Below are 53,864 nucleotides of genomic sequence, written 5' to 3'. Positions count from 1 at the left end.
GGCGCACGAGTCCGTCTTCGACGCGATCACGGACCTGTATGCGCGGGGCGAGCCGGCCGACGCGATCACCGTCGCGGCCGAGCTGACCAAGCGCGGCGACATGGCCCGGATCGGCGGCGCGCCGTACGTGCACACCCTGGTCGCGTCGGTCCCACTGGCCGCCAACGCCAGCTACTACTCGCACATCGTCCGCGAGAAGGCGATCCTCCGCCGGCTCGTCGAGGCGGGCACCAAGATCGTCCAGCTGGGGTACGCCGGTGAGGGCGAGGTCGACGATGTCGTCGACGAGGCGCAGGCGGAGATCTACTCGGTCACCGAGAAGCGGACGACCGAGGACTACGCCCCGCTGAAGGACATCATGGAGGGCGCCCTCGACGAGATCGAGGCGATCGACTCCCGCGGTGACGCGATGGTCGGCGTACCGACCGGCTTCACCGACCTCGACGAGCTGACCAACGGCCTGCACCCCGGCCAGATGATCATCGTCGCCGCGCGCCCCGCGATGGGTAAGGCGCTCGCGCTCGACACCCCGCTGCCGACGCCGACCGGCTGGACGACGATGGCCGAGGTCGCGATCGGCGACCTGCTGCTGGACGCCGACGGCCTGCCGACCACGGTGGTCGCGGCGACCGAGGTGATGGTCGACCGGCCCTGCTTCCGGCTGTCGTTCTCCGACGGCAGCACGATCGTCGCCGACGCCGAGCACCAGTGGCGCGTCGAGGACGGCGGCCGACCGGTGGTCTGCACGACCGCCGACCTGTACACGGCGATGTCGGCGAGTCCCGGGCTGACACCGTCGATCCCCGGGTCGGCGCCCCGGCAGATCACCGGCCACGGCTTCCCGGCCGCGCTGCACGGCGAAGGCGAGCGCCGCCTCGAGTGGGTCGACCCGGTGGACAGCGTGCCGGTGCGCTGCGTCGAGGTCGACAACGCCGAGCATCTGTACCTGGCCGGCAAGACGATGATCCCGACCCACAACTCCACCCTGGGTCTGGACTTCGCCCGCTCCTGCTCGATCAAGCACGGCCTGACCTCGTGCATCTTCTCGCTGGAGATGAGCCGTAACGAGATCACCATGCGTCTGCTCTCCGCCGAGGCGAAGGTGCCGCTGCACCACATGCGCAACGGCAAGATGACCGACGAGGACTGGGCCCGGCTGGCCCGCAAGATGGGCGAGGTCTCCGAGGCCCCGCTCTTCATCGACGACTCGCCGAACCTGACGATGATGGAGATCCGCGCCAAGGCCCGCCGCCTCAAGCAGCGCCACGACCTGAAGCTGATCGTCATCGACTACCTCCAGCTGATGACGTCCGGCAAGAAGGTCGAGTCCCGCCAGCTGGAAGTCTCCGAGTTCTCCCGCTCGATCAAGCTCCTCGCCAAGGAACTCGAGCTCCCGGTCGTAGCCATCTGTCAGCTCAACCGAGGCTCCGAACAACGCTCCGACAAACGCCCCATGGCCTCCGACCTCCGCGAATCGGGTTGTTTGACCGCGGACACCCGGCTGATGAGGGCCGACAACGGTGCGGAGATCTCCCTCGGAGAGCTGCTTGCGACGGAGGCGCGCGACATCCCGGTCTGGTCTCTCGACGATCGACTGAAGCTGGTGCCGCGCACGCTGACCCACGCATTCCCGAGCGGCGTCAAGGAGGTCTTCCGGCTGAAGCTCGCCTCCGGCCGCGAGATCAAGGCGACCGCGAACCACCCGTTCCTCACCTACAACGGCTGGAAGCCGCTGGGTGAGCTCTCGCCCGGCGCTCGGCTGGGCTCACTCCGGCACGTGCCGCCGCCGCTCGACGTCAAGCCGTGGGACGAGGACGAGCTCACCATGCTCGCTCACCTGCTCGGCGACGGCTCGTTCGTCAAGCGTCAGCCGATCCGCTACGCGAGCATCGACGAGGCCAACCTGACCGCGGTCGCCGAGGCGGCCCAGCGAAGGTTCGGCATCACGGCGGTTCGCGACGAGTACGCCGCCGCACGCGTCACCACGCTGCGCCTGCCGGCGCCGTACCGACTGGCTCGCGGGAAGCGCAACCCGATCGCGGCCTGGCTCGACGGTCTTGGTCTCTTCGGGCTCCGCAGTCACGAGAAGTTCGTCCCGGAGGGCGTCTTCGGCCTCCCGAAGGAGCAGGTCGGCCACTTCATCCGCCACCTCTGGGCGACGGACGGATCGGTCCGCTGGGACGACAAGGCCGGCCAGGCGCGTATCTACTACGCCAGCACCAGCCGTCGCCTTGTCGACGACCTGGCGCGCCTGCTGCTCCGGCACAACATCTTCAGCCGCATCAAGACTGTGAAGAAGGCTGGGTACCGCGACGCATTCCACCTGTACATCTACGGTGCCGAGAACCAGTTGCGGTTCTGCGACGGCATCGGCGTCCACGGCCTTCGCGGGTTGCAGGCGCTGGAGGTAGCGACGGCTCTGCGCGGGATCAAGGCCAACACGAACCTGGACACTGTGCCGCAGGAGGTCTGGTCCCAGGTGCGCGAGGTGCTTGCCGAGCGCAAGGTGACGCACCGCGAGTTCGCGGCCGCGATGGGGACGCAGTTCTCCGGCTCGACGATGTGGAAGCACGCGCCGAGCCGGCAGCGCCTCGCGAAGGTTGCCGACATCCTCGACGACGCCGACCTCGAGGTCCTCGCCACCAACGACATTTTCTGGGACACGATCACGTCGATCGAAAGCCTCGGTGAGCAAGAGGTGTACGACGCAACGGTCCTAGGCACCCACAACTTCGTCGCCGAGGGCATCGCGACTCACAACTCGTTGGAACAGGACGCGGACGTCGTCCTTCTGTTGCACCGCGAGGACGCCTACGAGCGGGAGTCGACGCGGCCGGGTGAAGCGGACTTCATCGTGGCCAAGCACCGTAACGGCCCCACCGCCGACGTGGTCGTCGCGTTCCAGGGCCACTACTCCCGCTTCGTCGACATGGCCCACGACGGCTGACGAGTGTCCTGGCGGATGTGGACGAGGATCGCGAGGGTTGCGCAGACTGCTGCGACGACGAGTAGTACGGCGACCGCTACCGCCAGTCGGAGAAGGCCGTCGGCGGAGGTCGGCGCGGCGAAGTAGAGGCTGCCGAGGCCAGCAACGGCCACGACCTCGGCGAGCACCGGGCCGGTCGAATTCAGCGCGGAGACGGCCGACGCGAGTGCCGGTTCCACCCGCGACGTGATCTGTGCGATCAGCGGGCTGTATCCGGCGGCGTGTCCGGCGCCGGCGGCCAGCAGGAGGGCCGTGGAACCGAGCGGGTTCCACCCCGCACGAGAGACGAGCACCAGCACGAACATCCCGGTCGCGTAGACCAGCGGGCCGACGATCGGCAGGGCGCGACGCACCCATCGCGGACAAGCGCTCCAGCCGAGACTGACCACGCCGAAGCCGATGGTGTACGGGATGAAGGCGAGCCCGGCCTGCAGCGGCGTGTAGCCGAGATACGACTGCAGATGCAGCGTCAGCGTCAGCAGGAAGACGGTGTAGCAGCCCATCACGATGCAGCAGGCCACGAGCCCGAGCTGCAGATCTCTCCGCTTCAGTGCCGTGAGGTCGAGGACCGGATGCGGGGCTCTGGCTTCGTAACGGCCGAAGATGCCCAGCAGCAGGCCACCGCCGGTGAGTACGAGCCAGGTCCACGTCGGCCAGCCGTGGGATCCGCCGAAGATCAGGGGGAGTGTGATCGCAGTCATCGCCGCCGTCAGGAGCCCCACCCCGGCCAGATCCAGGCGCTCCGGCTCGCCTCGCGGGGAGCGGGGGAGTCGCCGCACACCGACGGCGAGTACGACGACGCCGATCGGGACGTTGATCAGGAACACCGGCCGCCAGGAAAGACCGAGCAAGTCGGAACCTGCGATGAGCCCGCCGCAGATCTGGCCGAGCGCGACGCCCAGCGCGAGCACCATGCTGTACAGACCGATGGCTCTGCGCCGCGAGGCCCCTTCCCACTGGAGATGGATGAGCGAGAAGACCTGTGGAGTCAGCAAGGCGGCCCCGACGGCCTGAGCGATGCGGGACGCGATCAGCATCGACGGACTCACCGAGATTCCGCATAGCAGCGACGCCGCGGTGAACCAGCCGAGACCGGTCAGGAACGCCCGCCGGTGACCGATGATGTCCCCGATCCGTGCACAGGTGACGAACAGGACGCCAGTGGTCAGCAGGTAGCCCGACACGACCAGTTGGATCTCGGCGTCGGTGGCCTGCAGACCGCGGCGAATGGTCTGCGCCGCCACGGAGACGATGGAGGCGTCGATGGACGCCATGGCCTGCCCGGCGAGCAGAACGGCAAGCATTGAGCGTCGGTGCGCAGCGGTTCTCACAAGCTCAAGCCTCTGCCGAACCCTTGGCGACGGTCTTGAACGAATATGCGGATCCCGGCAGCGGTCGAATTGTCCGTGCGCCCCGATAGATTCCACAGTGTGCGCAGGACCAGAACAGTGGCGGCGAGTCCGTACGCCGTGATCCGGCAGGTCGAGTGCACCGACGACCATGTCCGCTGGTCGCCGCCCGAGCAGGCAAGCGAGGCACACCTGGTCCTGGTGTGGCGCGGCCGGTTCCAGGTGTCCTCAGAAGGTCGGCGGATGACCGTTGACCCGACCAACGGCTACCTAGAGGCGCCTGGGCGGGAGAGCCGGTTCTCGCACCCGGCCGGTGGTGACGTCTGTACGTCGATCGCACTGCCGGAAGGGCAGCTGACCGAGGGGATCGACGCGAGCCGGACGCCCGCTGTTCGAGTGGACGCCCGGCTCGAGTTGGCTCACCGGATGCTGTTGCGCGCCGATGCCGACCCGGACTTCGAATTCGTCGAGGCGGTCGTCGCTCTGGTCCGGCTCGCGCTGCGCCGCGAACCAAACGACCGATCGGCGCCCGGACGCTACGACCTCGCGGATCGTGCGCGCGATGCGATCCTCGCGGACGAGCCGACCAGCTCCAGCCTGATCGCCCTCGCCGAGGCGCTGGACACCTCGCCGTCGCACCTGAGTCGCACGTTCCACCACCATGCGGGGATGAGCCTCAGCCGATACCGCAACCGCGTCCGGGTGAGCCGGGCGCTGCAGCGGCTCGCCGAGGGCGAGACCGACCTCGCCGGCCTCGCGATCTCCCTCGGCTTCAGCGACCAGGCGCACCTGACCCGCAGCATGCGCCGAGAGCTGGGACAGACACCGCGGCGAGTCCGCAGCCTGCTGACCCCACCGCGCAGCTGAGTCGTCAGAACGGCTGGGAACCCAGACGTTCGACGGCGACGAAGACGGACAGGGCCAGGAGTACGGCGTTGATGGCGACGCTGGAGTACTCCGCGCGGCGGGAGTGGGTGATGATCGCGCCGAGCATGACGACGGCGAGGCCGATGGCTGCGGTGGGGACGAGCCAGGGGGCGATGTCGACGACGCGGGGGAGGATGAGGCCGATGGCGCCGGCGATCTCGGCGATGCCGATGACCTTGATCAGTTCGATCGGGAACGGGGCTGCCCACCCCATCCGGGGATTGCCGGCCAGCGAGGCCTTCGTCGCGGGCACCTTCATGACGCCGGACATCAGGAACATCGCGGCGAGCAGTCCGGAGACGATCCAGACGGTGACGTTCATGCAGCGATCGGCTGGGCGTCGCGGAGCGGTTTGAGGGCGCCGGCCCATGACTCGAGCTGGTCGAACAGGACGGCCGCCTGGTCGACGTACTGCGGGCCGGGGGTGAACTCGCTGAAGTTCTCGAAGTCGGTGAAGAGTGAGAACGACAGCTGCTGACGGACGTCGGCGATCTGCAGCTCGGCGCTGATCCCGCGCAGGTGCTCGATCGCGCGCGACCCGCCGAGCGAGCCGTACGCCACGAATGCGGCCGCCTTGTTGTTCCACTCGCCGTACAGGTAGTCGATGGCGTTCTTCAGGACGCCGGACGTCGAGTGGTTGTACTCCGGCGTGACGAACACATACCCGTCGTACGCCGCGATCTTCTCGGCCCACGCCTTGGTGTGCTCACCCGCGTACTGGCCGATCGACGGGGGCAGCGACTCGTCCAGGTGCGGCAGCGGGTAGTCCAGCAGGTCGATCAGCTCGTACGTCGCACCGGTCCGGTGCTGGGCCTGCTCGACCACCCAGTCGGCCACTGCCTTGCCGTTCCGCCCGGGGCGGGTGCTGCCGAGGATGACCGCGATCTTCAGGTCGCTCATCGCGACGACTCCTTCAGGGTAGTGATGACTTGAAAGTTCATGTCACTGGCCACCATAGGCCGGTTGACGTGAACGTTCAAGTCATTGCGTCGCTGGCTATGCTGCACCCATGGGCACTGAGGCAGCGCGGGAGGCGGTGGAGCCGCGCTGGCTGAAGGCCGACGAGCTCGATACCTGGAAGACCCTGCAGCTCACGATGGCGCTGCTGACGACCGCGCTCGGCGAGCAGCTCCAGCGCGATTCGAATCTGAGCTTCCTCGAGTACTACGTCCTCGCCGGCCTCTCGGATCAGCCCGAGCACACGATGCGGCTCAGCAGCCTCGCCGTACTGGCGAACTCCGAGCTCTCCCGCCTGTCCCACCTGGTCCGCCGCCTCGAGAACCGCGGCCTGGTCCGCCGCGAGCCCGACCCGAACGACGGCCGCTTCACGAACGCGATCCTCACGCCCGAGGGCTACGCGGAACTGGTGAAGGCCGCGCCCGGGCACGTCGAGCTGGTCCGCAAACTGGTGTTCGACCCGCTCACCGAGTCCGAAGGCCGCGCCCTCCAGAAGGCCATGGCCAAACTCCTCCCAGGCCTCCTCGGCGACTGCTAGTGTCCTGAGTCGGCGGTTCGACTCAGGACACTAGCGCGACCGCCAGCGTTCGGCTGAGATGGATTCTTGGGCGAGGAGGCGGAGCGAGGCGATCAGGGTTTCGCCGAGGATGGTGCCGATGACCACCGACTCGGCCAGCTGGTCGCGGGTGGGGTTTGCGGTGACCGCGTCGATCTCGACCTGGGTGAAGCGTTCGACGGCGTCGGCGTAGGTGTCCAGGTGGGCGACGAGGTTGTCCTGGCCGAGGGTGCGTAGGGCGGCGACGGTGTCGATGAGCGTGGCCAGCGCGGGAGCCGCGGGATCGACGGACCAACCGCGCTCCGCGATCAGCTCGGTGACCTGAGTGGCGGCTGCGGTCCGGGCCTCGTCGGTCGCGTTCAGGCGGCGGGTCGGGGTGAGGGCGCGGTGTGCGCGGCCGATCTGCTCGTGCAGCGGTTCGGTGTCGGAATCCAAGGACTCGAGGATCTCCTTCACGGTGGCGACGGGTACCTGGGCGAGTTCGATCAGCGCGCGGATGAGGCGCAGCCGGCGGATGTGCGTCTCGCCGTACGACGCCTGGTTCGGGCTGCTGAGTTCGCCGGCCGGGAGCAGGCCCTCGCGCAGGTAGTACTTGATCGTCGGCACCGGGACGTCGGTGGCCTTGCTGAGTTCCCCGATTCGCATCGCTTGCCTTCCTGTTGTCTGTGATGGATAGTATCAGTATCCATAAACGGATACCTGAACTATCTATTAGAGAGGCAGTGCTGATGATCCCCGTCGTGCTGATCCTGGGGACTCTCGGGTTTCGGGCGCTGGGTGCGCTCGGGGTCCGGCGGTTCGCGACCTGGCCGGCGAGCGCGGCGCACGCGATGGCGGTGATGCTGCTGTTCACCGCGAGCGCGCACTTCGTCCCGGCGAGCGTGACGGTGATGCCGAACCACGCCGACATGGTGCGGATGGTGCCGCCGTTCCTCCCGTACGCCGGTGCGCTCGTCTACCTGACCGGCGTACTCGAACTGCTCGGTGCGGTCGGCCTGGTCGTCACCGCGACCCGCAAGCCGGCCGGCTACGCACTGGCCGCACTGTTCGTCGGACTGCTGCCCGCGAACATTCACGCCGCGGTCGCCCACGTGCCGTTCGCCGGCGGCGAGGCGACCCCACTGTGGCAGCGCATCCCGGAGCAGATCCTCTACCTCGCCGTCGCGCTCTGGGTCGCGCGGACGGCAACCATCACCACACCAGCCAAGGAGCGCGTGTTCGCATGACCGATGCATCCCGCACCATCGCCGGCGTCATCCTGCTGACGATCGTGACGATCCAGTTCGGCGGCTACTTCATGACCAAGATCGTTCGTGGTCAGGTGCCGATGACCGAGTTCCAGAAGTCGTTCGCCCGGGCCGGTCACGGCCACGCCGGTGTCCTGGTAATCCTCAGCCTGGTCGGCCTGTTGTACGTCGACCAGACCGGCCTGACCGGGTTCTGGCTGTGGGTCGCCCGCCTCGCGATCCCGGCCGCGGCGATCCTGATGTCCGGTGGCTTCTTCGCCTCGTCGGCCGGTAAGGACCGCAACCGACCGAACCAGTTCCTCTGGGTCCTCTGGCTCGGCGCCGCATCTCTCGCCGTCGGCGTCCTGACCTTGGGAATCGGCCTGATCACCGCCTGAAAGTGCTGAAAGCTTGGCGGAGACGCTCGCCGGCCTCGGCGATGAGAGCGGACGTTTCCGGGGTTGCCTGGTCGACGGTGAACGGCCCGAGGGCCGCGACCGCGGCGACCTGGGTCAGTAATAGCGCGGGGGTGTCGGCGCTGAAGCGGACGGTGCAGGAGGACGGGCCGAGCGGCTCGACGATGCCGCGGACGACGCCTTCGAAGGTCGAGGTGACCGCGGACGCCGGCGCCTCGACCGTCAGGTGCACCGAGTGCTGGTACTCCGCCGACACGAACGACTCCCGCAGGTACGACGGCCCGTCCAGCACCCGCGGCGTGAATCGGTGTAGCACCGCTGTCACTCCGGAGATCCGGTCGACCCGGAAGATCCGCCAGTCGTCGCGCTCCGGATCGAAGGCGAGCAGGTACCACCGCCACGCCAGCGTCAGCAGCTGATGCGGCTCCACCCGCCGGCGCGTCGTACCGCGGGCCCGGCCGTGGTAGTCGAAGGCAACGATCTCGTGGTTCCGGCAGCACCGCGCGAGGACCGCGAGCACGCTCGGATCCACCTGCGGTATCTCGGGACGCGGGATCGCCTCGGCTGACGAACTCACGGCAGCGAGCTGCGGCCGGAGTCGCGAGGGCAGCACCTGCTCCAACTTCGCGAGTGCACTCATCGAACTCTCCGCCATCCCGCTGACCCCGCCGCCGGCCGCGCCGACCAGCCCGAGCGCGACCGCGATCGCTTCGTCGTCGTCCAGCTGCAGCGGCGGTAGATGGGTCCCGGACCCGAGCCGGTAGCCGCCCGCGGTCCCGGTCGTCCCGGTGACCGGGTAGTCGAGCGACCGGAGCCGGTCGACGTCCCGCCGTACCGTGCGCTCGGTGACGCCGAGGCGGTCGGCGAGCTCGTGGCCGGACCACTCGCGACGGCTCTGCAGCAGCGAGAGCAGCCGGAGCATCCGGCCGGGCATGTCTTTGCGGGCGCTCATCCACCCATCATTGCTTGCGGACAAGATGTGTCCGCAAGGGCTTCTAGCGTGATGTTCATGATGCTCACGACGACAAGCACGGGGTACGACGAGGCGCGGCTCGGGTTCCAGCGGCGGGACCCACATCGGCCGGCGGTGATCTTCCCGGTCAGCAGCGCGGTCGAGATCGAGGAAGCCGTGCAGTATGCGAACGTCCACGATCTCCCGATCGCGGTGCAGGCGTCCGGTCACGGTCTGAACGAAGGGCTCGACGGCGGCGTGCTGATCGCGACCGGCGGGTTCAACGGCGTGACGGTCGACGCCGAACGGAAGACCGCCTGGATCGAGGCCGGGGCGACCTGGCGGGACGTGCTGACCGCAACAGCGCCGTACGGTCTCGCGCCGTTGTCCGGGAGTGCGCCTGGGGTGGGCGCGATCTCGTACACGCTCGGTGGTGGTCTCGGTCTGCTGGCCCGTCGGTTCGGGTACGCCGCCGACCACGTCCGCCGGATCGAGGTGGTGACCCCGGACGGCGTACGCCGGAACGCCGAAGACGACCCGGAACTGTTCTGGGCCCTGCGCGGTGGCGGCGGGAACTTCGGTGTGGTGACGGGGATCGAGGTCGACCTCTTCGACGTGCCGACCCTCTTCGGCGGCAGCCTGTACTTCGACCTCGCCGAGCACCCGTCGGTGCCCGAGGTCTGGCGGGAGTGGACCCGGACCGTCCCGGACGAGGTGACGTCGGCGATCGCGATCCTGCCGATTCCGAACATCCCACAGGTCCCGGAGCCGGTGCGCGGAAAGTACGTCGCGCAGGTGCAGCTCGCGATTCTTGGTGACAACGGTGAAGAGCTGATCAAGCCGCTGCGCGCGATCGGTGCGCCGGCGCTCGACACCGTGGGCGAGCTGGCGTACGTCGACTCCGGCCGGATCTTCGCCGAACCCGACCGCCCGGGCAGCTACAGCTCACGCAACGTTCTGCTGAGCGACCTCGATGCGCTCGAGACGTTGCCCGAGCTCGCCGGTCCAGGCGCGCCGAGGACGCACGTGATCGGCATTCGCCACCTGGGTGGTGCACTCAGCAAGCAGCCCGAGATCCCGAATGCGGTCGGTCACCGCGAGGCGGCGTACTCGCTGATTGTTCTGAGACCGGATGACGGTGCGGTGGATCAGCGGATCCTCGAGCCGTGGCGCTCGTCGACGGTCGGCCGGTTCCTCAACTTCAGCTTCGGGAAGCTCACGGGCGAGGAGATGGCGCAGGCGTACGACGCCGGTGTCTACGAACGGCTCACTGACCTGCGGGAGAAGTACGACCCGCAGCGTCGGCTCTGGGCGAACCACTCGCTCTAGCGATCAGTTCCTGGACGAGTGCACCCTTGCCCTCGACGTAGGCGGTGCGGTCGGTCGTGAGCAGGTGCGCGAGCTCGCGTTTGCGATCGGCGTACCGCTCGCGATCGCCAGCGTTCGTTCGTAGGTGATCGCGCAGGACGACGTGGTCCTGGTGCGCTTTGTTGCCGTCAACAACGACGTACAGGTGGTGGTAGTGCACCGCGTCCGGCGGAAGTGCGAACGCTTCCCGTCCCGGGATGCCTTGGTTGCCCTCGTGCGCGTAGCCGGCCGCGGTCAGCCGCTCGATCGCGGTCGGTACCAGATCGGCGGCGGGAACGACGACGTCGACGTCGATGATCGGCTTCGCCGCGAGATCGGGCACAGCCGTGCTGCCGACATGCTCGATGACGTGCGGGACATCGCCGAGGTACGGCGTGAGTCGCGCCCGGATCGCCGCGAACCAGACGGGCCACTGTGGGTCGTACTCGACAACCTCGGCGGGGACGATCACAGCGCGGCTGTCACGTCGACTTCGACGAGCTGCCCCGGGAAGCCGAGCTGGGCTACACCGAGCAGCGTGCTGGCCGTGGTGAAGGCAGGGCCCAGGGGAGACGCGTTGAGCTGCGTCCACACGGCGGAGAGGTGTTCGCGATCGGGACTGGCGACGTAGATCACCGTGCGAACGACGTGCTCAGGAGTCGCGCCCGCCGCCTCGAGGGCGGTCCGGATGTTCGTGATCACCTGAGCGGTCTGTCCTTCGAGTCCGCCCTCGGCCAGCTCACCCGTCGGCCGCAACGGGCACTGCCCGGCCAGGTACACCAGCGTGTCCGCCTGCACGCGGGTCACGTGGTGGTACCCAGGCGTCGCATGCAAGCCGTCGGGGTTGCTTCGCTCGATCGTCACGTCCCGAGCCAACGTGATCTCTCAGCTCCGGGTCAACAGATTTAGCACGTACTTCCGCTGCCAGGGCGTCTCGACCGCGCGCTTGTCGTAGTGCTTCCGGACGTAGTCGACGGCCTGGTCGGCAGGTACTCCGTCGAGCAGGACGAGACACGCGAGCGCGGTGCCGGTCCGGCCTCGGCCGCCCACGCAGGCGAACTCGACCCGCCCGGTCGCGGTGTGTTCCAGCGCCTCGCGGAAGATCGTCAACGCGTACGCCGGATCCGCCGGCAGCCGGAAGTCGGGCCACTTCACCCAGTGGGTTTCCCACGGGACGTCGGGCGGTTCCTTGCCGAGCAGATACACGCCGTACGTCGGAAACGGCGCTGCCGCCGAGCCGTGCCGCAGACCACGTCCGCGGACCAGCCGACCCGACGGCAGCTCCATCACTCCTGGTGCGTCCTTCTCCCAGTGACCCACGGGGGTCACGCTACAAGGCGCTCCTCGGTGGATGTCGAGAACAGATGCAGTTTGTCGGGGTCCGGTGCCAGGTGGACGACCGTGCCCTTGTCGTTGTGCAGCCGGGTGCCGATCCGGGCGATGATCTGCTGGTTCTCGGTGTGCTCCGCGCTGCCGTACAGGAACGCGTCCGAGCCGAGCTCCTCGATCACCGCGACCTTCACCGGCAGACCTTCGTCGGCGAGGTGCAACGCCTCCGGCCGGATGCCGAGCGTCAGCGTCTTGTCGTCGCCGGCCTTGGCCAGCAGCTCACGGGCGATCGGGACCACGTAGTCGCCGATCTTCGCGCCGCCGTCGGTGATCTGCGCGGTGATCAGGTTCATCGCCGGCGACCCGATGAAGCCGGCCACGAACTTGTTCCGCGGCTTGTCGTAGAGGTTCAGCGGCGTGTCCACCTGCTGCAGTACGCCGTCCTTCAGCACGGCCACGCGGTCGCCCATGGTCATGGCCTCGACCTGGTCGTGGGTGACGTACACGGTGGTGACGCCGAGCCGGTGCTGCAGTTCGGCGATCTGGGTGCGGGTCTGGACCCGCAGTTTCGCGTCGAGGTTCGACAGCGGCTCGTCCATCAGGAACACCTTCGGGCTGCGCACGATCGCGCGCCCCATCGCGACCCGCTGCCGCTGCCCACCGGACAGTGCCTTCGGCTTGCGGTCGAGGTACTCCTCCAGACCGAGCAGCTTTGCAGCCTCCTGCACGCGCTGCGCCCGCTCGTCCTTGTGGATGCCCTGCATCTTCAGGGCGAACCCCATGTTGTCGGCCACCGACATATGGGGGTACAGCGCATAGTTCTGGAACACCATCGCGATATCGCGTTCCTTCGGCGGGGCGTTGGTGACGTCCCGGTCGCCGATGAAGATCGCGCCGTCGTTCACTTCTTCGAGTCCGGCCAGCATTCGCAGTGCCGTGGACTTGCCGGAACCGGACGGGCCGACGAGCACCATGAACTCGCCGTCCTCGATGTCCAGATCGAGCCGGTCGACCGCGGGAAGGTCGGTGCCCGGGTAGGTCCGCGTGGCGCCCTTGAACGAGACAGTTGCCATGTCGCGCTTCCTTTCTCCTGTTGGCTGGAACGCGGCCCGGCCGACTTACATTCCCGCGTGAACGAACATTGACAAAGAGGATTTTTACGTACAAACTTTTTTGTGTGATGAGAGACGTGATGCACCTGGAGCAGCTCGAGCAGGCCGAGGCCCTGTTCAAGCCGCAACGGATCGAGGTGCTGCGGCGGCTCGCGGAGCCGGCCACCTGTGGCGAGGTGGCCGAGCAGCTCGGCCAGACCCCGCAGCGCGTCTACTACCACGTCAAGCGCCTCGTCGAGGCGGGACTGGTGACCCTGGTGGACGAGCGCAAGGTGCGCGGGATCCGCGAGGGCATCTACCAGGCGACGGCCCGTTCGTACTGGCTGTCACCCACGCTCGTCGGCCGGATCGGCGGTCTCCGCCGGGCCCGCGACGAGCTCAGCCTCGGCTACGTCCTGGACCTGATGGAAGAGGTCCAGACCGACATCGCCGCGTTGGACCGGTCAGCTCCGGAGCTGCCGTCCATCGGGGTGTCCGGTGAGATCCGGGTTCCACCGGACCGGCGGCGGGAGTTCTTCGAGGACCTGCGCGGCACGCTGCAGGACCTGTTCTCGCGCTACGGCGGTTCCGAAGGTGACGCCTTCAAGCTGGCCGTCGCGTGCTACCCCAAGGGAGACCAAGACCATGACTGAACCGCTCATCGTGCAAGTGCGCGCCCAGGCCGGCCTCGACGAGGTCCGGCAGGCGCTCACCGACCCGAAGGCCCTGAACCTCTGGCTCGGCGAGTACTCGACCGTCGACCTGCCGGGCACCTTCGAGTTCTGGGGCCGCCACATCCCCGACGGCGACGCCCCGCACCAGCGAGTGCTCGCGTACGACGGGAACACGCTGAAGCTGGCGTGGACTCTCGGCGGCGAGGAGACCACGACCGAGATCACCCTGATCCCCGAGAGCGACACCGCCACGGTGATCAAGGTCGATCAGAGTCATTTCGACTTCGCCGACGCGATCAGTGGCGCGAACATCCGCGGCGTACTGCAGAGCTTCTGGTCGCTGGCGCTGGCGAACCTCGTCGACCACCTGGCCGGTCGCGAGCTGACCACCCGGCCGGACTTCACCTCGACGGTCTTCGAGGGCGAGGCGCTGATCGACGCAGCGATCGCGGACGTGTACTCGTCGATGACCGACTCGGAGCGGGCGTCGGCCTGGATGGGCTATCCGGTCGGCATCGACCTGGCCAAGCGCCGGTTCGCGATGGGCGGGTTCGACGTGAACCCGGGCGTCGAGATCGTCGACCTGGTCGAGGGCCGGAAGATGTCGATGGACTGGGGCGACGGCGGGATCAGCACCTGGGAGCTGGAGGACTCGGGCGGCAAGACCCGGCTGACCTTCGTGATCAGCGGGTTCGACGAGGACAACCCGCCGTACGGCGCCTGGATCGGTTGGCTCAGCGGCGCTGCGGCCCTGCGCCGGTACCACGAGCTGCCGGACTGGGACATCTACGCGGCCTAGAAGTACGGGCCTTCCGGGCGGATCGAGTCGCCGATCAGGTCGAGCAGGGCCGTCACCGCTCTGCTCGGTCGCCGTCCCGCGAGGGTCACCACCGACAGCGTCCAGCTCAGCTCGGCGTTCTCGATCGGGAGCTTGGCGACGCCGGGCTCGTCGGGCAACTGCACATCGGGTACAACGCCAACGCCGAGCCCGACCCGGACGTAATCCGGAATCGTCGTCAGTTCCGGTACCTCGACCTGGATCCGCCGCGGCGATCCGATCGCCTCGAACGCGCGGTCGACCATCTTCCGGTTCCCGAACCCGGTCGGCATGTCCACGAACCGCTCGGCGGCGATCTCCTCCAGCCGTACGGCGGGTCTGCGCGTCAGCCGGTGCTCGGCCGGCAACAACGCGACGAACGGGACGGTCGCGATCTCGCGAACGTCGAGACCACTGAGCTCGGGCTTCGGCAGACCGAGCAGCGCGACGTCGAGCCGGCCGTGGCGTACGTCGTCCGCGAGGCCGGTCGAGCCGGTCGCCGAGGTGGCGACCTGTACTTCGACCAGCGGGTACTTGCGGTGAAACGCTCCGAGCAGGTCGGCCATGCTGACCAGGCTGAGCCGGGCGAGGGTTCCGATCCGGATGCTGCCGCGTAGCCCGGTGGAGGCTTCCTCGACCGCCGCGCGGGCCCGGTCGAGGGCTTCGAGCGCGGCCTTCGCCTCGGGCAGCAGTGCCTGGCCGGCAGTCGAGAGCACGACCCGCCGGGTCGAGCGGTCGAAGAGCGTCGTCTTCAGATCGGTTTCGAGCGCCCGGATGGCAGCCGACACCGTCGACTGGACCGTGTACAAGCGTTGCGCCGCCCGGGTGAAACTCAGCTCCTCCGCGACGGCGACGAAGTACTCCAGTTGGCGACTGTCCACAGGTAATTATCGGAGTTCTCGATAAGAGCCTGCAAGAACTTTCGTTGGACTCGATAGATGATCTGGCCGCACGCTGGAAACATGTCCACCATGACGTTGTCGCGAGCCGGTGAACGGATCCGGCTCGCTGCTGCCCCGGGGTTCTGGGTGATCGCCGCGGCCTTCCTCATCACGATGGCCTTCTCGACGATCCCGACTCCGCTCTACGCGATCTACCAGCACCGGGACGGGTTCCCGACGTACGTGATCACGGTGATCTTCGCCAGCTACGCGGTCGGAGTGATGGCGTCGCTGTACCTGGCCGGGCATGTCAGTGACTGGCTCGGCCGACGGCCGGTCGCACTGGTCGCGGTGCTCGCGGAGGTGTTGTCGGCGGTCATCTTTCTGACCTGGTCGACGGTCCCGGGCCTGCTGGTCGCGCGGTTCGTCTGCGGCATCGGGGTCGGTGTGCTGACCCCGACCGCCACGGCGCACATGTCCGAGCTGCGGCAGGTCGCGCGGCCCGGCGAGGACCCGAGTCGCTCGGCGCTGATCTCGAGCATGGTGAACCTCGGTGGGCTGGCGTTCGGTCCGCTGATCGGCGGTCTGCTGGCCGAGTACGTCGGTGCGCCGCTGGAACGCCCGTACGAGATCTTCCTCGTGCTGATGGTGCTCAGCGCGATCGGGATCGCGCTGGTGCCGGAGACCGTGCAGCGGTTGGACGAGCGCCCGGCGTACCGGCCGCAGCGGGTGGCGGTGCCGTCGTCGGCGCGGCCGCTGTTCTTCGCGTCGGCGATCGGGGCCTTCGCCGCGTTCGCGATCTTCGGGCTGTTCACGTCGCTCGCGCCGACGTTCCTGGCCGGCGTACTGCACCACACCTCGCGGCTCCTCGCAGGTGGGGTGACGTTCGCCGTCTTCATCGCGGGCGCTCTCAGTCAGGCAGTCTTCGTTCGCCTGGCCCGACCGGCTCAGCTCCGGCTCGGTCTCGTCGCGATGTCCGTCGGCCTGGTCGGAGTCGCCGCGGGCGGTCTGATCCCCAACCTGTACCTGTTCGTCATCGGCGGCGTCGTCGCCGGAGTCGGGGTGGGTCTGGTCTTCCGCGGCGCAGTCGCGACGGCCGCCTCACTCGCCGACCCGTCGTCCCGCGGCGAGGTCCTAGCCGCGCTGTTCCTGATCGCGTACGCCGGCCTGGTGATCCCCGTCCTCCTCATCGGCCTAGGCATCGCCCTCCTCCCAGCCGAGGTCGCCCTACTGATTTTCTCCATCCTCATCCTGATCCTCGTAAACGCCGCCGTACTCCGCATGCTCGCCGCCCACAAATGATGTGATGCGGCTGTGGATCTGCAGCGGGACTACGGCCTGAACGTCGCCGAGTTGGCACCACACCCGGGTGGGTTCGCCACCGACGGGTGGGTGGCGGACGGGCGCTGGTTCGTGAAGCGCTGGAAGGCGGGCGAGCGGCCGGTCGGGCTGGAGCAGCTCGCGGAGTTGCGAGCGCTCGGGCTGCCGGTGATCGAGCCGGTGCGGACTCTGCGCGGCGAGCTTTCGGCGACGACCGGCGCCCGCGCATACGCCGTCTTCCCGTACGTGGATGGACGGACGGCGACATGGGCCGACTGGTGCGTCGCGGCGCGGGCGTTGCGGCAGGTGCACGACGTACCACTCACCCTCGAGCTGCCGGAGGCGGACACAAGTGAGCCGTGGATCGAGGTGTTGGGGCGAAACCTGCGGCATCCATGGATCGCGGACCGGGCGGGTGAGGTTGCCGCGGCGATCGTGCGGCTGGACGGCGTACGGGAGCGACTCGGGCCGGTGCGGAAGGTCTTGTGTCACACGGACTTCCACGGGCTGAACCTGCTGCTCGACGAGCGCGGTGAGGTCGCGGCGATCCTCGACTGGGAGAACGCGGTGATCGGGCCGCGGGAGTACGACGTATGGGTCGCGGCCGAAGGCGACCAGCTCGAGAAGTTCCTCGACGAGTACGGCGCCGACGATCTGGCGCTCGACCACATCGAGTTCGCACTACTCGCCCGCGGCCTCCGAGACATGGCGGCGCGTGTGCTGAACGACGTCGACCGGCCGGGCGTGGACACCTGGGGGTTCGACCGGATCCGCCGAATCGACACCAACCTCACCGTTTTCCAGCGCTACTGCCGCACCTAGTTCTTCCCGGGTCCGGCAGCTCGACAGTACGTATACGTCCACTGCGGCCCATTCGCCGGCGGTTCGCGCCTGGGCCTTGGCCTAAGGAGCGGAGACCTCCTGTCGAGCTGCCGATTCCTACAGCCGGCGCCGCACAGGTTAGGCGGCGGCGCCGGGGCCGGGGAGGATTTCTATGTCTTCGGAGTGCATTGGTTTGCCGCAGTTCGCGCAAGTCAGCTCTACGTGGCTGATCTTGCCGCAGGCGTGGTGGCGGTAGAGGACCGGTGGGCCTGCGGGGCCGGCTAGCCATTTGTCGCCCCAGGCAACCATCACCATCAGTACGTCGGTCAGCTCGCGGCCCTTGTCGGTCAGCACGTACTCGTACCGCGGGCGATGGTCGTACGGCCGGCGCTCCACCACGCCGCGGTCGACGAGATGGTTCAGCCGCTCGGTGAGGACCTTGCGGGAGATCCCGAGATCCGCCTGGATCTGCTCGAACCGGGACAGCCCGACCCAGATGTCGCGCAGGACGAGGGGCGACCACGGCTCGCCGATCACGTCGAGTGTGCGGGCGATCGAACACGCCATCTCACTGAAGTCTGTGCGCTGCATGGAACCAGCATAGCAATCGGGGTTCCCTCAGGGAACTCCGATGTGTTAGCGTTCCCTCAAGGAACTCCAACCGGAAGGCGGAACGATGAGCAAGGTCTTCAGCGCTCTGGCAGTCTCGGTCGACGGGTACATCAGCGGCCGCGGCTCCGGCCCGGACCGCGGGCTGGGCGACGCGCCGATGCTGTTCGACTGGTACTTCGACGGCGACACCCCGAGCCAGGCGCTGGACGGTTTCAAGCTCAGCGAGCCGAGCGCGCGGGTGTTCGACGCCGCGGCGAGCCGGGCGGGAGCGATCGTGATCGGCCACAAGACGTATGACGACTCGGGTCACTTCGGCGGCGGCAGCCCGCACGCGAAGGCGAAGCCGGTCGTGCTGAGCCACGGCCCGGTCGCGGAGATCAGCGAGCAGCAGACGCTCGCGCACACGGTCGAGGATGCGATCGCGGCCGCGCGGGAACTGGCCGACGGAAAGGACGTCGCGCTGATGGGCGGCGGGGTTGTGACGGCGGCGCTGCAGGCCGGGCTCGTCGACGAGCTGATCCTGCACCAGGTGCCGGTGCTGCTCGGTGGTGGCCGGCCGTTCTTCCAGGAACTGCCCGAGCACGTCCGTCTGAACCTGATCGAAGCCGTGCCCGCGCCGGGCGTGACCCACCTCCACTACGAGATCGTCCGCTGAAGGAGCAAGATCATGTTGAAGACCGCCGTACGCAACGCTGTTGAGAGCAACTCCATCGCGCACCTGGCCACCGTGCTGCCGGATGGTTCGCCGCACTCGATCCCGCTCTGGGTCGCCACGCTGGACGACAAGATCATCTTCCTGACCGGACCGACCTCGCAGAAGGCCCGCAACCTGCAGCGTGATCCGCGGGTCGCGCTGTCCATCGCGCCGGTGGATAACCCGTTCGAGCCGGTCATCCTGCGCGGCCGTGTGGTCGAGTGGATCAACGGCGACAAGGGCTGGGAGCTCGTCGACCAGATCGCGATGAAGTACCTCGGCCAGCCCTACACCCGCGACCTGGACCGCGTCGTCGGCGTCATCGAGGTGGACCACCAGACCGTCGGAATCAGCTGACCATAAGATGCCCGCATGGGTGTGACTGTGACGGTTGGGGAGCAGGACGCTTATCTCGCGCGGGTGGGGCATGCCGGGATGCTGTTGCTGCCGATGATCACCGGGATCGGCGAGCAGATCCGGGAGTGGGCCGACGAACTCGCCGGCGAGGGGATCACCGCACTCGTGTGGGATCCGTTCAAGGGGCGCAGTACGGACAACACGACCCGGGAAGAGCTCAGCGGACTCCTTCGGGAGATGGACGACGACGCCGCGCTGGCCGAGCAGCAGGAGTTGCTCGACTACCTGACCAGTGAGCTCGGGTGCACCAAGGTCGGGGTGGTCGGATGGTGCCTCGGCGGCCGGTTCGCGTTCCTGCTCGGGGCGCGTGATCACCGCGTGTCGAACGTCGTCGCGTTCCACCCGACCGTGCCGTCGCAGCGGCCGCCGCATCACACGTACGACGCGATCGCCGAGGCGGCCGGGATCACGGCGCCGGTGCTGGTGAGCTACCCGAGCGCGGATGCCGCCGTACCGAATGCGGACTTCGAGACCTTGCAGACGGTGTTGCAGGCGCGGACGGGCGGGGCGACGTTCACGCAGTACTTCCCGGGGGCGGACCACGGGTTCTCGGACAAGTCCCGGCACGACAAGAACGTGAATGCGGACGCGTTTCGGCTGGCGTGGCCGCAGGCGCTCGCGTTCATGAAGTCGACGGTCGCCTGAGCTCAGCTTCGATTTCTCGGTGCAGGTCGCCGAGCCGGCTGCGGCCGGGCGTGCCTTCCGGGTAACGCTGCAGGAGGTCGCGGACTGTCGGCGGCACGCGCTCGACGGCCCACCGGATCATCGTGTCCGGATCACCGCCGGCCAGCTCGCGTGCGTAGGCGGCGTACTGCGCCGACGCCACCACATGCTTCACCTGCGTTGGTGTCGCCAACGGATGCAGGTACGCCGATCCGGCCGCGCCCAATGCGGAACGGGCCGCCGCGTCAGCTGCCGGATCCTCCACCTCGCCGGCCGCCTTCAACGCCGCCCAGGCGGCCGTCCGGATCGCCTTCGTGCGCTTGCCTCCGGCACCGAACTCGCGGACCGCCTCGATCGCGTCCCGCGGCCGCCGGTCGTCCGGAGCCACCGCCTCGAACAACGGCAGCACCTGTTCCGCGCAGTCCGCTGTCCACAAGCCCAGCACCCGCAGTTCGTCGAGACTCAGAGCGATCTCCATGAGCCTCAATCGTATCGTTGAACCTCGTTGTTGAAGCTTTTACGCCGCCCGGCGATGGTCGGTAGGTGTGACACCGCGGACTCGCTTGAACGCAACGCTCAACGCGAAAGCGTTCGCGTACCCGACCCGCCGGGCGATCGTCTCGACCGTGTCCCGGGTCGACCGCAGCTGATCGGCGGCGAGCGTGATCCGCCAGCCGGTGAGGTAGCTCATCGGCGCCTCGCCGACGACCGCCGTGAACCGCCGGGCCAGCGAGGCCCGCGACACCCCGACCCGATCCGCGAGTTCGGTGACATTCCACGGGTACGACGGATCCTCGTGCAGCAACCGCAGCGCCGACCCCGCGACCGGATCCGTCTGCGCCTGGTACCACCCCGGCGCGTGCGACTCCGGCCGCGCGAACCAGGCGCGCAACGTGGTGATCAGCGCCAGGTCGAGCCACCGGTCCAGCACGCTCTGCTGTCCAGGTGCGTCCCGCTGGATCTCGCTGGTGATCATCTCCATCACCGATCCGGCCACCTCGGCCGCCGCTACGACGAGCACTGGCGGTAGCGCCGTCACGAGCCGGCGGCTGACGTCGCCCGCGACCTGATAGGTGCCGCTAGCAACCATCACTTCGCCGGTCTTGCGGCTGCCGTAGGTGCGGACGCCGAGCCGGGCCGAGTAGTCGACCGGTGCCCCGGGCAACGGTTCGCAGATCCCCCCGGGGTGGATCCGCAACTGTGGTGCGGTCTGCGCGGTGTCACCCACGACGTACGGCTCGGTGCCGGTGAAGATCGCGACGTCGCCGGCCTCCATCCGCTGCGGGGTGATCCCGTCGCGAGTCACCCGGCCCGCGCCGCGGACCAGGGTCGCGAGCGCTAGCGGCGCCTCGTCGCGGATCTCGAGCGCCCACGGCGGATCGAGGATCGTCAGGTTGAACACGCCGTCCTGGGCGCGGGTCCCGGCCAGCAGTTCGTCGAGAACGTCCATGCGCCGACCCTACGTCAGGTTGAGCGTTCCGGACATCGAATTGCGGCGTACGACCATGGTTTGTCTCACCGTGAACCGGTGGACTGGAGCCATGACAGAGATTCTGATCCTCAGTGGCAAGGGCAAGACCGGCCGTCGCGTCGCGGCGCAGCTCGACGCGCGGGGCGTCCCGTACCGGCTCGCGTCCCGGTCCAGCGAGCAGCGGTTCGACTGGTACGACGAGAGCACCTGGCCGGACACGGTCCGCGGCGCGGAGACGGCGTACCTCGCGCCGCCGGTCGGACCGACCGGGCTCGCGCAGGCCGGCAAGTTCGTCCAGCAGGCGAAGGGGCTGCGGCGCCTCGTGTTGTTGTCCGGGCGCGGCGTTGGCAGTCCGGGCCGCGACTTCGCCGTGTACGACGGTTCGGTCGAACTCGAGAGCGTGGTTCGGGCGAGCAGTCTCGACTGGACGATCGTGCAGCCGGCCTGGTTCGCGCAGGGGTTCAGCGAGGACTTCCTGCGGTACCACGTGCTGGCCGGTGAGATCCGCCTGTCCGCGGGCACCGGCGCCGAGGCGTGGATCGACACGAACGACGTCGGCGACGTGATGACCGCGGCGCTGCTCGACGAGTCGTACGCCGGTCAGACCCTCGAGATCTCCGGCCCGCGCACGCTCACGATGACCGAGATCGCCGACGAACTCACCAAGGTCACCGGCCGCCCGATCTCCTACGTCGACCTCGACCCGGAAGCGCATGTCGCGGAACTGATCGAGCAGGGCCTGACGCCGGAGGACGCCGACGCGGTACGCGACCTGTTCGCGGTGATCCGCAACCACCGCTCGGAGTACGTCTCGGACGGCGTGGAGAAGGTGCTCGGCCGCCCGGCCCGCGACTTCAGCGACTGGGCGCGCGAGACGGCGACGACCGGAGTGTGGAACGAGTGAAAGGCGGACCGCCAGCACTCAACAACTGACACCTAGAGCGCGTGTTCACGCTGACGGCCGCGCCGAAAGTGCGATTGATGAGTGCTGGCGGTCCGCCTCCCCGAAGGCAACCTCAGCGATCAGCGGTGCTGCATCGCCGTCCACTCGTCGTGGGTGAGCTCCTGCAGTTCCGACGCCGGCGTCTTGGCGAGGGGCGTCGTACCGCCGCCGACGGCGCCGCCGCCGAAGACGATGTTCGCCCAGTTGTTCTGCGCGATCAGGATCGACGTGGTCTTGTCGCCGTTGATGTCCGCGGCCGTGGTGGTGTCGGTGGTGTCGCCGTCGCAGTTCCAGTCGATCGGCTGGTTCGCGGCGCCGGCCGTCGTCCGCGTGGTGCCGTTCGGGCACTTCCAGCTCGTCTTGTACCCGGCGCCCAGGCTGCCGAGGCCGACCCTCTCGTCCGGCCGGGCCTCGTTGATCGAGGTCGGCTGGACGTTCGAGTAGCCCCAGTACTTGGTGCCGTCGGCCTTGAAGACGCCGCCGAGCTGGAACGAGTAGTTCATCACGCTCAGGTAGTTCGGCTTGTAGTTCAGGTTGTCGGTCCCGCCGTGCTTCAGGCCGATGTTGTGTCCGAGTTCGTGGACGAACGTGCCGACGTTCGTGTCGTCGGTGGCGTTCCAGTTGCACTTCGGTCCGACCGTCACGATGAACGTGTCGTTGGGGATGTTGAACGCCTGCCCGCTGCTGCAGCCGCCGTCGTAGCTGTCACCCCAGATCATGTAGTGGAAGACCGCCTTGCGGGCCGCCGCGAAGTTGGCCGCCTTGATCGCATTGGTCTGGGTCGCCGACGGGTTCAGGTCCGCGTCGTACGTGACCTCGTTACCACCACCGAGGTTGTACGTCGCACCGCGCGCGGCGCCCGCGTCGAGGTGGATCTTGATGCCGGTGCTGCCGTCGGGATTGCTGACCGGTGCGGTCGCGAACACCTGGACGATCCGGTCGAGGGCCGCCGTGGTCGCGAGCCGTCCGGACATGTAGTCCATCTCGACGAACAGGTCCTTCTTCTTCGGGTTCGCGCCCATCGCGGGCAGGTCCACGTCGACGACGCCGTCACCGTTGGCGTCGTACCCGTTCGTCTCCCAGGCGTCGGGCAGTGAGTCGCCGTCGGTATCGGTCGCAGCCACCACGGTGGGTGCGCTGTCGGTGGGCGGAACCGGCGCCGCCACCGCGCTCGAGACAGCGAGCGCGGCGGCGGCGACAGAGGTCAGTACAGCCAACAAGGCGGGGCGGGGCCTCATCAGATCTCCTTCGGGGCGGTGGGTGATCTGAGCGCTACCGTAGGTGAAGTTCCTCCATGAGTACGGCGCAGCGGGGCCACTGACCCAATTGGGTCACCCGGCCGAGCGGAGCATCGCGCGGATGCCGACGGTCAGCCCGAGCGCCGCGGTGACGATCGCCGCGATCCAGCCCCAGAGCACCGCGGTCGAGACCACGTCGCCCGAGAACAGGGTCCGCTCGGCGTCGACGACGTACGACAGCGGGTTGAACTTCGACGCGATCCGCATCCACTCCGGGCCGGTCTCGAGCGGCAGCAGCATCCCGGACAGGATCATCAGCGGGAACAGGAACGTCTGCTGCACCACCCAGAACATCCAGTCCTGCTTGCGGACCGCGATCGCCAGCGCGTAGCTGAACGAGCCGAGGCCGACGCCGAACACCGCGAGCAGCGCCAGCCCGATCAGCGCGCCACCGACGTGCAGCTCGAACGCGAACGGCGTCATCACCGCGATCACGATCACCGCCTGCCCGAACAGCGGCACCATCTCCTTCAGTGCACGCCCGATCAGGAGTGAGGAGCGCGACAGCGGCGTGACCAGCATCCGTTCGTGAGCGCCGGTCTGGAACTCGAACAGCAGGTTGGCGCCGGTGGTCGACGTACCGAACAGGGTGGTCATCACCAGGATCGACGGCACGAACCACTGCCAGACGCCGGCGCCGAACGTGCCGCCCATCGACCCGGACAGCAGCGGGCCGAAGAGCGCGAGGAAGACGAGCGGCTGGATCATCCCGAACAGCAGGCTGAACGGATCACGCAGCACGGGCTTCAGTTCGCGGGTCATCACGATCCGGATGTCCCGGAGCAGGTTGCGGGACGGCTGAATGGTGGTCAGGGCGGGGCTGGGTTCGAGGGTCAGGGTGGTCATCTCAAGCGGCCTTTCCGTGGTTGTCCTCACGCAGGCTGCGGCCGGTGAGGTTGAGGAACACGTCGTCGAGCGTCGGCCGATGCACCTGAGCGGCCGCGATCGGTACGTCGCTGCGCTGCGCGGCGGCGATCAGCTCGGGGAGCGTCGCCGGACCGTCCGCGACTCGAACGCTGATTTCGTCGCCAACGGCAACCACTTCGCGGGCGCCGGGCAACCGCTCGGCGAGCTGCTTCATTCGGCTGATGTTGGTCGGGCCAACACTGAGCGCGATCCGGTCGCCGGCCAGCTTCGCCTTCAGGGCGTTCGCGGTGTCGTCGGCGATCACCTCGCCGTGGTCCACCACGACGACCCGCTCGGCCATCGAGTCGGCCTCGTCGAGGTAGTGCGTGGTGAGCACGATCGTCATCGAGTACTGCTCGCGCATTCGCAGGATGTGGTCCCACAGGTTCGCCCGGTTCTGCGGGTCGAGGCCGGTCGACGGCTCGTCCAGGAACAGCAGCGACGGCGCGTGCACGAGACCCATCGCGACGTCGAGTCGGCGGCGCTGACCGCCGGACAGATCCGACACCTTGCGTTGCGCCAGGTCCTTCAGTTCGAGCGCCTCGAGCAGTTCGCCGGCGCGGAGCTTTGCGGCCCGCCGGTCGAGTCCGTAGATGACGCCCTGGCCGACCAGTTCGTCGGCGACCCGCTGGTGGTGACCCGCGCCGTTCCCCTGGCCGACGTACCCGATCCGGCGGCGGACCTGGCTGGAGTGGGCGGTCACGTCGTACCCGGCGACCGTCGCGGTGCCCGAGGTCGGGGCGAGCAGAGTCGTGAGCATCCGCAGCGTGGTGGTCTTGCCGGCGCCGTTCGGGCCGAGGACAGCGACCAGTTCTCCGGGTTCGACGTCGAGGCTGATGCCGCGGACGGCGTGCACGGTCTCGGTACGGCTCACCACGAAGTCCTTGGTGAGTGCTCGGGTGCTGATCACGATGTCTCCTTCGGTCGGTCTCTGGGTCCGACATTTCCAGTGGTAGCGGCCAGGTTCTGACCGCTACCCGTGGCAATCTGAAGTCATGTCCGAAACCTCTGCTCGACTGCTCGCGCTGCTGTCGCTGCTGCAGGCCCGGCGCGACTGGCCGGGTGCCCTGCTTGCCGACCGGCTCGAGGTGAGCCCGCGGACGGTTCGTCGCGACGTGGACCGGTTGCGCGACCTCGGCTACCCGGTGCGTGCCACCAAGGGACCCGACGGTGGCTACCGGCTGGACGCTGGCGCCGACCTGCCGCCGCTGCTGTTCGACGACGACCAGGCGATCGCCGTCGCGGTCGCGCTGCAGACCGCGACGACCACGGTGACCGGGATCGAGGAAGGCGCGCTGCGAGCGCTAGCCACGGTTCGCCAAGTGATGCCGGCGCGATTGCGGCAGCGCGTCGATGCGCTGCAGGTGACCACGGTCGACCGGTACGCGAACCGGCGTACGACGGTGGACTCCGAGCAGCTGATCGCGGTCGGGATGGCGGTCCGGGCCCAGGAGGTACTGCGTTTCGACTACGCGTCACCAGGCGCGCGAGACGACGAGTGGGTGCCGCCGCGGAAGGTGGAGCCGCATCACCTGGTCACGTGGGGTGGGCGCTGGTATCTCGTCGGCTGGGATCTGGATCGGAAGGACTGGCGGACGTTCCGGGTGGACCGGATGACACCGAAGATCCCGACCGGACCACGGTTCACCCCGCGCGAGTTGCCGGCGCCGGACATCACGACGTACATCTCGGGCAAGTTCAGCGGGCAGGACCAGAACACGTTCCGGGGCGAGGCGATCCTGCAGTCGCCGGCGTCGGTCATCGCGCAGTACGCCGGTCGTGGCGCGATCGTCGAGGAGGTGACGCCGACGAGTTGCCGGCTGGTGCTGACCGCGTGGTCGTGGACCGGGCTGGCGGCGACGTTCGGGATGTTCGAGTGCGATCTGGAGTTCGTCGGACCGCAGGAGTTGAAGGATGCCGCGGCGCAACTGGCCGCCCGTTATCAGGAGGCCGCGCTGTGAACACCGAGCTCGTTGTCGTGGATGCCGAGGCGTGGCGGGAGTGGCTCGGCTCGAATCATCGCGCGTCGGACGGTATCTGGCTGGTGCTCGCGAAGAAGAACGTGACGACTCCGACGAGCCTCACGTACGACGAGGCGCTCGAAGAGGCGTTGTGTCACGGGTGGATCGACGGGCAGCGGCGCAGCCGGGACGAGACGACGTTCATCCAGCGGTACACCCCGCGGCGGGTCCGGAGCATGTGGTCGCAGCGGAACGTCGACCTGATCGCGCGGATGGAACGCGAAGGCCGGATGCGTCCCGCCGGCCGGGCCGAGGTCGAACGGGCGAAGGCCGACGGACGCTGGGACAAGGCGTACGGCGGGTCTCGCGCGCTGGAGGTCCCGGACGATCTCGCGGCGGCGCTGGCCGCGAACCCGAAGGCTCAGGCGATGTTCGAGATCCTGACCAGCGCCAACCGGTTCGCCGTCGTGTTCCGGGTGAACGACGCGAAGAAACCCGAGACCCGCGCCCGGCGCATCGCCCAGTACGTCGACCAACTGGGCCGCGGCGAGACGATCTACCCGCAGAAGCGGACGCTCTAGAGCAGGTCGAGGGTCGCTTCCTGCCCTGCGGTGAGTGGGAAGTAGGCGAGGAACGTGACGCCCTCGTCCTCGGTGTCGAAGCGGGAGATGCGGTCGATCGCGGGCTCGTAGAACACGTCGCCGGGGTGCAGGACCTGCGGCTCGTCGTCGGCGTCCTGTTGGTAGAGAGCCGAGCCGGACACGATGTTGCCGAACACGGGGCCGTTGTGGACGTGCGCACCGAGGGCGGTGTTCGGGGCGATGGTGATCCGGCGTGCCTCGACGCGCTGCACCGGGAGCGGCTCCGGCAGGTGCTGGTCGAGCACGATGACGCGGCTGATCGGGGACTCTGGTGTGTTCATGGCGTACATACTAATAGGTACAGAGCGCGGGCGTGAAGCGGCGCCGCACAGGGCGGCGCCGGTCAGTAGAGGATCGGGTTGAGCGGGGAGGAGATGGTCTCACCGGGCTGGTTGCCGGGCATCCAGTTGGCCAGGTCGGCGATCTGGTTGTCGTTCACCGGCGGCGAGATCTCCATCGAGGCGTCGACGTAGATCACCGTCATCACCCGGCGCGGGATGTCGGTCGTGTTCGGCGGCGCGTGGTGGAAGGTCCAGCCGAGGTGGTAGCTGACCTCGCCGAGCTCGAACGGCTCGGAGACCTCGGTGAAGTTCTGCTCGGCCAGCGACTGCTGCAGGATCCGCTCCGACTCGTCGCTGATCGGCAGGTCGCGCCCGTGCTCGAACGTGTGGCTGCCGGCCGCGAACGATAGCGGACCCATCTCCATCGGGGTCTCCTGCAGCGGGATCCAGATCGTCACGCACCGGTCGGTCTCGAACGGCCAGTAGTACTGGTCGGCGTGCCAGGGCGTGACTCCGCCGCCGGACTCCTTGTACAGCGCCTGGTCGTGGTACAGCCGCACCGACTGCACGCCGAGCAGTTGCGACGCGATCCGCGCGAGCCGCGGCGACGACACGAACTCCAGGACGCGTTCGCTGTCCTGCCACAGGTTCGTCACCTGCAGGAACGCCTTCCCGTAGGTGTCACGCTCCTCCAGTGGCAGGTGCTGGGTGTTCAGCTCGATCACCTTGCCGGTGATCTCCGGCTCGTACTCCGCGATCGTCTCGGGGCTGAGCACGTTCTTCAGCTTCACGAAACCGTGCTCGGCGAAGTGCGCGATATCGGACCGACTGAGGGCGTAGTCGGTCTCCAGCTCCGGGCGGGTCAGAGTCATGGGACCTAAGGGTTCCTGCACGTTCCATCGCTGTAAAGATCAGTGATCAAATCTTTGCCCGGCGTGCACGTGCACGTGCACGCCAACCAAAGCGGTCAGGACCGTAATGCGAAACGGTCCAGCGCTTCGACGATCAACTCCTGGGTACTGCGACCTCCCGCGCCGTGCCCGTCCTGCTCGACGAGGTGCAGCTCCGCACCCGGCCACGCCTGCGCCATCCGCCAGGCGACCTCCGCCGGACTGCTGATGTCGAGCCGTCCGTGAATCAGGACGCCAGGGATGCCGGTCAGCTTTCCGGCGTTCCGGACCAGCGCGTCCTCCTCCAGCCAAGCCGCGTGTCCCCAGTAGTGCGTGACCAGCCGCGCGAAGCGCAGTCTGAACACCGGGTCGTCGTACCGCGAGTCCGGCCGCCAGCCCGGATGCGTGCGGACATGGGTGTCCTCCCAGGCGCACCAGTCCTTCGCCGCCTGATCGCGCACCGCCGGGTCCGGGTCGTGGAGGAGGCGGCTGTAGGCGAGTGCGAGGTTCCCGTCGCGCTGGTCCGCCGGTACGCCGTCGCGGAACCGGGTCCATTCCTCGGGGAAGATCCGGCCCATCTCGCGGGTGATCCACTCGACCTCGCGGCTGGTCGTGTTCGTGACGCTGAACAGGACGATCTCGGAGATCGCCTCCGGGTGCTGCTCGGCGTACGCGAGTCCGAGCGTGGCACCCCAGGACGCGCCGAGGAGCAGCCATCGGGAGATGTTCAGCTCGTGCCGGAGCTGCTCGAAGTCCGCGATCAGGTGCGCCGTCGTACTGGTGCTGAGGTCGACCTCCGGCTCGGCGGCGTCCGGCGTACTGCGTCCGCAGTTGCGCTGGTCCACCAGGACGACCTTGTATTTCGCGGGATCGAAGTACCGCCGCCACCAGGCGCCGGCGCCGGACCCCGGGCCGCCGTGGACGACGAGGGCGGGTTTGCCGTCGGGGTTGCCGCAGGTCTCCCAGTACACGTGATTCCCGTCGCCGACGTCGAGGAGGCCGTGGTCGTAGGGCTCGATGTCTGGATACATGGGCTCAGAGGACTCCGGTGTAGGTGAGGGCGAAGGTGGCGCAGGGGAAGAGGAAAAGGGCGGAGAGGGCGATGATGCCTTTGAACGACTGGTGGGGGCCGATGAGTTTGCCGTAGGCGACGATCAGCACCGGGACCATGACGACCTCGAGCACGAGCATGCTGCGTGGGATGATCGTGCCGGTTGCGGCGAGGATGACCGAGAGTGCGGCGGCGGCGATCCAGGCGGCGTACCCGATTCGGTACGTCGTTCGCGCGCCGAAGCGGACCGCGATGGTGTGGTAGCCGGCGGCGCGGTCGGCGTCCAGGTCGGCGAGTGTGGTGGGCAGGTAGAGGCCGATCGCCGCGAGCGTTCCCTGCAGGCCCATCAGCCAGGGGAAGCCGCTCAGGTCCGGGGTGATCGCGGCCCACCCGGCGAGGGGTCCGAAGGCGCCGAGAGCGAGGGCGTTCACGGCGACGTCGAAGCCGGCGCGGGTCTTGAGGCGTACCGGCGGGACCGAGTAGGCGTAGCCGAGGAGAACGGCCAGGAGTACGCCGAGCGCGAAGACGATGCCGACGTGGAGCGACAACCCGACCGCGGCGACTGCTGCGGCGAACGCCAGACGCTTGGCCGCCCGGAGCGTGATGCGGCCGTCGAGCAGCGGGGACTTCGCCTTGCGCGGGTTGAGTCGGTCGCTCGGGAGGTCGTAGGCGTCGTTCACCGCGAGCACGGCCAGCCAGACCAGCGGTCCCATCACGACCGCCCCGACGATCAGGCGCGGCCACTCCTCGACGGGTGGGACGAGTTGGCGGGTCGCGAGCAGGATGCCGGTGTAGTACGGCACGATCGAGACGACCCAGAAGGCCGGTCGTCCGACCGCGACGATGTCACGCACTCGAGCCGCAGAACCCCGAACCTGCACCGCTGTGCTCACAGCTCCACTGTCCTCCTGCCGAAGACCGTGCGTCCTCCCTCGCCCGAGTGAACCTCCTCACCCTGCGGGCGGACCTCCGCCACTCACCAACCGCGGCATGCCGGCCGAGCTCGAGCGTGAACTCCGGCCGGGTGGGCGGGGCAGGCGTGGTTGGTGAGTGGCGGACGTCCGGCTACGGCTGGACTCTTGCGAGCGACCCCGTCTCCAGCGCGACCCAGACCGAGTTGTCCTCGGCAAGGGACAGGCCGTGGGGCTCCGAGCCTTCGCCCAGTGGATGCTCGGACGTGACGTTGCCTTGGGCATCTACGTGGACGAGGGATGCGGCGGCCCAAAGGGTCAGCCAGCAGCCGCCGTCCGAGGTCGCGGCCGCGGCGTGCGGCTTCGAACCTTCGGGGAGCGCGAACTCCTCGATCGTCCCGTCGGCGGTGATCCGGCCGACCCGGTCAGCCAGGAGTTCCGTGAACCACACGGCGTCAGGACCCGCGCTGATACCCACCGGACCGGCAGTTGACGTCGGCAGGGGATAGGTGGTGACCGCCCCGTCCACCGTCATCCGGCCGATCGCGTTGGCCTGGTTGAGCGTGAACCAGAGCTCCCCGGCGAACGTGGTGATCATCGCGGGGAACGCTCCCGTACTACCGATCGGAAACGTGGTGACCTCGCCGTCGACGCTGACCCGGCCGATCGCGTCGACGCTCATCAGCGTGCACCAGAGCGCCCCGTCCGGACCGACGCACATCCCGTACGGCGCCCCGGCGATCTCCACGGCCGACACCACCCCGTCGTACCCGATCCGGCCCACGCGGTCGTCGCCGTTGCGGGTGAACCAGACCGCCTGGTCCGGTCCCTCGACGATGACGCTCGGTCGGGAGCCGGGGGAGTCGAGGTCGATGACCCGCCCGGACTCCGTCGCGACCTGGCCGGTGTGGACGAGGGTTGTCCACACCTCGCCGGCAGCGACCGTGACGCCGTACGGTCCGTCGGTCGCTTCGCCGACCTTGAATTCAGTGACTGACAAGGGAGTGCTCCTTCAGGTCGACAACGGTGCCGCGCCAGCGCGAGATGAAGCGGCGGTCGTGCGTGACGACGACGAGCGCACCGGCGTACCGGTCGAGCGCCGCCTCCAGTTCCTCCACCAGTACGAGCGACAGGTGGTTCGTGGGTTCGTCGAGCAGCAGTACGTCGTGTGGCGCGGTCAGCAATCGTGCCAACGCCAACCGGCGGCGCTGACCGGTCGACAACGCGCTGACCTTCGTCTGCAGTTGGTCCGCACGGAACAGCCCGAGTCCCGCCGCGCCCGGGTGCCGTGCGAGTGCCTGGCGCAGCGTGGCATCGGGGTGCGGCTCGTGCGCCTCCTGGTGCAGGTACCCGATGCGGCCGCGACGGTCGACGTACCCGGAGTCGGGCGTCAGCATCCCGGCGAGTACGTCGAGGAGCGTCGACTTGCCGATCCCGTTCGGGCCCGTGATCAACACCCGACCACCGGCCGGCACGTCCAGCGACACCGGCGCCAACCGCTCCGCCACCGAGACTCCCACCGCCTCCAACCCACCGGATCCGCCGCCCGTGCGGATCGATGCTGTGAACCGCAGCGGCTTGGCGGGCACCGGCGGCGGGTTCTCCTCCAGCCGCCGCAACCGCTCTTTGGCATTGCGGATCTTGCTGCGCTCGGCCTCGTTCACGCGACCGGTCTGACGGTCGTAGGCGACCTTGTTGTTGTCCTTCATCGGTCGCCCGTACGACACCCGGTCCGCCGTCGTCCGCACCAGAACGCGATGGTCGGCGACGTCCTCTTCCCACTGCGCCCGGGTCTGCTCGGCCCGAGCTCGTTCGGCCGCCTTCTCGTCGAGATAACCCTGATAACCGCTCCCGTACCGCGTCACCCGGTGGGTGTCGCCGTCGACCTCGAACAGCGTCGAGGCGGCCCGCTCCAGGAACGCGCGATCGTGCGACACCACCACCGTCGTACCGCGCCGGGACCGCAGGTGGTCCTCGAGCCAGACCGCGGCTCGTACATCCAGATGGTTGGTCGGCTCGTCGAGCAGCAGGATCTCCGGCGACGACGCGAGTACGGCGGCCAGGTGCAACCGCGCCAACTCGCCACCGGACAGTTCGGACAGGCGCCGATCACCGGGCAGCGTGCTCAACCCGAGCCCGTACGTCGCGCGGGCGAACCGCGCGTCCGCGTCGTACCCCTCGCGGATCTCGAAGACGGTCTGCAGTTCGCCGTACTCGTCGAGGACGTCGACGCGGCCGTCGGTGAGCAGGGCTTCGAGCTCCCGCATCCGGGACTCGATCCGGCGCAGGTCGGCGAGGGCGTGGTCGGCCAGCGCGTTCACGTCGAGATCGAGCGGCAACGGGTTGTCCTGCGCGAGATAGCCGAGGCTGCCGGTCGCGGTGACCGTGCCGTCCGTGGGCGGTTCGAGACCGGCCACGACGCGCAGCAGCGTCGACTTCCCGGAGCCGTTCTCGCCGATCAGGCCGCTGACCTGACCTGGTGGGAACGCGCAGGTGACCTGGTCGAGCACCGTGTGGTGGTCGTAGGACTTGGTGACGGCGTGCAGGGACAGCTGGGTAGACATACGGATCCTCCTGACTCTCGCGGGTTCGGGCTGGCGAACGGCGGGTCAGAAGATCACTGACTGCTCCTTAATGCGATGAATGTTGCGTTAAGATCATGCCATGCCGGACGACGAACGCGCAAGCAGACCAGGTGGGCGCACCGCCCGAGTGCGCTCGGACGTGCTCGCCGCCGTCGAGGCCGAGCTGGCCGAGCACGGGTACGACGGGCTCACGATCGACGCGGTCGCCGCACGGTCCGGCGTCCATCGGACCACCGTCTACCGCCGGTGGAAGTCCGTGGCCGGCCTGCTCGTCGACCTGCTGCAGGCCGGCGCCGACGACTCCTGGGAGCCGGCCGACACCGGTTCGCTCGAAGGCGACCTGATCGCCGTGAACCGCGAGATCCACGCCGCCCTCACCGCCCGCCCGTCGGTCACCCAGGCCGTGATCGCGGCGTCCTTCCGTACGCCGGAAGCCGCCGACGCGCTCACCCAGTTCTGGATCGACCGCTACGACCGCACCGCGATCGTCGTACGCCGGGCAGTCGACCGCGGCGACATCCCGCCCGCCACGGACGCGCACCAGCTCCTGCTGACCGCGACGGGTCCGCTGTACCACCAGCTCGTCCTGCTGCGTCGCCCGATGACCCGCGCCGACGCCGACCAGCACGCGCGAATCGCCGCGGCGTCGGTGTAAATCCCTTTGCGGGCGCTCATCCGGCCGACCTACGGTGACAGCCCCGGTCGATTGGAGTCACGATGAGCGTCAACCTCTACGCGCTGTCCTTCGATGCGAAGGATCCGGCCGGGCTGGCGCGGTTCTGGGCCGGCGTCCTCGGCCGGGAGGTCAGTGCCGAGACCGAGCTGCTGCCGAAGGACCCCACCGGGTTCCGGGTGCGGTTCGTGCGCAGCGACGTACCGAAGGATCGGGCGAACCAGGTGCACCTCGACCTGACCAGCCAGACGCCCGAGGAGCAGCAGGAGACGGTCGCCCGCGCGCTCGAGTACGGCGGTCGGCACATTGACATCGGCCAGACGCCCGAGGAAGGGCACGTGGTGCTCGCGGATCCGGAGGGCAACGAGTTCTGCGTGATCGGGGCGGGGAACAAGTTCCTCGCGGACACCGCGTTCATCGGGGCGCTGTCGTCCGACGGGACGCAGGCCGTCGGGTACTTCTGGAGCAAGGCGCTGGACTGGCCGCTGGTCTGGGACCAGGACGAGGAGACCGCGATCCAGTCGCCGCAGGGTGGCTCGAAGATCAGCTGGGGCGGGCCGCCGGTCGCCCCGAAGGCGCCGCGGAACCGGCTGCGGTTCGAGCTCACGACCGAGGGCGACGTCGAGGCGGAGGTCGAGCGGCTGCTCGCGCTCGGCGCCACGCGGCTCGGCGGTGGTTCGGACGGGGCTGTCGAGCTCGCCGACCCGGACGGCAACGAGTTCAGCCTGCACGCCGCCCGCTGAGCCGACGGCGGAGCGGCCGCCTGGCAGGCGCGAGCGGTCGGCCGAAAGGCGAAGCGGTTGACCGGAGGGCGAGAGAGGTGCTGGCCGGACTGCGGCTCCCACTAGGGTCGATACCGACGCCTAGGTGAGGAGACGTTTGTGACTGGTCGGTTGGCGAACGAGGTTGTGCTGGTGACCGGGGCCGCGCGCGGCATCGGCCGGGCTGTCGCGGTGAAGGCGGCGGCGGAAGGCGCGGCCGTCGGGCTCATCGACATCCTGGCGGACCCGTTGACCGCGACGACGGCCGAGCTGGCCGAGTCCGGCGCGAAGGTCGCGGCGGCCGTCGGCGACATCACCGACGAGGCGTCGGTCCGGGACGCGGTCGGCAGACTCACCGACGAGCTCGGCGGGCCGTTCACCGTGCTGGTCAACAACGCCGGCAAGAACTCGTACGCCGACCCGACCGCGATGTCGGTATCGGAATGGGACGACGTGTTCGACGTCGACCTGAAGGGCGCGTTCCTGATGTCGCGCGAGGTGCTGCCGCCGATGATCGAGAGCCGGCACGGCGCGATCGTGAACATCGCCTCGATCCACTCGAAGCTCACCACGGCCGGCATGTTCCCGTACGCCGCCGCGAAGTCCGGACTGGTCGGGATGACCCGCTCGCTCGCCCTCGACGTCGCGCAGCACGAGGTCCGCGTGAACGCGGTCAGCCCGGGCTACATCTCGACCGACCTGCTCGAGGAGTTCTTCGACACCATCCCGGGCGAACGCGAGAAGGCGCTCGGCGTCCACCCGCTCGGCCGGATCGGTACGCCGGAGAACGTCGCCGAGGTGGTCTGCTTCCTCGCCTCCGACGCGGCCGCCTTCGTCACCGGCGCGAACTGGGCCGTCGACGGCGGACTCGGCGTCCGCTACGCCTGACGCGTCCGGGGCGCCTGACGTCCTGGCGGGCTGTCCGAGCTACCCAGGTTATCGGCGCTATCCGGGCATTCCGGGGTTGTAGGCGCACGCCAAGGCCAGGTCGCCGGTGTCCGGCTTGGCGGTCGTGCGGGGCTGGGTCGTGCGAGGTTGGGTCGCGGTCGTCGGCGGCGCCGTGGTGAGCTTGCGCGGCGCCGTCGTCGTACGGCCTGCCGGGTTGGTCGCCTGGGCCACGATCGCCCGCATCCCGGCGTAGTTCGGGTTGCGTCCGTTCGGGAAGTTCTTCTTCTTGTCCAGGTCGACGTTCGTGATCTTCGCGGTCTTCACCCGCTCGCCGAGGCCGACCAGCGGACCGAGCAGCTCCTTCGGGATATCGGTCCGGATCAGCTGCTCGCCGGCCTTCGCGATCTTCTGGTAGTTGACCAGCACGTTCTGCGGGGTGGCCCGTTCGACGATCGCCTTGACCGTGCACCGCTGCCGCGCCTGCCGGGCCAGGTCCGCGGTCGGTACCTTGTAGCGGCCGCGGGCGAACCAGAGCGCGTCCGTCCCGTTCAGCTGCCGGTTCGGCCCGGGCTGCAGGTACCGGCTCGGCGGGATCTTGTCGTCGTCGCTGCCGCCGACCGGGACCGGGTAGTTGATGTTCACGGTGATCCCGCCGAGGGCCTCGACGAGCTGCGCGAACCCGGCCAGGTCGATCTGCACGTAGTAGTGGATCTTCAGTCCGAGCGCCTCGCCGACCGACACCTTCAGCACGTCGGCACCCTCGTTGTCGGACGGGCCGAGGATGCCGGGGTACAACTTCGGGATGTTGCGGTACATCGCGTCCAGGTAGAACTCCGACTGCTCCTTGCTGGGGTCGATGCTCGGATCCCAGAAGCCGGTCGGGAACTTCTTGTGCAGCGGCGAGTCGGCCGGGAACGGCATCCGCATGAAGTTCCGGGTCAGCGAGATCAGCGAGGTGTTGCCGGTCTTGGTGTCGATGCTCGCAACCATCACCGAGTCGGTGCGCGTGCCCTGCCGGCCGTCGCCGTCGTCGGCGCCGAGCAGCAGCACGTTGAGCCGCGGGATCTGCTGCCAGATGTCCTTCTTCGGGATGATCGTCGGCCGGGTCTGGCTCTTCGTGTCGTCGCCGCCGAACACCTTGTCCACCAGGCTGCGCTGCGCCACCAGGGTCTGCGCACCGGTCGCCGTACTGATGGCGAGTGCGAAACACACGACGCCGATCACCAGCGAGCCGAGCACGCGCATGCCCGGTCCGGCGGTGAGCGGTCGCAGCATCTTGTACGACGTCACGAGCACGACGACCCAGGCGAGCGCGATGACGATCAGGCCGGCGATCATCCAGAGCAGCACGGTCGAGTCCAGCGCCCAGGTGATCACGCTGTCGCGGTGCCGCAGACCGACGTACGCCGCGGTGCCGTAGAGCGCGAGGCTGATCGCGGTCACGACCGACCCGAGGCGGGTCCGGCGCGCGACGAGGTACGCCGTCCCCGGGACGAGGACGCCGAGGATCGCGAGCGCGAGCGCGGCGATCGTTGATCGTTGCCGGGACCTGACGCGGCGGGCTCGCTGGCCGCGCGCTGAACGCCGCGCTCTGGTCTGGACCATGCCCTCTACGATTCACTGACGCGGCAAAAAGTTGGCATGATCGGCGAGGTGACCGACATTCAGGTACGGCGCGCGACGCCGGACGACGCGGAGTCCTTGGTCCGGTTACGCGGACTGATGCTCGCTGCCATGGGCAATGACCTCGACGGACCCTGGCAGAAGATCGCGCTCGACTGGTTCACCGAACAGCTGGCATCGCCGGACACGTTCGCGGCGTACGTCGTCGACGATCCGAGCGCCGGCGTGGTCGCGGGCGCGGCCGGCAACGTCTGGGCGCACCCGCCGGGCCCGCGGGACCTGAGCACTGTTCGCGGTCACCTGTACAACGTCAGCACCGAACCGGACTTCCGGCGGCGTGGTCTGGCGCGCGCGTGCGTGGTGGCGCTGATGGACTGGTTCCGGGACGAGACCGCCGTCGGCCAGATCGAGCTGCATGCGACCGACGACGGCATCGACCTCTATCGCGACCTCGGATTCATCGAGTCGAAGTACCCGAGCCTCCGGTTCCGGACCACCAAGGCGTAGCGCCGCGGGTGTCGCGGAGCGCGTTGGTGGCGCAGTGCACCTCGCCACCACCGAGGTGCGACCAAGCGAAGTTCTCGACCCAGTGCACCCGTACGCCGTTGTGCGCGAGGGCCCGTTCGGTGGCCTGCCGGAAGACGTCTCGCCCGTTCAACCGGGGCCCGTGCGGATCCGGCGCGGCGAACTGATGCTCGGTGAGCGACAGTCCGTTCACGAGCCCGGGGGTCAGCGCCGTGAGTAAGCCGTACCCAGGCACCTTGTTGAAGGCCACGGGCAGTCGCACCACCTCGTCCGCACGCAGGCCGGTCGCCTTCAGCAGGATCTCGAGTTGGTCGTCGATGTGCCGCGCCGCCGCCTCGTTGTCGGCCTGCCCGGCACTCAGGACCTCGTCGACGGTCGGCTTGTGCGGCGAGTTGGTGTCCGCGAACAGGTGCTGACCGCCACCACCCCGCCGTTGCACATCGCGCAGCAGCCGGAATGCGAGTCGCGGATCCGCGACCGCGAGTGTCCAGCCGCGGGCGTTGTTCGCGCGCACCACGTGCGTCGTCTCATCCGGGTGTCCGACCATCAGCCAGGACGTGTCGATCACGACCGGCGGCTGGTAGCCCTGGCTCGTCACCATCGTGATGAACGCCGGATCGGGGTGCCGCTCACCGGACCCGTAGACGATCCGCCCGTGCGGATATCCGGCGTACGGCGGGAGCGACTCGATGTTGCCGCCCATGTTCAGCAGGTCGTCGAGACCGGGGGAGGCCTTGTCGGCGAGCTCCTGGACGATGCCGACGTCCGGTCCGCGCAGGTCGCGGTACAGCAACCGCCCGGCGGGACGTGGGGTGTCGGTGTCCGGGAGGTCCCAGACGTTGCCCGAGCGGATCAGGATGCGCATGGTGTGCGCGCTGCCGACGGCCGGCATGCTCGCGGTCGCGGGCTCGAACGTGTCCTGCAACCACATGTCCTGCCAGCCTTCCGGCGTACCCTGCACGAACTTCATCCGGGCACCGGCTGACATGGTTGCCTGCCGCAACGTTTTCGCGAACGGCTGCCACTCACCCGGTTCATGCGTCGGCGTCTTGCCCCACCATCCCTGCCCCTTGGCCGGTTTCCCGGCGAGGACCGTCTGCGCGGGCTGGAGATCGTTCTGCAGCATCAAGGGAGCGACGCGCATCCGGACGGCGTCGGTGCTGGTCTGGCCGCGATCGGTGACGGACAACGTGACGGTGATCTGGCCGTCCCACCGGGCCGGATCCCGGACGATGTCGCGCCCTTCGAGCTGCAGCCGTACGCCGCGCCGCAGGTCCTGAGCGGTCAGCGTACTGACCGGGCGGCCGTTGGCGAACCCGCGAGCCTTGTTCGCGGGGGTGATCGTGACGTTTCCGGTCGCGCTGTCCGAGAGGTTGCGCTGGGCATCGATCGCTAGTGGTGCCAGGTCTGCCGCGTCCCGTGGTCCGTTGATCCGGTCGTCGGCGGAGTCGTTGCAGGCGGCAAGTTTGTCGTCGACCGCGCGGCCGGGTGCGTTCAGATCGGCCGGGTCGACCGTGCAGCGGTGTTCGTCGTCGTCCAGGTTGGGCAGGAAGATCGCGCCACGCGAGTCGGTCCAGGTGCCCTTGCCGGCGTCGTCGGCGTGGGTGAGCAGCCCGTCTCGGTTCACGTCCGCGGTCAGTCGCGCCGCCGGGGCCGTACCCCAGGCGGTCAGCGCGGGCGTGACGGCGGTCAGTAGCGTCGCGGTGGCGAGGCCTGCGGTCCAGCGGTTCATCGAAGGCTCTCCTTTTTGGTACAGGTGTGCTTCTTCGAGTTAAACTAACACGGGCGTGTTAGAAAAAGCAGGTGGAAATCTGCTCTCCACCCGTGGGCGGAGAAGGTTTTCTGGGCACAGTGGCAAGTGATGAGTGAGCGCGCCCGCCGTGGGCGGGCTGTGGGGAGTCAACGGATGCGGCGCTGGAGTGTTGTCAGGAGGACCGGGCTCGCGATCACGGTCGCGCTCGCGATCGGGGCAGTGGTCGAGGTGCCGGCCAGCCCGTTCGCCCGGCACGGGTCCCCGGAGCGGCTGCTGCGGGCCGCGGTGGGGTCCGATGAGTCCACGCAGTCAACCGAGTCAACGCAGTCGACCCAGTCCACGCAGTCGGCTCAGTCGCCGGTGCGGTCGGAGCTGCCGACGCGGGCCACGGTCCCGGAGGCGATCTCGTACCCGGTGGCCGGGCCGCGGCGGTACGCCGTACTGCCTGGCAATCCCGCGGTGATCGGGCGTGGCGGGCGGTTGCTGCGGTTCCGGATCGCGATCGAGAGCGGGATCACCGGGGTCGATCAGGCCGCGTTCGGGCAGTTCGTGCGGACGGCGTACGGCGCGCCCGCGGGGTGGGCTTCGCGCGGGCAGTGGAGCTTCCAGCAGGTGGGTCCGGGCGAGACGGCCGACTTCACAGTGATGCTGGTGACGCCGCAGACGCGGGACTCGATCTGCGGCTCGGCTCCCGACCGGTACACGAGTTGCCGGATCGGCGACCAGGTCGTGCTGAACGTCGCGCGGTGGGTGCACGGCGTGAGGGGGTTCGGCGCGTCACTGGCGACGTACCGGCACTACATGATCAACCACGAGACAGGGCACCGCCTCGGCCGCGGCCACGAGCTGTGCCCGGGCCCCGGCCAGCCGGCGCCGGTCATGCAGCAGCAGACCCTCGGCCTCCACGGATGCACCGCGTACGCCTGGCCCTACCTGAACGGCGCCCGCTACCGGGGCCGCCTGGGTCAGTACGACGACGCGATCCCTCAGGACTGAATGATCGAGAGCACGTTGCCCGCCGGATCCTTGAACCAGGCGATCAGCGGGCCCTGCCCGCGGTTGATCCCAGACTCGTCCTGCTCGTCGTTGTACCGCTCGAACGTGACACCGCGCCCGGCCAGCTCCCGCGCCGTCGCCTCGATGTCGGTGACCGGAAAGTTGAGCACCGTGTACTCGGCCGGCACGTGGTCCGCCTTCGGGTACACCAGCACCGGCGTCCCACCCGCGACCCGCAGATGCAACATGCCGTGCTCTTCCCCGACGTCGATCCCGAGCGTCGTCCCGTAGAACTCCTTGGCCCGCGGGATGTCGTCGACCGAGAACCCACTGAACGCCTTGCTGTCCTTCAACATCTGATGCCTCCTCTAGTACGTGACACCAGCAACGTCGACACAACAACGCGATTCTCGACACCCCCACCCGAGGGGATATCCGCGATCAGGTGTGGAGAACCTGCGGGAGGGAGTCGTTGACGGCCGCCGCGACCGAGGCGGACTCGAGCCCGTCGGCGACGGTGTGCAGGAGCCGGACCAGGTGGGCGGCGTCGGTGGGGCCGAGGATGCCGGTGATGACGTCGAGGACCCGGACAGTCAGGCCGTCGAGCTGGGACAGCCGTGCCTGGCCCATCCCCGTGACGGCCAGTGCCGGGTCGGTCCGGACCATGCCGAGCGTTTCCAGGTCGGCGATCGCCAGCTCCGCCTCACCGGTCGTGATGCCGACCTGTTTCGCGACCTCGCCGGCGGTGACGCGACCGTTCGCGATAGCGCTCAGGACGAGCGCGGCCGGCATCTTGATCCCGACCGCCTCCTGCAAGCCGAGGACCAACGGGTGCGCGTGACCGCGAACCCGCTCCACCGCGTCCAGCAAGCGCAACGCATCGCCGACATCGCCGATCAGGTGCTCGGTCTGCACGGCCGCGATACCTGTCGGTCCGCGGCGAACCGGTGACGGCACGACGCCGCCGATGACCCGCTCCGGCATCACGAGGGCGGTCGCCGCCACCTGCTCGCCCTCGGGTCCCGCGGTCGTCGGCCTGATTCCAGCGTCTTCGATGGTCACTTCTCCAGCGTACGGAGCCGTTCCGACAGGTTCGGCGTGTCTTTCCTGAGGAAACCCTGTGAATCTCATGACGTTCCTGCCGTAGCCTCCGCCTCATGCAGCTGACTGGGAAACGGATTCTGGTGATCGGTGGCGGGGGCGGCGGGATCGGGCGGGCGACGACCGAGGCCTTCGGCAACGAAGGAGCGGCGGTGCTGGTCGCGGATCTCGATCCGGCGCGTGCCGAGGAGGCCGCTGCCGCGGTGCGGGAGCGCGGCGGTACGGCGTACCCGACGTCCGGAGACGTTCGTTCGGCGAGCGACATCGAGGCGATGGTCGCGGCCGCGGTGGAAAAACTCGGCGGGCTCGACGTGCTGGTCACGGTCGTCGGCGGGCAGGTTGCGTTCGTGCCCGCGGTGAAGCTGCACGAGATGGCCGACGCGGACTGGGACACGATCTACGAGGTCAACCTGCGGTACGTCGCCCGCGCGGTCCGGGCCGCGCTACGGGTCTTCCTGGACCAGGGCACCGGCGGCGCGATCGTCAGCGTCGGGTCGGTCACCGGGTTCATGGCGGCACCCGAGCAGGCGGCGTACGGCGTGATGAAAGCGGGCATCCTCAGTCTGGCCCGGACGGTCGCGGCCGAGTACGCGCGGGACGGGATCCGGATGAACGTCGCCGCGGCCGGCGCGATCGCGACTGCCGTGGCGAACGCGACCGTCGACGCCGAGGTCGTCGAGGAGATCCCGGTCGGCCGGTTCGGCCGGTCCGCCGAGGTTGCCGACGCGGTCGTGTACCTGGCGTCGGACGTCGCGTCGTACATCACCGGGCAGCAGATCGTGCTGGACGGCGGCGTCTCCGTTCGAGGCCCGTTTCAGTAATCGAACACACGGGCGAAGAATTCGGTTCCGGAAAGTCCGGAAAAGCCCAGAAATTCTGGGAACAGGGCGTGACCTCCGCTCTCCGATCTCCGTTGGATCTGACGTGACGGTGAACACAACACGGCGCACCGGCACCGCGCTCGCCCGCGTTTTCCAGGCCGTTCACCCTCGAAGTACAGCCAGGAGGACCAGTGACAACCGCCACCGCCACCCAGACCATTTCGCGTCGACGCGTGCGTGTCTGGTTCGGTGAGCACGTCATCGCCGACTACAACGCCGAGCCGGCGTTGGCCGAGCGGTACGCAGACGCCATGAGCCGTCGGTTCGCCGGTCTTCGGGTCACCAACGACCCGATGCCCGCCGTCGACAAGCTCCCCGAACCCCTGCCCGGCGAGCGCATGTGGGACGTAGCACCCCGCTGAGAAAGTCTCCGGTACCTTTCGCGTTCCGCACCCACCAGACAACCCACGCGGAACGTCGCCTGATCGAGTCGCCTCACCTCGATCAATCAAAGGGCCGGGTTTGGGCGGCAAGCGAGTGCGGGCGTTCTGCCCCTCGCTTGCCGCCATTTTCTCCCCTGCCGAAATGCGCCTGACTGCAGTACGCAATTCCGTGGTGAATGTTCGCACCGGATCCCCCAGGTCCGGTGCGAACTTTTTTCACTTTTTCGCGTAGTACTCCGGTTTCATCTGAATGAGCTGGACGTAGTTCCCGTCCGGGTCGAGCAACGTCGCGAACCAGCCGATACCGCGGTCCTCCGGGTGCACCAGCCACTCGACGTCCAGCGCGCGCAGATGCGCGGCCGCCGCCTCGATGTCGTCGACCGCGAAGTTCACGATGTGCCGCCCGGGCTCGGCGTTCTTCGCCGCGACGTCGTCGCGCTGCTCGATCACCAGTCCGAACCCACCCAGATCGAGGTTCCCGTAGCCGTCGACGTCGGCCTGGAAGCCGTCGCGGTACCACGTCTTGAGCCGCTCGGCGTCGGTGCTGCCGAGCAACATGCTGTTCAGTACGGGCTTCGCCACCATCTCTCCTTCCACTGACACTGACATCCGGTACGTCGGAGCTCGCGCGCGGATCTCGACACGACCTGGTTGACTGGGCCGACGACCGCACCAGGGAGGTTCGATGAAAATCACCGCCGAACTGCTGGCCACCGGCAAGAACACCGCCGGGTTCGAGATCCCCGAGTCCGTCGTCGAGTCGCTCGGTGGCGGCGGCCGGCCGAAGGTCAGCGTCAAGGTCAACGGACTCACGTTCCGTACGTCGATCGCGCGGATGGGCGGCCGGTATCTGCTGGGAGTCAGCGCGGACCGCCGTACCGAGGCCGGGGTCGCGCCCGGTGACGTGCTCGAGATCGACGTCGAGCTCGACACGGCACCGCGGGAGCTCGAGGTCCCCGAACCGCTGGCGACGGCGCTCGCCGCGGATGCCAAGGCGCAGGCGTTCTGGGAGACGCTCAGTTACAGCAACCGGCAGTGGCACGTCCTGCAGGTGACGTCGGCGAAGACCGAGGCCACGCGCGACCGGCGCATCGAGAAGTCGGTGGGCATGCTGCGCGAGGGTCGCGCTCGCTGACGGGTCGCTGTCAGCAGTACGAGCGGCAGCCGCGATCCACGCCGTACTGGCGCCTGGTCTTCGCGACCAATGCGACCGGTGACAGCTGTCCGCCATGGTGCCAGCTGTTCAGGTACGCCTGCGGCGGCACGGCGCCGCGGCGAATCCACCACCTGCTGGGCCCGGTGGGCCAGCTGATCCCGAAGTGCAGGTGGGGCGGGGTTCCTCGTGCGCTCCCGGTCTTCCCGGTATGTCCCAACGTTTGCCCGGCCTTGACCTCAACGCCCGGCTTGATGCCTGGCTGGATGGCTGACAGGTGCGAGCCGTAGTACCGGACGCCGTCCACTCCGACGATCGAGACCGACAGGCCGCCACGGTCGGCGCCTCGGTTGGTCTTCGGATTCCAGGCGTCGACCCGGGTGACCTCGTCGACCCGCCCGGCAACCGGCGCGACGAACAGGCAGCCCACGTTCGCGAAGATGTCCGACGCCGGGTAGTCGTGGTGACTCTGCGAGGCATCCGCCCGACAGCCACCTACCGGGAACGCATACCGGACGGCGGCCTGCCTCTCCGGTCTGGCGGGTGTTGTCGTGTGGGGGCGTCGCATGGTGGTCGGCTTGGGTGACGGCGTGGGGGACGGGGCCGCGGTGGGTTTCGGGCTGTCGAACACTCCCGCCGCCGACAGCGCGAACAGCCCACCACCAGCCACGACCACCATCGCTACGAGGAATCCGGCCCAAGCCTGTCGCGTCACGGGTACCAGAATGCGTTGACCGCCGCGCTCGAGTACACCGTTTCGCACGGAATGCCGTTCTTGTCGGCGTCCATCCGGGCCGGCATGCCGTAGTACCACCAGTACCGGACGGCTTCCGCGTACGACGCTCCGCGCGCGACGAGGTCACGGCAGTACATCCCGGCCTGCCAGTTCACGACGCCGTTGACCTCACGCCCGTTCCAGTAGGCCGCGACGGAGCTGCGCGAGTAGACGGTCTCGCACGGAATTCCGTTGCGGTCGGCATCCATTTGCTTCGGTTGCCCGTGCAGGTACCAGTAGTCGACTGCCGCGGCGTACCCGAGTCCCTGGGCCTTCAGGTCCCGGCAGAACATCCCGGCCGGCAGCTCCCGCACGTCTCCGGAGGTCGGCGTGGACGTTCCCTTCGCCGACGGCGTCACCGTCACGGTGCGCGTCGGCACGGGGGCGGCAGGCGCGGACTTTGCTCGCGCAGCCGGTGCCGACGCCGGCGTATCGGCTGCGTGGGAGGCCGGCGGGTCCTTGGTCACCAGCACCACGAGCCAGGCCAGCAAGACCAGAATGACGCCGACCGCCATTCCCCCCAGAACCGCCAGGACCGCGTTACCCCGCTCGGTCCGCCGATCACACTGCGTGCGTGGATACGGTTCCCCCATGATGATTCCCCCCGCTAGCCATTGAAACTCTGCGGCTATCGGCTGTCCATGGCTCGATCACCTGCCCCACAAACCCTCGGAGCCGTGGTCGTTCAATCGCGGGCCCAGGCGGCGGAGTCCGTGAGTACGTCGGGTAGTTGGCCTACGACACCGAGGCGTTGGGTGCACCGGGTGAGAGCGACGTACAGGTCGCGCAGGCCGCGCGGGGACTCGATCACGATGCCGTCGGGATCGACGACGAGGACCGAGTCGAACTCGAGGCCCTTGGCTTCGCGGGCCGTGAGGACGGTGACGCCGGACAGTCCGTCGACCGCCTCCTGGATCAGCTCCAGCCGGCTGCGCGACGTGATCACCCCGACCTCGCCGTACGCCGTCTCCTCGGTCGCCATCTTGTAGACGTACAACGCCTGCTCGGCCGCCGGGACGTCGAGGTGCCAGGGCCGCACGCCCGTCGAACGGACCGACTGCGGCGCCCGCGCCGACGGGTCGACCGCCCGCAGTACGTCGTTCGCGACCTCCATCACCTCGGCCGGGGTGCGGTAGTTCAGCGTGAGCTCAGCGAGGCGCCAGCGATCGCCGAACGTCTCACCGAGCGCGCTCGCCCAGGTCGTCCCGCCGCCGACCGAGCTCGTCTGCGCCACATCACCGACCACGGTCATCGACCGCAGCGGGCACCGGCGCGCGATCGCCCGCCACGCCATCGGTGACAGCTCCTGCGCCTCGTCGACGATCACATGCCCGTACGTCCAGCGCCGATCGGCCGCCGCCCGATCGGCCAGCGTCCGGTCGTCGTCCGCCTCGTACCGCTCGGCGAACGCCTCGGCGTCCAGGATGTCCTTCGCGGTCAGGATCTCTGCCTCGTCCTCCTCGTCGAAGTCCGTCGACCCCGAACCGGACAGCACGTCCAGAGCCCCTTGTGCATAAGCGACCGCCCGCGCCCGCGCGGCCCGCTCCCGCGCCGCCTCGGTCCCGTCGTCACCGAGCAGCTCCGCCGCCTCGTCCAGCAGCGGTACGTCGGCCGGGCTCCAGTCGGCGCCGTACCTCAGGAGGTGTTCGCGATCCAGCGCGGACAGTTGCGGCGCCGCGGACGCGAGCCGGTCCTCGTCGCCGTACAGATCCTCGAGGAGTTTCGGCGGACTGAGCAGGGGCCAGAGCTGTTCGAGCAGCGCCTGTACGGCGGGCTCCGCGAGCACTTCCTTGCGCAGCTCGGCCAGGTCGTACTCGTCGAGCAGCTGCTCACCGTCGAGCGGGTCGGTGCCGATCAAGTCGGCGTACTGGCTGGTCAGGTGGTCGGTGATCTCGTTGAGGACGTACGGACGCGCTTGGTTGTGGGTGAGGTTGCGGTTTCGGACCCGGGCGTGGGTCGCCGCGCACACCTCCGGGTCGAGGGTGAGCTCCGTCCGGTCGACCATCACCCGCACCGGTCGCTCCGGGATCCACTGCCGGTCGGCGACGGCCTTCGCGATCACGTCGGCCATCACCGTCCGGCCCTTCACCTCGGCGCTCTCCGAGGACTCCGGGCGGGTCGCGTTCAGGCCGGGGTAGAGCTCGGCGATGGTGACGAGCCGGACGCCGTCCTCACCGAGCGAGGGCAGCACCTGGCCGATGAAGCGCAGGAACGCAGCATTCGGCCCGACGACGAGAATTCCGCGCTTTTCCAGCTGCTCGCGGTGCGTGTAGAGCAGAAAGGCCGCCCGGTGCAGCGCGATCGCGGTCTTGCCGGTGCCCGGACCGCCCTGGACGACGAGGATCCCCGGAAGTTCGGAACGGATGATCCGGTCCTGGTCGGCCTGGATCGTCTGGACGATCGACTCCATCCGGCCGGTCCGGCGGGCCTCCAGCGCCTTCATCAGCACGGCTTCGCCGATCACGCCGGTGCCGGGTTTGGACGGGTCGGCCGCCTCGCGGGCGAGGTCGAGCTGCTCGTCCTGGACGTCGAGGACGCGCCGCAGCCGGGTCTGCACGTGCCGGCGCCGGACGATGCCGTGGTTGGCCACCGCGGTGGCGATGTAGAACGGCCGGGCCGCGGGGGCGCGCCAGTCGACGAGCAGCGGTTCGTAGTCGTCGTCGTGCAGGCCGAGCCGGCCGATGTGCAGGACGTCGCCGTCGGCGGTGTCCAGGCGGCCGAAGTACAGCCCCTCCTCGGCGGCGTTCAGGCGCGCCAGGCGGAGTTTCAGGTCACGGATCCGGCCGTCCCGCTGGTGGAGGGCCTGGGCGTTTCGAGTTAGCAGCTGCTGCTCGTCGTCGGTGCGTGCCTCGGCGCGCTCGCGCTCGGCGTCCAGCGCGGCGTAGAACGTAGTCAGGTGTGCCTGTTCGGCATCGACCGGATTCGGCAATTCATTACCCCTTGTGTTAAAATGCGTCCCGGTTGGTTTTCAGGCCGCATTTCACTCTTTGCAGAAATGACACTGCGCGCGGCAGCCACAAATCCTTGAGTTTATCTCCTGGTCGGGTTTTCCTGTAGTGGTGTTTCACTCGATCGTCCCGCCGTACCTGCTCGAGCAGCTGGAGCGATCCGCGGGTGACCCCAGCGTCCGAGCCCGGATCCGGCAGTCGTTGCAGCACGACGCCGTACTGCGTGGCAGGCCCGCGGCGTATCGACAACGGGTGGCCGCGGCCGACGGCCGGCAACGGAAGGTGTACGACGCCGAGAACGGGACCGACCTGCCCGGCACCCTGGTGCGCTCCGAGGGCGACGACGCGGTCCAGGACAAGGCGGTCAACCAGGCGTACGACGGCACCGGCGCGACCTGGACGCTCTACAAGGAGTGCTACGGGCGGGACTCGATCGACGACGCCGGGCAGGTGCTCACCTCGACGGTGCACTACGACCGGGGCTACGCGAACGCGTTCTGGGACGGCTCGCAGATGGTGTTCGGCGACGGGGACGGCGCGATCTTCGGGAACTTCACGTCCTCGATCGATGTCACCGGCCACGAACTCACCCACGGCGTCACGCAGCACACGGCGAACCTCGCGTACGACGGTCAGTCCGGCGCGCTCAACGAGAGCATCTCGGACGTCTTCGGGTCGCTCGCGAAGCAGTACGCGCTGGGTCAGAGCGCGGCGGACGCCGACTGGCTGATCGGGGCCGGACTGTTCCTCCCCGGGGTGCAAGGGGTCGCACTCCGGTCCATGAAGGCACCCGGGACGGCGTACAACGATCCGCGGCTGGGCAAGGACCCGCAGCCCGCCACCATGGCCGGGTACGTCGAGACGCAGGACGACAACGGCGGCGTCCACATCAACTCGGGCATCCCGAACCACGCGTTCTACCTGGTCGCGACGGAGCTCGGCGGGAACGCGTACGACGACGCCGGCAAGATCTGGTACGGCACCCTGACCTCCGGCCACCTGCCGAAGTCCGCCTCCTTCCGCGACTTCGCCGACGCCACTCGAACCACCGCCCGCGAGCTCTACGGCGACGGCTCACCCCAACTCACCGCCGTCACCAAGGCCTGGCAAACGGTCGGAGTAGTCGACGACCAAACCCCCCTGATGAACGCCGCCCACACCGACCTCCAGCCCTCCACCCCACCCTCCCTCCCACCCGAGCAGCAGCCGGCTGGTGAATGAGACGGTTGACCTCAAGTTCTGTTGAGGTATTAGCGTGTTTTGTTGTGACTGTTCATCCGCTGCGGCTCGTGGTGTTGACGCGCAATCTCGAGGTGGGGCGGTTCGGGACGGCGGTGACGCGGTGGTTCGCGCGGGAAGTCGAGCGGGCGGACGAGTTCAAGCTCGACCTGATCGATCTGAGTGTGCTGCCGCTCACCGAGTTGCCGGGGCGGATCGACGAGGCGGATGCGGTGCTGATCGTCACCGCGGAGTACAACCACGCCTACCCGGGTGACGTGAAGACCGCGATCGACGCCGTACGACGGCCTTGGTACGCGAAGCCGGTCGGGTTCGTCGTGTACGGCGGCCGCTCCGGCGGGCTCCGCGCGGCCGAGCAGCTGCGGCTGGTCTTCGGCGAGCTGCACGCGGTGCCGATCCGCGACAGCCTCGGGTTCCGCGAGGAGGACTTCACCGCGGACGGCGAGCCGACCGATCCGGGCACGTCCGCGGCCGCCGCGGCGCTCCTCCACCAACTCGCCTGGTGGGCGCGAAGCCTCCGGGACGCCCGAGCGGCGACCCCGTACCCGGCTTGAGCGGATCCCCAGCACTACACAATCGCGGTTCGGTCGACCGCTCCACGCTCAGCCGGCGCTCGCGCGGCCGATTGATGAGTGCTGGAGATCCGGAATACGCCGACCCGGACGGCGGTTGACGATTGAACGTGACCGCTGACCCGATGCCCCTGTCCGTGCTTGACCTCTCGCCGGTGCCGTCGGGGACGCGGCCGTCGGCGGCGTTGCACGAGACGCTCGAGCTGGCCCGCACCGCGGAAGCGGCCGGGTACCACCGGTTCTGGCTGGCGGAGCATCACAACATCCCGAGCGTGGCGAGTTCGAGCCCCGAGGTGATGATCGCGGCGGTCGCCGCCGCGACCTCGTCGATCCGGGTCGGCTCCGGCGGCATCATGCTGCCGAACCATTCGCCGCTGAAGGTCGCCGAGACCTTCCGGGTCCTGGGTGGTCTCTACCCGGACCGCATCGACCTCGGTCTCGGCCGCGCGCCCGGCACCGACCAGCGCACCGCCCTCGCTTTGCGCCGTAGCCGGGAGGCCCTCGGCGCCGACGACTTCACCGAGCAGTACGCCGAGCTCCGCGCGTACGTCGACGGTTTCCCGGCGGGCCACCCGTTCGAGCCGATCACCGCGCAACCGACCGACGTACCGCTCCCGCCGATCTGGATCCTCGGTTCCAGCACGTACGGCGGGCAGGCGGCCGCCGCGCTCGGGACCGGCTTCGCGTACGCCGGCCACTTCGGGACCCTCGACCCGGCCGGCGTGATCTCGGCGTACAAGACGAACTTCCAGCGCTTCGAGCACGAGGGTCAGCCGCACGCGATCCTCGCGCTGGCCGCGATCGTCGCCGAGACCGAGGAGCGTGCGCAGGCGCTGGCCCGCGCGAATGCGCTCTCGACGCTGCGCCTGCGCTCCGGCCGCCCCGGCCCGCTGCCGTCTCCCGAGGAGGCGGCCGACTACCCGTGGAGCGACGCGGAGGAAGCCGCCGTCGAGGAGTGGACCGGCCTGGTCACCGTGGGTACGCCGGACCAGGTGGCCGGCGAGCTGCTGCGAAAGGCCAACACCGCCGGCGCCGACGAGCTCATCATCACCACGAACATCCACGACCCGGCCGAACGCCGCCAGTCGTTCCAGCTCCTCGCCGAAGCCTGGGGCCTCAAGCCGAGGTAGGCATCAAGCCGAGTTAGCACTCGAGCCCGAGGCGGAACTCCGCCCGAGGCAGAACTCATCCGCCGCGGACGTGCTCGAAGATCAGGCTCGTCTCGGCGTGGCTGACCGCGGGATCCGCGGTCAGATGATCCAGCACGAACTCTCGCAGCGCGTCGGGAGTCGCGGCTGACACATGCAGCAGGTAGTCGTTGGCTCCGCTGACATGGAAGAGCGACAGGACCCCAGGCAGCCGCGGCACCTTCGTGCGGAAGCGGTCGATCTCGTCGCGGGAGTGCGCGCCGATCCGGATCGCGATCAGCGCCTGCAGCGGCCGGCCGAGCGCGGCCAGGTCCACGTCGGCGTGGAAGCCGCGGATCACTCCGCGCTCGCGCAGGGAACGCACCCGGGTCAGGCAGGTCGACGGCGCGAGGCCGACTGCCTCGGCGAGCGCGTTGTTCGGCATCCGGCCGTCGGCCGTGAGCAGCTCGACCAGTTTCAGGTCGACGTCGTCGAGCCCGTCGGGAAGCGGCCGCGGGGCCGGTCCCGGGCTCCGACGATCCTTCGGCATACCACCACTGTAGGGCGGGTCCACAGAATCCACAGCGTGTGGACGACCCTGTGGACGAATTTTCTTCGGAACTCTTGCGCTGATCTCGCAGAAGATTCCACAGTCACCTCAGTTATCCACAGGGAGGTGCCTGATGACCCAGCTCGATACCCGCTCGGTACACGCCGGTCGCCGCGACCTGGCCGCCCTCGGCGTCCACGTCCCGCCGATCGACCTGTCCACCACCTATCCGCTCCCGGGCGTGCACACCGGCGGAGCGTCGTACGACGCGCTCGCGGAGGGCCGCGGGCCGGACGGCGGGAGCCTCGTCTACCAGCGCCTGTGGAACCCGACCGTCGCGCGGTTCGAGGACGCGCTCGCCGAACTCGAGCACACCGACGGCGCGGTCGCGTTCGGCTCCGGGATGGCCGCGCTCACCGCGTGTCTGCTCGCCACGGTTGCCGCCGGTCGCCCCCACGTGGTCGCCGTCCGCCCGCTGTACGGCGGCTCCGACCACTTGTTATCCACAGGCCTCCTGGGGACAACCGTCACTTACGCACAGCCCGCCGAGGTCGCGGCGTCGATCCGTCCGGACACGGGCCTGGTGCTCGTCGAGACGCCGGCGAACCCGACAGTCGAGCTGGTGGACATCGCAGCCGTCGCCACCGCGGCCGGCGACGTACCCGTGCTGGTGGACAACACCTTCGCGACGCCGGTGCTGCAGCAGCCGGCCCGGCACGGGGCGAGCCTGGTCCTGCACTCGGCCACCAAGTACCTCGGCGGTCATGGCGACGTGATGGGTGGCGTCGTCGCGGCCGGCGTGGAGTGGGTCGGCCGGCTCCGGCAGATCCGCGCTGTGACAGGTGGCCTGCTGCACCCGATGGCGGCGTACGAACTGCACAGGGGATTGCAGACGTTGCCGGTGCGAGTCCGGGCGCAGCAGGCAACCGCCATCAAGGTCGCCGACTGGCTGGCGGCGCAGCCGCGTGTCGAGCGGGTCTACTACCCTGGCCTCGCCGATCCAGCGGGCCTGATCGGACGTCAGCAGTCGGGGCCGGGCGCGGTGCTCGCGTTCACCGTCAGTGGCGGTTTCGAGGCGGCGTCCCGGGTGGCCGACGGGCTGAAGCTCATCACCCACGCGGTATCCCTGGGCGGCGTGGACACCCTGATCCAGCACCCCGCCGGGCTCACCCACCGCCTCGTCGCCTCCGAGGCCAAGCCCTCCGACGCGCTGCTGCGGTTGAGCCTCGGTCTGGAGGATCCCGAAGACCTCACCGCCGACCTGCAGACGGCCCTCGAGCGCTGACTTCGCCGTGAGCAGATCCGCGCCTGGAATCTGCTCAGGGCAGATCTTCGTACGGCGGACCCGTGCGGGATGGCACACTCGGTACAGGACATCCGGAGGCGAGGAGGGCCAGGACGTGTTGCTACGCCAGGTGATCGGGAACGTCTTCCGCCGGTTGCGGCGCGAGCGGGGCATCACCCTGCGCGAGCTCGCCGAGCAGGCTCAGGTGTCGGTGCCGTACTTGTCCGAGATCGAGCGCGGCCGCAAGGAGCCGTCCTCGGAGATCCTCGCCGCGATCTGCCGCGCGCTCGAGCTGGAGCTCACCGACCTGCTGGCCGAGGTGCAGTTCGACCTCACCACCGCGGTCCGCTCGACGCTGCCGGTCCGGCTGCAGACCAGCGCGATCCGGGTCGAGGAGCGGTCCACCCACCGCATCCCGTCCGGCCCCCGCGCGTACTCCGCCTCCGCGCAGGCGTTCACGCTCGTCGCCTAGAAAAACCAGTCACGTTCGGCCTGGTAGGTGTCTAGCCTGACCGGGTGCCGAACTACGTGAAGCGCCGGCCGCCCGCGGTGCCGGGGTCGATTCCGGATGTCCTGAAGATGTTCGAGTCGGAGGTCCGGTTCTACACCGAGATCGCCCCGGTCGTCGGCGTCCGGGTGCCGGAGTGCTTCCAGGCCGAGCAGAGCTCCGAAGGCACCCTGCTGGTGCTCGAGGATCTCTCCGCCTGGACCCCGGGCGCATCCCCGCAGGCCGGAGCCCGAGCGCTCCGCGACCTCCACGACCGCTGGGCCGGCCAACTGGATCAATGGCCCTGGCTCCGACCGATCGGCGCCGGAGACGACTTGGTCGCCGCCCTGTACGACGAGCTGTGGCCGGCGATCGCGGCGCGGTCGGACCTGTCGCCGACCGTGCTGGGGTTCGGTGAGCGCCTCGTCGGCAAGGTGCAGGACGCCGAGCGCGACATCGCGGCCGCCGGCCCGATGACGCTCGTGCACGGTGACGCGTCCGCGCAGAACCTGCGGACCGGGCCGAACGGGGAGGTCGCGTTCCTCGACTGGGAGGACGTGTCGGCGGCTCCCGGCGTACTGGATCTCGCATGGTTCCTGGTGTCGTCCGTCGAGCCCACGGCGTGGCCCGAAGCGCTGGATTCGTATGGCGCCGTCGACGGTCTGCGCAGCGTGCTGCCGTCCGTGATGGTGCAGGGGTATCTGTCGTTGTCCGATCTGCCCGACGGTGAGGGTACGGCGTGGAATGCTCGTCTCGAGACCGCGGTGGGGATGCTGTGAAGTACGTCGTACGTTTCCCGGTGGATGATCGGGAGCTGTCCTTGTTGCATGCTGCCGCGTTCGAGGGCGAGCCCGAAGTGCACGCGTGGGCGGAGCGGTTGGAGCGGTGGGCGCTGACCTGGGTCGGTGCCTTCAGCAACGATCAGCTGGTCGGGTTCGTGCAGGTGTGCTGGGACGGCGGTGCGCATGCGTTCGTGCTGGACACCGCCGTCCATCCGGAGCACGGTCGGCAGGGCATCGGCAAGCAGCTCGTGCTGACCGCTGCCGAGGAGGCTCGGAAGGCCGGGTGCGAGTGGCTGCACGTGGACTTCGAGCCGCACCTGACCGCGTTCTACCTCGACGCCTGCGGCTTCCGCCCGACCGACGCAGGGCTGCTCAAGCTGCGGTAACG

The 53,864-nt window shown here is 68.8% G+C and carries 62 protein-coding genes (1 of these 62 running past the window's edge); 31 read left to right on the top strand and 31 right to left on the bottom strand.

Going from position 1 to position 53,864, the window contains the following annotated elements; genetic code table 11:
• Nucleotides 1-2,947: the 3' portion of a replicative DNA helicase gene (locus ACWGID_RS10965; RefSeq protein ID WP_452196464.1), read on the top strand. Its footprint begins 128 nt before the window's first position; only the last 2,947 of its 3,075 coding nucleotides appear in the window; the start codon falls outside the window, past its left edge; the stop codon is at nt 2,945-2,947.
• Here the strand turns inward: ACWGID_RS10965 and ACWGID_RS10960 are convergent.
• Nucleotides 2,911-4,290, bottom strand: coding sequence for an MFS transporter (locus tag ACWGID_RS10960; RefSeq protein WP_452196244.1), 1,380 nt, complete (start codon nt 4,288-4,290; stop codon nt 2,911-2,913). The genes ACWGID_RS10965 and ACWGID_RS10960 overlap by 37 nt on opposite strands.
• 126 nt (nt 4,291-4,416) lie before the next feature.
• On the opposite strand from ACWGID_RS10960, the gene ACWGID_RS10955 reads away from it, so the two are divergent.
• Nucleotides 4,417-5,202 carry a helix-turn-helix domain-containing protein gene (locus ACWGID_RS10955; protein WP_452196243.1) on the top strand — a complete coding sequence of 262 codons (786 nt, stop codon included), beginning with the start codon at nt 4,417-4,419 and terminating at the stop codon, nt 5,200-5,202.
• Between the two features lie 4 nt (nt 5,203-5,206).
• Here ACWGID_RS10955 and ACWGID_RS10950 read toward each other — a convergent pair whose 3' ends face one another.
• A complete protein-coding gene (locus ACWGID_RS10950; protein WP_452196242.1) occupies nt 5,207-5,584 on the bottom strand; it encodes a DoxX family protein in 378 nt (125 codons plus the stop codon).
• The gene (locus ACWGID_RS10945) at nt 5,581-6,162 is read right to left on the bottom strand and encodes an NADPH-dependent FMN reductase (RefSeq protein WP_452196241.1); all 582 of its coding nucleotides are present in this window, start codon (nt 6,160-6,162) and stop codon (nt 5,581-5,583) included. Before ACWGID_RS10945 ends, ACWGID_RS10950 begins: the two co-directional genes overlap by 4 nt.
• A 109-nt stretch (nt 6,163-6,271) precedes the next feature.
• Between ACWGID_RS10945 and ACWGID_RS10940 the strand changes: the two genes are divergently transcribed.
• Nucleotides 6,272-6,757: a MarR family winged helix-turn-helix transcriptional regulator gene (locus ACWGID_RS10940; RefSeq protein ID WP_452196240.1), complete on the top strand. Its 486-nt coding sequence runs from the start codon at nt 6,272-6,274 to the stop codon at nt 6,755-6,757.
• A 30-nt stretch (nt 6,758-6,787) separates the two neighbouring features.
• Here the strand turns inward: ACWGID_RS10940 and ACWGID_RS10935 are convergent, their stop codons facing one another.
• On the bottom strand, nt 6,788-7,420 hold the full coding sequence (locus tag ACWGID_RS10935; protein ID WP_452196239.1) for a MerR family transcriptional regulator: 633 nt from the start codon (nt 7,418-7,420) through the stop codon (nt 6,788-6,790).
• An 83-nt stretch (nt 7,421-7,503) separates the two neighbouring features.
• Here ACWGID_RS10935 and ACWGID_RS10930 point away from each other — a divergent pair, with 83 nt between their 5' ends.
• On the top strand, nt 7,504-8,001 hold the full coding sequence (locus ACWGID_RS10930) for a DoxX family protein (protein ID WP_452196238.1): 498 nt from the start codon (nt 7,504-7,506) through the stop codon (nt 7,999-8,001).
• On the top strand, nt 7,998-8,399 hold the full coding sequence (locus tag ACWGID_RS10925) for a hypothetical protein (protein ID WP_452196237.1): 402 nt from the start codon (nt 7,998-8,000) through the stop codon (nt 8,397-8,399). Before ACWGID_RS10930 ends, ACWGID_RS10925 begins: the two co-directional genes overlap by 4 nt.
• On the opposite strand, the gene ACWGID_RS10920 is transcribed toward ACWGID_RS10925, so the two are convergent.
• Complete coding sequence (locus tag ACWGID_RS10920) at nt 8,389-9,369, bottom strand: helix-turn-helix transcriptional regulator (RefSeq protein WP_452196236.1); 981 nt, start codon at nt 9,367-9,369, stop codon at nt 8,389-8,391. The genes ACWGID_RS10925 and ACWGID_RS10920 overlap by 11 nt on opposite strands.
• A 57-nt stretch (nt 9,370-9,426) precedes the next feature.
• On the opposite strand from ACWGID_RS10920, the gene ACWGID_RS10915 reads away from it, so the two are divergent.
• Nucleotides 9,427-10,698: an FAD-binding oxidoreductase gene (locus ACWGID_RS10915; RefSeq protein ID WP_452196235.1), complete on the top strand. Its 1,272-nt coding sequence runs from the start codon at nt 9,427-9,429 to the stop codon at nt 10,696-10,698.
• Here ACWGID_RS10915 and ACWGID_RS10910 read toward each other — a convergent pair.
• The 4 genes from ACWGID_RS10910 to ACWGID_RS10895 are packed head-to-tail and all read right to left on the bottom strand — an operon-like array spanning nt 10,637 to nt 13,118.
• Nucleotides 10,637-11,188, bottom strand: a complete 552-nt coding sequence (locus ACWGID_RS10910; RefSeq protein WP_452196234.1) for a GrpB family protein — start codon at nt 11,186-11,188, stop codon at nt 10,637-10,639. The genes ACWGID_RS10915 and ACWGID_RS10910 overlap by 62 nt on opposite strands.
• On the bottom strand, nt 11,185-11,580 hold the full coding sequence (locus tag ACWGID_RS10905) for a RidA family protein (RefSeq protein WP_452196233.1): 396 nt from the start codon (nt 11,578-11,580) through the stop codon (nt 11,185-11,187). Before ACWGID_RS10905 ends, ACWGID_RS10910 begins: the two co-directional genes overlap by 4 nt.
• A gap of 21 nt (nt 11,581-11,601) precedes the next feature.
• Nucleotides 11,602-12,045: a protein-tyrosine phosphatase family protein gene (locus tag ACWGID_RS10900; RefSeq protein WP_452196232.1), complete on the bottom strand. Its 444-nt coding sequence runs from the start codon at nt 12,043-12,045 to the stop codon at nt 11,602-11,604.
• The gene (locus ACWGID_RS10895) at nt 12,042-13,118 is read right to left on the bottom strand and encodes an ABC transporter ATP-binding protein (protein ID WP_452196231.1); all 1,077 of its coding nucleotides are present in this window, start codon (nt 13,116-13,118) and stop codon (nt 12,042-12,044) included. The genes ACWGID_RS10900 and ACWGID_RS10895 overlap by 4 nt, the downstream gene beginning before the upstream one ends.
• A gap of 107 nt (nt 13,119-13,225) precedes the next feature.
• Between ACWGID_RS10895 and ACWGID_RS10890 the strand changes: the two genes are divergently transcribed.
• The gene (locus tag ACWGID_RS10890; RefSeq protein ID WP_452196230.1) at nt 13,226-13,789 is read left to right on the top strand and encodes an ArsR/SmtB family transcription factor; all 564 of its coding nucleotides are present in this window, start codon (nt 13,226-13,228) and stop codon (nt 13,787-13,789) included.
• On the top strand, nt 13,782-14,609 hold the full coding sequence (locus ACWGID_RS10885) for an SRPBCC family protein (RefSeq protein ID WP_452196229.1): 828 nt from the start codon (nt 13,782-13,784) through the stop codon (nt 14,607-14,609). Before ACWGID_RS10890 ends, ACWGID_RS10885 begins: the two co-directional genes overlap by 8 nt.
• Here ACWGID_RS10885 and ACWGID_RS10880 read toward each other — a convergent pair.
• On the bottom strand, nt 14,606-15,508 hold the full coding sequence (locus ACWGID_RS10880) for a LysR family transcriptional regulator (protein ID WP_452196228.1): 903 nt from the start codon (nt 15,506-15,508) through the stop codon (nt 14,606-14,608). The genes ACWGID_RS10885 and ACWGID_RS10880 overlap by 4 nt on opposite strands.
• An 81-nt stretch (nt 15,509-15,589) precedes the next feature.
• Between ACWGID_RS10880 and ACWGID_RS10875 the strand changes: the two genes are divergently transcribed.
• Both ACWGID_RS10875 and ACWGID_RS10870 read left to right on the top strand, forming a co-directional pair.
• The gene (locus tag ACWGID_RS10875; RefSeq protein WP_452196227.1) at nt 15,590-16,810 is read left to right on the top strand and encodes an MFS transporter; all 1,221 of its coding nucleotides are present in this window, start codon (nt 15,590-15,592) and stop codon (nt 16,808-16,810) included.
• Nucleotides 16,811-16,822: 12 nt separating this feature from the next.
• The gene (locus ACWGID_RS10870; RefSeq protein ID WP_452196226.1) at nt 16,823-17,650 is read left to right on the top strand and encodes a phosphotransferase enzyme family protein; all 828 of its coding nucleotides are present in this window, start codon (nt 16,823-16,825) and stop codon (nt 17,648-17,650) included.
• A gap of 138 nt (nt 17,651-17,788) precedes the next feature.
• Here ACWGID_RS10870 and ACWGID_RS10865 read toward each other — a convergent pair whose 3' ends face one another.
• Nucleotides 17,789-18,241 carry a winged helix-turn-helix transcriptional regulator gene (locus tag ACWGID_RS10865; protein ID WP_452196225.1) on the bottom strand — a complete coding sequence of 151 codons (453 nt, stop codon included), beginning with the start codon at nt 18,239-18,241 and terminating at the stop codon, nt 17,789-17,791.
• An 85-nt stretch (nt 18,242-18,326) separates the two neighbouring features.
• Here ACWGID_RS10865 and ACWGID_RS10860 point away from each other — a divergent pair, with 85 nt between their 5' ends.
• The 3 genes from ACWGID_RS10860 to ACWGID_RS10850 are packed head-to-tail and all read left to right on the top strand — an operon-like array spanning nt 18,327 to nt 20,018.
• Nucleotides 18,327-18,917 carry a dihydrofolate reductase family protein gene (locus tag ACWGID_RS10860; RefSeq protein WP_452196224.1) on the top strand — a complete coding sequence of 197 codons (591 nt, stop codon included), beginning with the start codon at nt 18,327-18,329 and terminating at the stop codon, nt 18,915-18,917.
• A gap of 12 nt (nt 18,918-18,929) precedes the next feature.
• Complete coding sequence (locus ACWGID_RS10855) at nt 18,930-19,313, top strand: pyridoxamine 5'-phosphate oxidase family protein (protein ID WP_452196223.1); 384 nt, start codon at nt 18,930-18,932, stop codon at nt 19,311-19,313.
• A gap of 15 nt (nt 19,314-19,328) precedes the next feature.
• Nucleotides 19,329-20,018 (top strand): dienelactone hydrolase family protein, encoded by a 690-nt coding sequence (locus ACWGID_RS10850; protein WP_452196222.1) that lies wholly within the window; start codon nt 19,329-19,331, stop codon nt 20,016-20,018.
• Here ACWGID_RS10850 and ACWGID_RS10845 read toward each other — a convergent pair.
• Nucleotides 19,996-20,514 carry a putative immunity protein gene (locus ACWGID_RS10845; RefSeq protein ID WP_452196221.1) on the bottom strand — a complete coding sequence of 173 codons (519 nt, stop codon included), beginning with the start codon at nt 20,512-20,514 and terminating at the stop codon, nt 19,996-19,998. The two genes, ACWGID_RS10850 and ACWGID_RS10845, sit on opposite strands and share 23 nt — an antisense overlap.
• A gap of 39 nt (nt 20,515-20,553) precedes the next feature.
• Nucleotides 20,554-21,486, bottom strand: a complete 933-nt coding sequence (locus tag ACWGID_RS10840; protein WP_452196220.1) for an AraC family transcriptional regulator — start codon at nt 21,484-21,486, stop codon at nt 20,554-20,556.
• Nucleotides 21,487-21,577: 91 nt separating this feature from the next.
• Here ACWGID_RS10840 and ACWGID_RS10835 point away from each other — a divergent pair, with 91 nt between their 5' ends.
• The gene (locus ACWGID_RS10835) at nt 21,578-22,411 is read left to right on the top strand and encodes an NAD(P)H-binding protein (protein WP_452196219.1); all 834 of its coding nucleotides are present in this window, start codon (nt 21,578-21,580) and stop codon (nt 22,409-22,411) included.
• A 119-nt stretch (nt 22,412-22,530) separates the two neighbouring features.
• On the opposite strand, the gene ACWGID_RS10830 is transcribed toward ACWGID_RS10835, so the two are convergent.
• From ACWGID_RS10830 to ACWGID_RS10820, 3 genes are all read right to left on the bottom strand, one after another.
• Nucleotides 22,531-23,688 carry a hypothetical protein gene (locus tag ACWGID_RS10830; RefSeq protein WP_452196218.1) on the bottom strand — a complete coding sequence of 386 codons (1,158 nt, stop codon included), beginning with the start codon at nt 23,686-23,688 and terminating at the stop codon, nt 22,531-22,533.
• Nucleotides 23,689-23,781: 93 nt separating this feature from the next.
• Nucleotides 23,782-24,594: an ABC transporter permease gene (locus tag ACWGID_RS10825; protein ID WP_452196217.1), complete on the bottom strand. Its 813-nt coding sequence runs from the start codon at nt 24,592-24,594 to the stop codon at nt 23,782-23,784.
• A gap of 1 nt (nt 24,595) precedes the next feature.
• On the bottom strand, nt 24,596-25,564 hold the full coding sequence (locus tag ACWGID_RS10820) for an ATP-binding cassette domain-containing protein (RefSeq protein WP_452196216.1): 969 nt from the start codon (nt 25,562-25,564) through the stop codon (nt 24,596-24,598).
• Between the two features lie 85 nt (nt 25,565-25,649).
• Between ACWGID_RS10820 and ACWGID_RS10815 the strand changes: the two genes are divergently transcribed.
• Both ACWGID_RS10815 and ACWGID_RS10810 read left to right on the top strand, forming a co-directional pair.
• On the top strand, nt 25,650-26,615 hold the full coding sequence (locus ACWGID_RS10815; protein ID WP_452196215.1) for a helix-turn-helix transcriptional regulator: 966 nt from the start codon (nt 25,650-25,652) through the stop codon (nt 26,613-26,615).
• Entirely contained in the window at nt 26,612-27,196 is a 585-nt protein-coding gene (locus ACWGID_RS10810; protein WP_452196214.1) for a YdeI/OmpD-associated family protein, read from the top strand. The genes ACWGID_RS10815 and ACWGID_RS10810 overlap by 4 nt, the downstream gene beginning before the upstream one ends.
• Here the strand turns inward: ACWGID_RS10810 and ACWGID_RS10805 are convergent.
• From ACWGID_RS10805 to ACWGID_RS10780, 6 genes are all read right to left on the bottom strand, one after another.
• Complete coding sequence (locus ACWGID_RS10805) at nt 27,193-27,537, bottom strand: cupin domain-containing protein (RefSeq protein WP_452196213.1); 345 nt, start codon at nt 27,535-27,537, stop codon at nt 27,193-27,195. The genes ACWGID_RS10810 and ACWGID_RS10805 overlap by 4 nt on opposite strands.
• A 62-nt stretch (nt 27,538-27,599) precedes the next feature.
• A complete protein-coding gene (locus ACWGID_RS10800) occupies nt 27,600-28,409 on the bottom strand; it encodes a phytanoyl-CoA dioxygenase family protein (protein ID WP_452196212.1) in 810 nt (269 codons plus the stop codon).
• A gap of 95 nt (nt 28,410-28,504) precedes the next feature.
• Nucleotides 28,505-29,458 (bottom strand): prolyl aminopeptidase, encoded by a 954-nt coding sequence (gene pip / locus ACWGID_RS10795; protein WP_452196211.1) that lies wholly within the window; start codon nt 29,456-29,458, stop codon nt 28,505-28,507.
• 4 nt (nt 29,459-29,462) lie between these two features.
• Nucleotides 29,463-30,371 carry a UbiA prenyltransferase family protein gene (locus ACWGID_RS10790; RefSeq protein WP_452196210.1) on the bottom strand — a complete coding sequence of 303 codons (909 nt, stop codon included), beginning with the start codon at nt 30,369-30,371 and terminating at the stop codon, nt 29,463-29,465.
• A gap of 172 nt (nt 30,372-30,543) precedes the next feature.
• The gene (locus tag ACWGID_RS10785) at nt 30,544-31,389 is read right to left on the bottom strand and encodes a Vgb family protein (RefSeq protein ID WP_452196209.1); all 846 of its coding nucleotides are present in this window, start codon (nt 31,387-31,389) and stop codon (nt 30,544-30,546) included.
• Complete coding sequence (locus ACWGID_RS10780; protein WP_452196208.1) at nt 31,376-32,953, bottom strand: ABC-F family ATP-binding cassette domain-containing protein; 1,578 nt, start codon at nt 32,951-32,953, stop codon at nt 31,376-31,378. Before ACWGID_RS10780 ends, ACWGID_RS10785 begins: the two co-directional genes overlap by 14 nt.
• Before the next feature lie 100 nt (nt 32,954-33,053).
• Between ACWGID_RS10780 and ACWGID_RS10775 the strand changes: the two genes are divergently transcribed.
• From ACWGID_RS10775 to ACWGID_RS10765, 3 genes are all read left to right on the top strand, one after another.
• Nucleotides 33,054-33,629 carry a TetR/AcrR family transcriptional regulator gene (locus tag ACWGID_RS10775; RefSeq protein WP_452196207.1) on the top strand — a complete coding sequence of 192 codons (576 nt, stop codon included), beginning with the start codon at nt 33,054-33,056 and terminating at the stop codon, nt 33,627-33,629.
• Between the two features lie 62 nt (nt 33,630-33,691).
• Entirely contained in the window at nt 33,692-34,390 is a 699-nt protein-coding gene (locus ACWGID_RS10770; protein WP_452196206.1) for a VOC family protein, read from the top strand.
• 138 nt (nt 34,391-34,528) lie between these two features.
• Complete coding sequence (locus tag ACWGID_RS10765) at nt 34,529-35,296, top strand: SDR family NAD(P)-dependent oxidoreductase (RefSeq protein ID WP_452196205.1); 768 nt, start codon at nt 34,529-34,531, stop codon at nt 35,294-35,296.
• 57 nt (nt 35,297-35,353) lie between these two features.
• On the opposite strand, the gene ACWGID_RS10760 is transcribed toward ACWGID_RS10765, so the two are convergent.
• Entirely contained in the window at nt 35,354-36,901 is a 1,548-nt protein-coding gene (locus ACWGID_RS10760) for an LCP family protein (protein WP_452196204.1), read from the bottom strand.
• 48 nt (nt 36,902-36,949) lie between these two features.
• Here ACWGID_RS10760 and ACWGID_RS10755 point away from each other — a divergent pair, with 48 nt between their 5' ends.
• A complete protein-coding gene (locus ACWGID_RS10755) occupies nt 36,950-37,426 on the top strand; it encodes a GNAT family N-acetyltransferase (protein WP_452196203.1) in 477 nt (158 codons plus the stop codon).
• Here the strand turns inward: ACWGID_RS10755 and ACWGID_RS10750 are convergent.
• On the bottom strand, nt 37,377-39,176 hold the full coding sequence (locus ACWGID_RS10750; protein WP_452196202.1) for a protein-arginine deiminase family protein: 1,800 nt from the start codon (nt 39,174-39,176) through the stop codon (nt 37,377-37,379). The genes ACWGID_RS10755 and ACWGID_RS10750 overlap by 50 nt on opposite strands.
• Nucleotides 39,177-39,350: 174 nt before the next feature.
• Here ACWGID_RS10750 and ACWGID_RS10745 point away from each other — a divergent pair, with 174 nt between their 5' ends.
• Nucleotides 39,351-40,193, top strand: a complete 843-nt coding sequence (locus ACWGID_RS10745; RefSeq protein ID WP_452196201.1) for a DUF3152 domain-containing protein — start codon at nt 39,351-39,353, stop codon at nt 40,191-40,193.
• Here ACWGID_RS10745 and ACWGID_RS10740 read toward each other — a convergent pair.
• Together ACWGID_RS10740 and ACWGID_RS10735 are read right to left on the bottom strand one after the other, a co-directional pair.
• Entirely contained in the window at nt 40,184-40,549 is a 366-nt protein-coding gene (locus tag ACWGID_RS10740; RefSeq protein WP_452196200.1) for a VOC family protein, read from the bottom strand. The genes ACWGID_RS10745 and ACWGID_RS10740 overlap by 10 nt on opposite strands.
• An 85-nt stretch (nt 40,550-40,634) precedes the next feature.
• Nucleotides 40,635-41,255 (bottom strand): MarR family transcriptional regulator, encoded by a 621-nt coding sequence (locus tag ACWGID_RS10735; protein ID WP_452196199.1) that lies wholly within the window; start codon nt 41,253-41,255, stop codon nt 40,635-40,637.
• A 95-nt stretch (nt 41,256-41,350) separates the two neighbouring features.
• On the opposite strand from ACWGID_RS10735, the gene ACWGID_RS10730 reads away from it, so the two are divergent.
• Nucleotides 41,351-42,115, top strand: a complete 765-nt coding sequence (locus tag ACWGID_RS10730) for an SDR family NAD(P)-dependent oxidoreductase (protein ID WP_452196198.1) — start codon at nt 41,351-41,353, stop codon at nt 42,113-42,115.
• A 233-nt stretch (nt 42,116-42,348) separates the two neighbouring features.
• Nucleotides 42,349-42,537 carry a hypothetical protein gene (locus tag ACWGID_RS10725; RefSeq protein WP_452196197.1) on the top strand — a complete coding sequence of 63 codons (189 nt, stop codon included), beginning with the start codon at nt 42,349-42,351 and terminating at the stop codon, nt 42,535-42,537.
• Between the two features lie 237 nt (nt 42,538-42,774).
• Here ACWGID_RS10725 and ACWGID_RS10720 read toward each other — a convergent pair whose 3' ends face one another.
• Nucleotides 42,775-43,143: a VOC family protein gene (locus tag ACWGID_RS10720; protein ID WP_452196196.1), complete on the bottom strand. Its 369-nt coding sequence runs from the start codon at nt 43,141-43,143 to the stop codon at nt 42,775-42,777.
• A 100-nt stretch (nt 43,144-43,243) separates the two neighbouring features.
• Here ACWGID_RS10720 and ACWGID_RS10715 point away from each other — a divergent pair, with 100 nt between their 5' ends.
• Nucleotides 43,244-43,693 (top strand): YdeI/OmpD-associated family protein, encoded by a 450-nt coding sequence (locus ACWGID_RS10715; RefSeq protein WP_452196195.1) that lies wholly within the window; start codon nt 43,244-43,246, stop codon nt 43,691-43,693.
• A 10-nt stretch (nt 43,694-43,703) separates the two neighbouring features.
• On the opposite strand, the gene ACWGID_RS10710 is transcribed toward ACWGID_RS10715, so the two are convergent.
• The 3 genes from ACWGID_RS10710 to ACWGID_RS10700 form a co-directional block, all read right to left on the bottom strand.
• Nucleotides 43,704-44,426, bottom strand: a complete 723-nt coding sequence (locus ACWGID_RS10710) for a M23 family metallopeptidase (protein ID WP_452196194.1) — start codon at nt 44,424-44,426, stop codon at nt 43,704-43,706.
• A complete protein-coding gene (locus ACWGID_RS10705; protein ID WP_452196193.1) occupies nt 44,423-45,079 on the bottom strand; it encodes a hypothetical protein in 657 nt (218 codons plus the stop codon). The genes ACWGID_RS10710 and ACWGID_RS10705 overlap by 4 nt, the downstream gene beginning before the upstream one ends.
• Nucleotides 45,080-45,171: 92 nt before the next feature.
• Nucleotides 45,172-47,415 (bottom strand): HelD family protein, encoded by a 2,244-nt coding sequence (locus tag ACWGID_RS10700; RefSeq protein WP_452196192.1) that lies wholly within the window; start codon nt 47,413-47,415, stop codon nt 45,172-45,174.
• Between the two features lie 130 nt (nt 47,416-47,545).
• Between ACWGID_RS10700 and ACWGID_RS10695 the strand changes: the two genes are divergently transcribed.
• From ACWGID_RS10695 to ACWGID_RS10685, 3 genes are all read left to right on the top strand, one after another.
• On the top strand, nt 47,546-48,655 hold the full coding sequence (locus ACWGID_RS10695; protein WP_452196191.1) for a M4 family metallopeptidase: 1,110 nt from the start codon (nt 47,546-47,548) through the stop codon (nt 48,653-48,655).
• A 44-nt stretch (nt 48,656-48,699) separates the two neighbouring features.
• Nucleotides 48,700-49,227, top strand: coding sequence for an NADPH-dependent FMN reductase (locus ACWGID_RS10690; RefSeq protein WP_452196190.1), 528 nt, complete (start codon nt 48,700-48,702; stop codon nt 49,225-49,227).
• Nucleotides 49,228-49,355: 128 nt separating this feature from the next.
• A complete protein-coding gene (locus tag ACWGID_RS10685) occupies nt 49,356-50,375 on the top strand; it encodes an LLM class flavin-dependent oxidoreductase (RefSeq protein ID WP_452196189.1) in 1,020 nt (339 codons plus the stop codon).
• Between the two features lie 55 nt (nt 50,376-50,430).
• Here the strand turns inward: ACWGID_RS10685 and ACWGID_RS10680 are convergent, their stop codons facing one another.
• The gene (locus ACWGID_RS10680) at nt 50,431-50,922 is read right to left on the bottom strand and encodes an Lrp/AsnC family transcriptional regulator (protein ID WP_452196188.1); all 492 of its coding nucleotides are present in this window, start codon (nt 50,920-50,922) and stop codon (nt 50,431-50,433) included.
• A 133-nt stretch (nt 50,923-51,055) separates the two neighbouring features.
• Here ACWGID_RS10680 and ACWGID_RS10675 point away from each other — a divergent pair, with 133 nt between their 5' ends.
• The 4 genes from ACWGID_RS10675 (at nt 51,056) to ACWGID_RS10660 (ending at nt 53,862) form a co-directional block, all read left to right on the top strand.
• The gene (locus tag ACWGID_RS10675) at nt 51,056-52,207 is read left to right on the top strand and encodes a trans-sulfuration enzyme family protein (RefSeq protein ID WP_452196187.1); all 1,152 of its coding nucleotides are present in this window, start codon (nt 51,056-51,058) and stop codon (nt 52,205-52,207) included.
• A gap of 115 nt (nt 52,208-52,322) precedes the next feature.
• Nucleotides 52,323-52,679 (top strand): helix-turn-helix domain-containing protein, encoded by a 357-nt coding sequence (locus ACWGID_RS10670; protein WP_452196186.1) that lies wholly within the window; start codon nt 52,323-52,325, stop codon nt 52,677-52,679.
• Between the two features lie 44 nt (nt 52,680-52,723).
• The gene (locus tag ACWGID_RS10665; protein WP_452196185.1) at nt 52,724-53,473 is read left to right on the top strand and encodes a phosphotransferase family protein; all 750 of its coding nucleotides are present in this window, start codon (nt 52,724-52,726) and stop codon (nt 53,471-53,473) included.
• A complete protein-coding gene (locus tag ACWGID_RS10660) occupies nt 53,470-53,862 on the top strand; it encodes a GNAT family N-acetyltransferase (RefSeq protein ID WP_452196184.1) in 393 nt (130 codons plus the stop codon). Before ACWGID_RS10665 ends, ACWGID_RS10660 begins: the two co-directional genes overlap by 4 nt.
• The last annotated feature ends 2 nt before the right edge of the window (nt 53,863-53,864 follow it).

This window comes from Kribbella sp. NPDC054772 (assembly GCF_053611945.1).
This window is presented reverse-complemented; position numbering and strand designations above follow the sequence as displayed.

Bases quoted from the DNA above. Each gene is read 5' to 3' on its own strand.
- ACWGID_RS10960 (WP_452196244.1), bottom strand. From the start codon at position 4,290: ATGCTTGCCGTTCTGCTCGCCGGGCAGGCCATGGCGTCCATCGACGCC.
- ACWGID_RS10950 (WP_452196242.1), bottom strand. From the start codon at position 5,584: ATGAACGTCACCGTCTGGATCGTCTCCGGACTGCTCGCCGCGATGTTC.
- ACWGID_RS10945 (WP_452196241.1), bottom strand. From the start codon at position 6,162: ATGAGCGACCTGAAGATCGCGGTCATCCTCGGCAGCACCCGCCCCGGG.
- ACWGID_RS10940 (WP_452196240.1), top strand. From the start codon at position 6,272: ATGGGCACTGAGGCAGCGCGGGAGGCGGTGGAGCCGCGCTGGCTGAAG.
- ACWGID_RS10935 (WP_452196239.1), bottom strand. From the start codon at position 7,420: ATGCGAATCGGGGAACTCAGCAAGGCCACCGACGTCCCGGTGCCGACG.
- ACWGID_RS10930 (WP_452196238.1), top strand. From the start codon at position 7,504: ATGATCCCCGTCGTGCTGATCCTGGGGACTCTCGGGTTTCGGGCGCTG.
- ACWGID_RS10925 (WP_452196237.1), top strand. From the start codon at position 7,998: ATGACCGATGCATCCCGCACCATCGCCGGCGTCATCCTGCTGACGATC.
- ACWGID_RS10920 (WP_452196236.1), bottom strand. From the start codon at position 9,369: ATGAGCGCCCGCAAAGACATGCCCGGCCGGATGCTCCGGCTGCTCTCG.
- ACWGID_RS10915 (WP_452196235.1), top strand. From the start codon at position 9,427: ATGATGCTCACGACGACAAGCACGGGGTACGACGAGGCGCGGCTCGGG.
- ACWGID_RS10895 (WP_452196231.1), bottom strand. From the start codon at position 13,118: ATGGCAACTGTCTCGTTCAAGGGCGCCACGCGGACCTACCCGGGCACC.
- ACWGID_RS10890 (WP_452196230.1), top strand. From the start codon at position 13,226: ATGAGAGACGTGATGCACCTGGAGCAGCTCGAGCAGGCCGAGGCCCTG.
- ACWGID_RS10885 (WP_452196229.1), top strand. From the start codon at position 13,782: ATGACTGAACCGCTCATCGTGCAAGTGCGCGCCCAGGCCGGCCTCGAC.
- ACWGID_RS10875 (WP_452196227.1), top strand. From the start codon at position 15,590: ATGTCCACCATGACGTTGTCGCGAGCCGGTGAACGGATCCGGCTCGCT.
- ACWGID_RS10865 (WP_452196225.1), bottom strand. From the start codon at position 18,241: ATGCAGCGCACAGACTTCAGTGAGATGGCGTGTTCGATCGCCCGCACA.
- ACWGID_RS10860 (WP_452196224.1), top strand. From the start codon at position 18,327: ATGAGCAAGGTCTTCAGCGCTCTGGCAGTCTCGGTCGACGGGTACATC.
- ACWGID_RS10855 (WP_452196223.1), top strand. From the start codon at position 18,930: ATGTTGAAGACCGCCGTACGCAACGCTGTTGAGAGCAACTCCATCGCG.
- ACWGID_RS10850 (WP_452196222.1), top strand. From the start codon at position 19,329: ATGGGTGTGACTGTGACGGTTGGGGAGCAGGACGCTTATCTCGCGCGG.
- ACWGID_RS10845 (WP_452196221.1), bottom strand. From the start codon at position 20,514: ATGGAGATCGCTCTGAGTCTCGACGAACTGCGGGTGCTGGGCTTGTGG.
- ACWGID_RS10840 (WP_452196220.1), bottom strand. From the start codon at position 21,486: ATGGACGTTCTCGACGAACTGCTGGCCGGGACCCGCGCCCAGGACGGC.
- ACWGID_RS10835 (WP_452196219.1), top strand. From the start codon at position 21,578: ATGACAGAGATTCTGATCCTCAGTGGCAAGGGCAAGACCGGCCGTCGC.
- ACWGID_RS10830 (WP_452196218.1), bottom strand. From the start codon at position 23,688: ATGAGGCCCCGCCCCGCCTTGTTGGCTGTACTGACCTCTGTCGCCGCC.
- ACWGID_RS10825 (WP_452196217.1), bottom strand. From the start codon at position 24,594: ATGACCACCCTGACCCTCGAACCCAGCCCCGCCCTGACCACCATTCAG.
- ACWGID_RS10815 (WP_452196215.1), top strand. From the start codon at position 25,650: ATGTCCGAAACCTCTGCTCGACTGCTCGCGCTGCTGTCGCTGCTGCAG.
- ACWGID_RS10805 (WP_452196213.1), bottom strand. From the start codon at position 27,537: ATGAACACACCAGAGTCCCCGATCAGCCGCGTCATCGTGCTCGACCAG.
- ACWGID_RS10800 (WP_452196212.1), bottom strand. From the start codon at position 28,409: ATGACTCTGACCCGCCCGGAGCTGGAGACCGACTACGCCCTCAGTCGG.
- pip (WP_452196211.1), bottom strand. From the start codon at position 29,458: ATGTATCCAGACATCGAGCCCTACGACCACGGCCTCCTCGACGTCGGC.
- ACWGID_RS10780 (WP_452196208.1), bottom strand. From the start codon at position 32,953: ATGTCTACCCAGCTGTCCCTGCACGCCGTCACCAAGTCCTACGACCAC.
- ACWGID_RS10775 (WP_452196207.1), top strand. From the start codon at position 33,054: ATGCCGGACGACGAACGCGCAAGCAGACCAGGTGGGCGCACCGCCCGA.
- ACWGID_RS10770 (WP_452196206.1), top strand. From the start codon at position 33,692: ATGAGCGTCAACCTCTACGCGCTGTCCTTCGATGCGAAGGATCCGGCC.
- ACWGID_RS10760 (WP_452196204.1), bottom strand. From the start codon at position 36,901: ATGGTCCAGACCAGAGCGCGGCGTTCAGCGCGCGGCCAGCGAGCCCGC.
- ACWGID_RS10750 (WP_452196202.1), bottom strand. From the start codon at position 39,176: ATGAACCGCTGGACCGCAGGCCTCGCCACCGCGACGCTACTGACCGCC.
- ACWGID_RS10745 (WP_452196201.1), top strand. From the start codon at position 39,351: ATGCGGCGCTGGAGTGTTGTCAGGAGGACCGGGCTCGCGATCACGGTC.
- ACWGID_RS10740 (WP_452196200.1), bottom strand. From the start codon at position 40,549: ATGTTGAAGGACAGCAAGGCGTTCAGTGGGTTCTCGGTCGACGACATC.
- ACWGID_RS10730 (WP_452196198.1), top strand. From the start codon at position 41,351: ATGCAGCTGACTGGGAAACGGATTCTGGTGATCGGTGGCGGGGGCGGC.
- ACWGID_RS10720 (WP_452196196.1), bottom strand. From the start codon at position 43,143: ATGGTGGCGAAGCCCGTACTGAACAGCATGTTGCTCGGCAGCACCGAC.
- ACWGID_RS10715 (WP_452196195.1), top strand. From the start codon at position 43,244: ATGAAAATCACCGCCGAACTGCTGGCCACCGGCAAGAACACCGCCGGG.
- ACWGID_RS10705 (WP_452196193.1), bottom strand. From the start codon at position 45,079: ATGGGGGAACCGTATCCACGCACGCAGTGTGATCGGCGGACCGAGCGG.
- ACWGID_RS10680 (WP_452196188.1), bottom strand. From the start codon at position 50,922: ATGCCGAAGGATCGTCGGAGCCCGGGACCGGCCCCGCGGCCGCTTCCC.
- ACWGID_RS10675 (WP_452196187.1), top strand. From the start codon at position 51,056: ATGACCCAGCTCGATACCCGCTCGGTACACGCCGGTCGCCGCGACCTG.